This window comes from Acidaminococcus sp. AM33-14BH, assembly GCF_003603525.1.
In the GTDB taxonomy this organism is placed as follows: domain Bacteria; phylum Bacillota; class Negativicutes; order Acidaminococcales; family Acidaminococcaceae; genus Acidaminococcus; species Acidaminococcus intestini.
Window position 1 is genome coordinate 1 of sequence record NZ_QTNG01000012.1, and the last position, 57,671, is coordinate 57,671.

The window sequence follows — 57,671 nt, forward strand, 5'->3', positions numbered from 1 at the left end:
AAAATGGGGTGAGGAAAGAATATTTCCTCACCCCAACATTTATTATAGAACCTTTTTTTTGCTTTTAAAGTGGGAACCATCTTCGGTTGACCCCTTTTTTTAATTCTTTTATAATGAAATTGCTTTTGAGCTGTTCCTATACGATTTATTATGTTGAGGGGGTTCCTATGAAACTGAAATTTACCAAGATGCAGGGCTGCGGTAACGACTATCTTTATGTCAATTGTATGGACGGGATGATTCCTGAGCCCGGTAAGATCTCAGCATACGTTAGTCCACGGCATCTTTCCGTTGGATCTGATGGACTGATTTGTATCTGCCCGTCTGACAAGGCTGATTTTCGCATGCGCATGTTCAATGCTGATGCATCAGAGGGCATGATGTGCGGCAACGGTTCGCGCTGCATTGCAAAATTTGTTTATGATAAAGGGCTTACCCAGAAAAATCCGATCACTTTGGAGACGCTGAGCGGCATTAAGACCATCGCCATGGACGTAGCGGATGGCAAGGTTGTATCCGCCACTGTTGATATGGGCGTTCCCATTACGGATCCTTCTTCCATTCCCATGACGTGGGAGAAAAGCATATGTCTTGATGAAACCATAACGGTCACCGTTGATGGGGCGCCCCTATCGCTTCGCGGAACCGGTGTTTCCATGGGAAATCCTCATTTTGTGACTTTTGTTGAGGACGTTGCCACCGCTCCCGTTGAGAAAGTGGGCCGCGTCATTGAGCACTCTTCTTATTTCCCGGAACGGGTCAATGTGGAATTCGTTGAAATCGTGGATGATAACCATGTCAAGTTCCGTGTTTGGGAACGCGGCAGTGGGGAGACCCTTGCCTGTGGAACCGGAGCCTGCGCTGTTGCCTATACGGCCATTACCTTGGGCAAAGCCGGACGCCGTGACCAATTCCTTACCGTTGAAGCTGTCGGCGGGCCCCTGCAGCTCAATTACCGCAGCGATGGCCATATGATGATGAAGGGACCGGCTGTCACTGTGTATGAAGGAGAGATGGAGATTCCTGATAACATCTTAAAATGAACATATTGTAAATTTAATGAGGATTTTTCCTTAAAAGATGTACAACTTCATTGACAAGGTCATAGTTTTACACTACAATGAGGAAAGCTTATTTTTCATCATATAACCCAATTTAGTGGATGTTGAGGGGGAATTATTATCTATGGCAATTGTAAATGGAAATTATGCAAAGCTTCAGGATAGCTATCTCTTTACGGATATTGCAAAGCGTGTTGCTGCTTTTACAGCGGCTCATCCGGAAAAGAAAATCATCAAGATGGGAATTGGTGATGTCACCCTGCCGTTGGCACCGTGCGTAGTTGACGCGATGAAAAAGGCGGTTGAGGAATTAGGGCATAAGGAAACATTTCGCGGCTATGGACCGGAACAAGGTTATGAGTTCCTGCATGAAGCCATTCAAAAGTATTATGCCCGTCATGGTGTGAAGCTGGATACGAAGGATATTTTTATCAGTGATGGGGCCAAAAGTGACTGTGGCAATATCACGGATCTTTTTGAAGATACAAATGTTGTTCTCGTCCCTAATCCTGTTTATCCGGTTTATGCGGATACGAACGTAATGCGCGGTCGCAAGATCCTTTATATGAATGGAACCCCGCAAAATCATTTCCTGCCCATGCCTGATGACAGTGTGAAAGCAGATATCATCTATCTGTGCTCACCCAACAATCCGACGGGAGCTGTTTATACGCGGGAACAGCTGGAGAAATGGGTCGCTTATGCACGGAAGAATGACGCCATCATCCTTTATGATGCGGCTTATGAGGCTTTCATTACGGATCCTTCCATTCCCCGTAGCATCTTTGCCATTCCCGGTGCCCGTGAATGTGCCATTGAGTTTTGCTCTTTCTCCAAGACGGCTGGTTTCACCGGAACCCGGTGTGGCTATACGGTTGTGCCTCAGGAACTGGTTCGCCGGACACCTGATGGGAAAGAACTCCACCTCAATACGATGTGGCTCCGCCGTCAGACGACAAAATTCAATGGGGTCAACTATTTTGTGCAGCGCGGCGCTGAAGCCGCCATGTCCGTCCTAGGCGAGAAGCAGTGCGGTGATATGCTGGACTATTATCGGGAAAATGCCCGCATCATGATGCGCACCTTTGATAAGAAGGGCTATACCTATTTTGGCGGTGTTCATTCCCCTTATGTTTGGATGCAGTGCCCGAAGGGAATGAAAAGCTGGGACTATTTTGATTATCTCCTGAACAAGCTTGCTATCGTTGGAACCCCTGGTTCTGGTTTTGGCAGCATGGGTGAAGGATACCTTCGTCTGACCGCGTTTGGCAGTCGTGAAGGAACGATTGAAGCGATGAAACGGATTGAAAAAGATTCACTGTAATTAGCAAAAATTATCGCAATCGTGTATAATGAAGGAAGCTACAATCTTGTAATGAAAGGATGACAAACATGAAAAAATTGATTGCTTTACTTGTTATGGTTATGAGTCTTGGTCTGTCCAGCCTCGGCCTTGCAAGTCCTGCCAGTGACGCCCTTAAAACGGAGGAACAGGCCGTTGACGCTGTAATGAAGGTACTCACGTCAAACACAGACCTGGCAACGGTTGAAACCTATTTTACGCCGGAACTGAAGAAGAACTTCACGGCCGCTGCGCTTAAAACCACGAAAAAGAATGTAGAAGACCAGATTGGCAAAATTTCTGATCTGAAGCTGTATCAGCTCCGTCGTTTTGACAATGCCGATGAGCTCGTTTATGTTGGTAAGGCCAATAAATCCCCGAATGCCCGTGTCGTTGTGATTTTTGATACGAAAGGCCGCAACCCCATGATGAACGGTCTTGTTATCATGCCCGCTGATATCCAAAAGGAAATCCAGCAGGCTCAGGCTGCACAGCAGGCGAAAAACAAGAAATAATAAAGTGCGAAAGATCAATCTGGGAGGAAACTTTTCTTCCCAGATTTTTTTGTTAAAAGGTCTTTATGAGGTTTTTTCATCTCTTCAGGTTGTTGCCCGAATAGGGGGCTGGGGTTTGCAAAGACCATTGAATTTCTGTATAATGATGAGGTACAGTAGCCTCTTAAGGAGGTGAAGGGAAGGAGTCTTATTATGTCAGATTGTGATCGTTGCTCCCAGTCGAGCTACGCAGGCTGCCCGTCTGCGAGTGAGAAAAAAGTTAATCCTCAAGATGTGGCCATCCATCAATTTCTTGGTCAGGTCAAACATAAATTCATTGTCATGAGCGGAAAGGGCGGAGTCGGTAAGTCTACGGTTTCCGTCGACCTTGCCCTTCTTTTGGCTGAAAAGGGTTTTAAAGTGGGTCTTCTTGATGTGGACCTTCACGGGCCCAGCGTTGCCGGTATGCTTGGCTTTTCCAATGCCCATTTGATGGCAAAGAAAGATCGTCTCCTGCCTTTTGAAGTTAATAAGAACCTTTGCTTCATTTCAGCTCAGGGACTGCTGCAAAGTGAAGATGATCCCCTCATTTGGCGCGGCCCTGTCAAAATTGGCGCCATTCGTCAATTCCTTTCCGATACGGATTGGCCGGCCCTTGACTATCTGATCATTGATTGCCCGCCTGGAACGGGTGATGAACCGTTGACCGTCGTCCAAACTATCCCTGATGCGGAAGCTATCATTGTGACGACGCCGCAGAAGGTTTCCTTGGCCGATGTGCGTAAGTCCGTTAACTTCTGTGATATGGCACATATCAAGATTCGCGGCATCATTGAAAATATGAGTGGTTTTATCTGCCCCCACTGTGGGGAAAAGGTTGATATCTTTAAGTCCGGCGGCGGCCGGCAGCTAGCCGATGAAAAGCAGCTGCCTTTCTTGGGACAGATTCCCATCGATCCCATGGTTGTTGCAGCTGAAGATGATGGCAAGCCGCTTCAAAACCTTAGTGAAGGCTGCCGCAAGGCCCTTGATGACATTGTAAGCAAGCTGTAATCGCTGTATAGGAAATTGGGCAGGAAGCCCTGCTGCTTTCTGACCGATTTTTCGCAAGGAGAAGTCCATGAAATTTTCATTGATCATATCGGATGGTTCCCATCCCTGCAGCACGGCGCCGCTACAGGGACCGGCAGAGGTCTGTTTCGAAAAGGCCGCTAAGCTGCAGGTCCAAGGCGTTCAGCTCACACTCGATTCGCCTGCGCGCTATCCCCTGGAGCTGATCCAGTCCCTGATGGAAAAGACGGGGCTCGCCGTTTCTGGCCTTGCGACAGGAGAGATTTACACAAGATGGGGATGCAGTATCGGGAGCGGAAATGAAAAAACGCGGCGGAAAGCCGTGGCAAGCCTGCAGGAACTGCTTTTCTACGGGAAAGAACTTGGCGCGCCCTCGCTCATCATCGGTGCCGTTCGGGGGCGTTTGTCCGATGCCCCAAGCGCGCCCCATTATTATCATCAATTTGAAGAGAGCATCCGTGAACTCCTGGAGACGGCATCGAAAGTGCATATCCCTTTGATCTTAGAAGCAAATGATCATGAGGAAACGGATGTCTTCTGTGACGTCGCGGAGACTTATGCCTTCACTCAGAAAATAGGGAGCCCTTGGCTTTCAATGTACCTTGATACAATGCATCTTTGGAATGAAAAGGCAGATCTCGTTGGCATGATTGAGCAATTTGGCAATAAGGTGCCCCAGATCGACCTTTCAGGACCGCAGCGAACGGCTCCGGGGCCTGCGTCCGCAATTGATTTCAGGGCCCTTATGGCGTCCTTACGGCATCTGTCATTTGCAGGCTGGCTCACGCTTGAAATGAGGCCTGTGGCACAGCTTGATGAGGTCCTCCGTTTTTTGCGGGACGAAGGCATGTAAGGATTCAGGAACTCCCTTTTTATAAGCTTATGGGAGCCGTAAAAATGGGTATGCATGAGACCTTTTGGCCTCTGGAAAGGATGGAACAATGAAATGTCTTAAGGCTACGGTAGCAGCCCTTGTCATCGCTGTCTTATGGGGGAGTGCTCCCGGAGTGTCTTTGGCTCAAAAAGCAGCACTGCCCCTTGCCGATGGGGAACTCTTTGTTTCCCAAAAAATTGTTGATGGAGGCAAGGTCTTATATAAGGGAACGACTGCAACCGATAACTGGAACCATGATCCGGAGGTCACTCCAGACGGTTTTGTTGGAACGGCCTTCGTACCGCGTCAAGTTGTCCTTGAAAAGATTGATGTGGCTGGGGTGGGGGATGTCAAACGGATGTATACAGCAAAAGAAAAGATCCAAGGCGCCCAGCAAAAATATCATGGCAAGGCTTATGACTCGTTTCTTGTCATTTATACGGCCATGGATACGGAAGGACGGGGTGGCCAAATGGCCATTCAAAAGGCCGAACTTTTTGGCCGTCTGCTCAATGTGACGGTTGCCATTGATGACCCCAAACGTACGGATACCCATGAGGATGAAGCCTTATTTACCGAAAGCGCCTTATGCCTTCCTTTAAAAGAATTGCCTCAATATGGGACCCTTCTCGTCCGTTTTGCTGATGTGACAGGTCACGGGCTGGGTCTTCAGTATGTCCAGCTTCAACTATAAAAAATGATACAAAAAGCTAATTTATTTCTATTTCAAGAAAATAAATTGGCTTTTTTATTGACCTTTTTCTCATTTAGCGTTACACTTTAGCCATTCTAGTAGAGAAGGGACGGTTAGTCATGATGCAGAATGCTTTACTTGGACAGGCTTTTGTGTATCGTTACCAGAGCTATTTTAGCTTTGGTTATTTTGCGTGCCCACAAAAGAATGTTTGTTCTACCGTAAAGCGAGTGCCGAATCCCCCTTGTGACTGACGATAGCAAGGCGGGTTTGATGATAGGTTTTGACCGTTCAAAGCAGACTCCTTACGAGCCTGCTTTTTTATTTTTAAGGAGGATGGTAGCAATGATTATCGTTATGAAGAAGGGTGCCCCAAAAGAAGCAATTGCAGGAGTGGAAGCGGGGCTTAAGAAACGTGGCTTTACAATCCATGAAAGCATGGGGGTAAACCAAACCATCTTGGGAATTGTGGGAGATACGAGTATTTTGGATCCTGAGGAGTTTCTCGTCAATCCCGATGTGGAAAAGGCCCTGCGCGTGCAGGAACCTTTTAAACGGGCCAACCGTATGTTCCATCCCGATGACAGCATCATCGATGTAAGCGGTGTTCCAGTAGGCGGGAAAAGATTTACTGTCATAGCGGGGCCCTGTTCCGTTGAAAGCCCGGAACAGATGAAAAATATCTCCCATTCCGTGAAGGAAAGCGGTGCCTCCATGCTGCGCGGCGGTGCCTTCAAGCCCCGCACTTCCCCTTATTCCTTCCAGGGGCTGGGAGATAAGGGGCTTGACATGATCCGTGAAGCGGGCAGCAAAGAACGGCTGCCTATCGTTACAGAAATCATGTCTGCCGACAAGATTGCGGAATTTGTCGAAAAGGTAGACCTCATCCAAGTCGGTGCCCGCAATATGCAGAACTTCACACTTCTCAAGGAACTGGGAAAGACGAATGTTCCAATCCTTTTAAAGCGCGGTCTTTCCGCGACCATTGAAGAGTGGCTCATGAGTGCGGAGTACATCATGAGTGAGGGAAACGAAAATGTCATTCTTTGTGAACGAGGCATCCGTACTTTTGAGACATATACCCGCAATACCTTGGATTTATCTGCTATCTGTGCCGTCAAACGGCTGAGCCACCTGCCTGTGATTGTTGATCCCAGCCATGCAACCGGAAAATCTTGGATGGTTGCCTCCATGGCGCGGGCCGCCCTTGCAGCTGGGGCTGACGGGTTGATCATTGAGACCCACAACGATCCCCAGCACGCCCTTTGTGACGGGGCACAGAGCCTTACCTTGCCCGCCTTCCATGACCTTATGGAAGACCTTCGCAAGATTGCTCCTGTCGTGGGCCGCGAGCTGTAATCCCTTTGGAAGAAAAGAAGCAGAGTGGGAGAAAGGAACCATTTACATGAAGTCACTGGAAGAAACGACGTTTGCCATCATTGGATTGGGTCTAATTGGCGGCTCTTATGCCAAGGCTCTGAAGAATCGGAACGCCCATAAAATCATCGGCATGGACCGTAATCATATTGTTTCCCTTATGGCTAAGGATGAGGGGTATATTACAGACATTGCTGATGAGGATCCTTCCCTTTTGCAGGGAGCGGATATCATCATCTGCGCCATGTATCCCGGAGCTTTTGTTTCTTTTGTCAAGGACCATGTGAAGTATTTCAAGAAGGACGTCCTGCTCACGGATGTAATGGGCATCAAAGGCAGCATTCCCGATGAAATCGACAGGCTTTTGGGCCCGGAAATGGATTTTGTACCGGCGCATCCGATGGCCGGACGGGAAGGCAAAGGATACGGTCAAAGTACCTCCCGGATTTTCGAAGGAGCAAATTTCATTGTCATCAAGCGGAAAGAAAATCGCCCGGAAAATGTAGCCTGGCTTCGTGCAATCGCACTTCAGATTGGCTGCGGCCGGGTTGTTGAACTATCTGCCAGGGAGCATGACGGCATCATTGCCTACACAAGTGATTTGCCCCATATCATGGCGGTGTCCCTCATGAACAGTGATTCCATGAAGGAAAATACCAAGTACTTCATTGCTGGCAGTTTCCGTGATGCAACAAGGGTCGCCGATATCAATGGGACGTTGTGGTCAGACCTCTTTCTCCTGAATAAGGAACCTGTCATTGCAGAAATCGAGCGCCTTGAAACCCAGCTGGAAAAATGGAAAAAGGCGTTAAAGGAGGGAGACAGGAAGACCCTCCTTGTCATGATGGATGAAGCAAAGAAGAAGAGAAGGGATATGTTCTATGGAAAAAATTGATGTTGCACTCGGACAGGATTCCTATACCATTGAAATTGCCAGAGGTCTGTGGAAGGATGTCGGGACAAAGATCCGCAGCCTTTCCAAAGCCGAAAAGGTTGCTGTCATTACGGATGACACGGTGGATGCCCTTTATGGCAAAGCGCTCGAAGAAAAACTTTCCAAGGAAGGCTTTATGGTTCGCCGGTTTATTTTCCCTCATGGGGAGCACCATAAGACTCTTGCGGTCTTTGAAACCATGGTCAGGGCCTGTGCCCAGTTTGGAATGACCCGGTCGGATCTGGTTGTGGCTTTGGGCGGCGGCGTCGTGGGAGATCTTGCCGGCTTTGTGGCTGCGTCTTTTCTGCGGGGAATTGATTTTATCCAAATCCCAACAACGCTTCTTTCCCAGATTGACAGCAGCGTTGGTGGTAAGGTCGCTGTGGATCTGCCAGAAGGAAAAAATCTCGTAGGCGCTTTCTACCAGCCGCGAGGCGTATTCATCGACCCGGATCTGCTTGATACCTTGCCAGTCCGTTACCTCCATGACGGTTTTGCGGAGGTCATCAAATGTGGGGCCTTCGGCAGTGCTGACTTTTTTGCCGCGTTGGAATCGCTTCCTGATGATCGGGCGATTCTTGCTGCAGCCGAATCCATCATTCATCGCTGCATCCTTATCAAGGTTGCGGTTGTCGAAAAAGACGAGCGCGATACGGGGGCCCGTATGGTTCTTAATTTTGGTCATACCATCGGACATGCTGTGGAACGGTATTATCACTATGAAAAGTATACCCATGGGGAAGGCGTTGGCATTGGGATGGTCCGTCTTACCCAAAATGCGGAGCGTCTGGGACTTGCTCAAAAGGGCACGGCCGAGAAAATCAAGACCTTGCTGGCTCGTTTTGGCCTTCCTACAGGCGTTTCCATGAACCCGGAGGACATTGTCCGTGGCATTGCTTTGGATAAGAAAAAAAGGGGGCATGAGATTACCCTTGTGATTGTGCCGGAAATCGGTCAGCATCTTTTGAAGAAAGTTTCTTTTGATGAATTGATGCCATATGTGGAGGATAAACCATGACGACCTTGACCTTGATGCCGTCGCTCTTAGCGGGAACGGTAACGGCCCCTTCTTCCAAAAGCATGGGCCATCGTTTCCTTATCTGTGCCGCTCTTGCCCAAGGTGAGAGCTGGATTCGTGATGTCAGTTTTTCCAAGGATATTGCCGCGACTAGACGCTGTCTGGAAGCGCTTGGTGCGACCATTATGGAAGGTCCTGGGGAAAAAGGCCGAAAAACCTATTTCGTAAAAGGTCAGCCGCCTCATCAAAAATCTCCTCTTATGGACTGCGGGGAATCGGGTTCAACCTTGCGTTTCCTCATCCCCTTGGCAGCCCTTGACGGCAATTGCTACAACTTCATTGGGGAAGGCGAACTGGGAACACGTCCCTTGACACCATATGAAACCCTTTTTAAGGAAGAAAACCTTCATTTTCACTATGGATCGGAGCGTCATTTTCCTCTTTCGGTTCAAGGTCCCTTAAAAAGCGGCCATTTTGTGGTTCCCGGTGATGTGAGCAGTCAGTTCATCAGCGGTCTTCTTTTTGCCTTGCCACTCCTTCAGAGGGATTCTACCATTGAAATCACTGGCTCTTTTGAATCCCAAAGTTATGTGGCGCTTACCCTGTCCGCCCTGAGCACATTTGGCGTCCACGTTTTTCAAGATGAACCGCGCTTGTATCGCGTTTTGGGCGGTCAGGCCTATCGACCCTACAGCGGCAGCGTAGAAGGAGACTTTTCTCAAGCCGCTTTCTTTCTGGTTGCCGGTGCGTTAGGAAAAGGAATATCGATTCGAGGCGTCAAGACAAGTTCCCTTCAGGGAGATAAGGCAATTCTTCCGATTTTACAGCGTATGGGGGCTAAATTTGAAGAAGGCCCGGAAAGCCTAACGATTCACCCCTCATCCCTTCATGGCATTCGCATCGATGCCTCGGACTGCCCCGATCTTGTTCCTATTCTTTCTGTGGCCGCTGCCCTTGCAAAAGGTACGACGGAAATCATTCATGCTGAACGGCTGCGCCTCAAGGAATGCGACCGCCTTAAAGCCATGGCATCGGAACTTACTAAAATGGGTGCCCACATTGAGGAGCGCCCCGATGGACTTATTATCAGGGGAGTGCCGATGCTTCACGGTGCAGGGGCAGATAGCTGGAATGACCATCGCGTTGCGATGAGTCTCGCCATTGCTGCAACACGTTCGGACGGTCCTGTTATCCTAACAGGCAGTGAAAGTGTACAGAAATCGTATCCTCAATTTTGGCAGGACTATGAATCATTAGGAGGAAAAATCAAATGAGTTCTACAGTCGGAATGCGGCTTCGTATGACTATTTATGGCGAATCCCACGGTCCTTCCATTGGAATCGTTCTTGATGGCCTGCCGCCCAATATCACAATCGATCTGGGCGCTATTGAAAAAGAAATGGCGCGGCGCGTACCGGGTCAGTCCCCGCTTTCCACACATCGGAAGGAAACGGATCAATTTACTATTGAAAGTGGTTTTTTTGAAGGGAAGACGACCGGAACGGCTCTATGTGCCCGCATTGTGAATCACGATGCCCATTCCAAGGATTATTCCCTGTTAAAGGATGTCATGCGTCCCAGCCATGGCGATTATCCGGGCTATGTGAAGGCTCATGGAGCCAATGATTACCGTGGCGGTGGGGCTTTTTCGGGCCGCCTCACAGCGCCCCTTGTCTTTGCAGGCGCTGTGGCTAAACAGCTGCTGCGCCAAAAAGGAATCGTCATCGGGGCTCATGTGGCCCGCATTGGTTCGGCCTGCGATCGGCCGTTCCATCCGTTGGGAGAAACTGACGAAACGCTGCTGCACCTTGGCGATCATTACCTTGCCACCTTGGATGATAAGGTGCGTGCGGTCATGGAAAGCGTCATCCGTTCCGCCCAGGAGGACAAGGATTCCGTTGGCGGCGTCATCGAATGTATGGCTCTCCATCTTCCCGTGGGGCTCGGGGAACCCTATTTCGATTCTGTAGAAAGCACGCTGAGCCAGTTGCTCTTTTCCATACCTGCCGTTAAAGGCGTAGAATTTGGGGATGGATTTTCCCTTGCCGGAATGCGGGGCTCTGAGGCCAATGATCCGATGACAATCAAAGGGGATAAGGTCGTTACGACGACAAACCGCAATGGCGGTATCCTGGGAGGCCTTACAACGGGCATGCCCCTCTTGTTCCGTGTTGTCGTAAAGCCGACGGCTTCCATCTATCAACCGCAGCATACGGTGAATATCAAGACCCATGAGGAGACCATACTTGAAATCAAGGGTCGCCATGATCCCTGCATCGTGCCCCGTGCCGTTCCTGTTGTGGAAGCCATGACGGCATGGGCCCTGTGTGACCTCATGCTTTGCCGGGAGCGTGAGCTTTAATGGGACAGGCAAAACGTAGGATTGGACATCAGGGGGTGCCCGGGGCTTATAGTGACCTTGCGGCAACCAGCTTTTTTGCAGGCATGGATTATGAAAAAAAGGCTTTTCCTTACTTTGAAGATGTTGTTGTCGCCGTCATGGACGGGACCATCGACTATGGGGTCCTTCCCATCGAAAATTCTTCCACAGGCGGCATTACCGATGTCTATGACCTAATTCGAAAATACCATGCCTATATTGTAGGAGAAAAGATTGTCAAGGTGGAGCACTGCCTTCTTGTCTATGACGATACGCAGCTGGAAGAAATTCGGGAGGTCTATTCCCATCCACAGGGGCTGTCCCAGTGTCATGCCTTCTTTCGTTCCCATCCTTTTTTGCGGGCCGTTCCCTGTAGCAATACGGCGGAGGCTGCCCGTATGGTGGCAGAGCGGAAGAAGCGTACCCTTGCTGCCGTGGCTGGCATCCAAGCTGCGGAAACCTATGGTCTTTCAGTCCTTATGCGCGGGATCCAGACAAATCAAAGCAACTACACCCGCTTTGTCATTATCGGAAAGAAAAAGGAAATCAGCCCTAAGGCAGACAAGATGACTCTTGTCGTGACCCTACCCCATGAGCCCGGTTCCCTGTACCGCGTTCTTTCCCATTTTGATGAGGAATCCATCAATATGACGAATATCGAGTCCCGTCCCATTCCGGGACGGCCATGGGAATATTTTTTCCACATGGATATTTCCGGTCATGAAACGGATGAAGCGGTTCAGCGGGCCCTTCGAGGCATTCGAGGAGAACGAGCCCATTATACCCTCTTAGGAAATTACGAAGCCGATGGAACTATGTCCCATCTGTAGGAAAGAAGATAGGAGATTGTTATGAAAGTAGGACTTGTAGGAAAGGTCTTAGGTCATAGTTGGTCCTCTAAGATCCACGAAGCCTTTTTTAAAGAAATGGGGATAACAGGAAGCTATGAACTCATAGAGGTTCCTCAAGATAAAATTGACCATTTTTTTGCCTCGGCTGCTCAGCAGTTCGACGGACTCAATGTTACCATTCCCTATAAAGTGAAGGCTCTTCATCATATGCCTGCCATGAGCCAGGCCGCCCAAAAAATTGGGGCTGCCAATACCCTTGTTTTTACCAAGGGACGGAAGGAAGCCCATAATACGGATTACCTGGGGTTTGGCAGACTTCTTGATCATGAAGGCATCCATCTTTCGGGAAAAAGAATCATTATCCTTGGAACGGGGGGCGCGGCTCGTGCCGTTCTGCAGTATGTCCTTGATCAGGCTCCGAAGGAAATCATCATCATGGCGCGCAATATGGAAAAAGGTAAGCGGGAATTGATTGATTTCCTTGCGCGGGCACCGGAGGTTACCATGATGGACTATGATCACCAGCGGGACCTTCCTTTTCATGATACCATCATCAATACGACGCCTGTGGGAATGAGCCCCCATACGGGATTTTCTCCCGTCCGTCCTGAGGTCTTTGCAAAGACGCGAGAAGCCGCAGTCGATATTGTTTATAATCCGACAGAGACGAAGTTCATGCACCTTGCCAAAAGAGCGGGTGTGCCATGCTGTAACGGCCTTTATATGCTTGTTGCCCAGGCCATCGCCTCAGAAGAAATTTGGCTGGACCAAAAAGTAGACCGTTCCATTGTGGAGTGTATCGCCGCACGCTTAGAGGAGGAACTCCATGGATAACCTCATTTTTATTGGGCTTCCAGGCTGCGGAAAAAGTACCATTGGAGCCATGGTGGCAAAAGCACTGGCCCTGCCCTTTTACGATGCGGATATCGTCACGGAACGTCTTGCTGGTGAAACCATTCCCCATATGTTTGAAAAAGGGGAAGCTTATTTTCGGATAAGGGAAACAGAAGCGATTCGTCAGCTTTGCCAAAAGAATCGCTGCGTCATTTCTTGCGGCGGCGGTGTTGTGACGAGAAAGGAAAATATGGCCCTTCTAAAAAAAGCAGGGACCATCTTTTTCCTTGACCGTGATGTAGAAGCTATCATTGCCTCCGTTGATACCTCGACACGGCCCCTTCTTGAAGAAGACGCAGAAAAAGTTCGGGACATTGACCAAAAACGGCGCCCTCTTTATGAAGGCTATGCCGATGTCAAGATTCCTGTGGGAAGCGCATTCAAAAAGACAGCGGCTTTCATTGTGGAGATTTGGAACAAGCGGACTTGATAGAATCTTCCTATGAATTCAATAGAAAACTGAATAGTGACAAAATTTTCTGCCCCTTATACAATGAAGACAGAACAATCGGTTTTACTGTCCTGCTTCTGGAAGAAGCAGAGAAAATGGGAGGAAATGTGTCATGTTACCGAAAAAGATCCGCATCTGCGAAGTGGGCCTTCGCGATGGTCTCCAAAACGAAAAAAGAATGTTTACGACAGAGGAAAAGCTGGAACTCCTCGATGGGATGGGAAAAGCAGGCTTCAGCGTCATTGAAGTCGGGTCTTTTATGAGTCCTAAGGCAGTCCCCCAAATGGCCAATACTGATGAAGTCTATGAGAAGCTGGAGAAAGTCCCTGGTGTGGAGTATCGTGCCCTCATTGCCAATCTGCGCGGAGTGGAGCGGGCCATTGCCTGCGGCTGCAAGAAGGTAAAGCTCAATGTTTCGGCAAGTAGGGCCCATAACCTGGCAAATCTCAACCGGACGCCGGAAGAAAGTGTTGCTCGCTTTGGTGACTGCGTTACCTGCGCCAAGGAAGCGGGTCTTGAGATTTCGGGATCCATCTCCATGGCTTTTGGATCTCCTTGGGATAAGGAAATCCCCATCGGTGCTGTCGCCTCCATCGTAGAAGCCTACATGGCGGTTGGTATCAATGAGATTTCCCTTTCTGATGCATCAGGTATGGCTTTTCCGCCCCAAGTTCAGGAAATCTGTGCCTACATGAAGAAGCATTATCCTAAAAACATGTGGTGGCTGCATTTCCATAACACGCGGGGCCTTGGCATGGCCAATATCCTTGCGGGCATGCAAAGCGGCTTCACCCAGTTTGATTCGAGCTTTGCCGGTGTGGGCGGCTGTCCTTTCGTTCCTGGTGCAGCAGGCAACGTGGCAACAGAAGACGTCCTGAACCTTTGTGAGGAAAGCGGCATCGATACAGGCATCGATTTTGATAAAGCCTTGGAAGTGAGCCGCCGTGTGGCTCAGCTTGTGGCCCATCCGACGGACAGCTATCTCCTGCGAGCAGGTAAGAGCAGAGATCTATTCCGGGAGATTCCTACGGGACAAGGTAAAAATGAAACCATGAAATGAGAAAGTGGATGCTTTTTATCTTTTTTTTACTAATTTTTTGAGAAAAAAATAAGACTCATAAGGGGAGTCGTACGAAATTGGCGTCGTGCGGCTCCTTTTCTTATGTTTTTGGATGCTGTCGGGAGAATCCATGAAGAATGATAAATTCATCGAATTTATTCATGAAAAGAAAATATAGAGTGGTGATAGGGAAGGAAATCGTAGACAAAAACAAGAAAATAGATGAATAAAATTGTAAAAATAAGGGAGCTTGTCTTCCTTGTTTTGATGATGAAAAGGCGTAACTATGCCTGTTCTCAGGTTTCTACCTATTACTTGGCAAATAATATATCGATATTATTCATATATTTTTAAAAACAATGTATTGGAAATGTCAGAAAATTCATCCTACAATGGAACCATAAGAAAAGGCGGACTCATTACTTCCTGAACGGAAAAAGTAGGAGGATTCACTATGACAAGAAAAATTTCCTTGGCCTATCTTACAGTGCCGGGAATGGACCCTTTGGCCCAAGTCAAGATGGCATCAAAGGCGGGTTATGATTATGTTAGTCTGCGGACAATCCCTATGGGGCAGGCGGGGGAACCGCAGGTCCACTTGGAAAATGATCCAGGATTGTTCGCAAGTATTCAGGTTGCCTTAGAGGAGACATCCCTGCAGCCGCTCGATATCGAGTTGGTTCGAGTAAAGGAAGACCTTCCTCGTGATTACCGAGGTGCTTTTGAGTGTGCTGCAAAACTCGGATTTACAGACGTCCTTTCCAGTGTGTGGACAATGGATCATGGCTTTGCCGTCGACTGCTACGGAAAGATCTGTGAAGATGCCAAGGAATTTGGTCTCACCATGAATTTGGAGTTTCCTGTGATTTCGGGCCTTGTGAATCTGCCCGATACGCTCCAGTTCCTTAAGGAAGTCGGCGCCGATAACGCTAAAGTTCTTTTGGATATGCTCTACTGCTACTGGTCAGGCGTGACGGTGGAAGACCTCAAGAAGCTCGATCCCTCCTTAGTTGGCGTGATCCATCTTTGTGACTGTCCCAAAAATGAAAAAGCATACAAACCAGTTGAAATCATGCGGGAAGCACGGGAATATGTGGGCCGCGGTGCGATTCCCGTTAAGGACTACCTGAAAGTACTGCCTGAAGGGCCTTGTTCCATTGAACTTCCAAATAAAAAATATATAGAAACCTATGGAGAAGAAGGACACATCCGAAATTGTCTTGAAACGGCACGGGAGTATCTCACCGCAGCCGGTCTGTGAAGAAAGAAGGTCAGGAATGATGAAGGTCGATATCAATACGAAAATGATTACTCTTTTGGGACTTCCTTTGACGCAGTCCTTTGCTGCAAGGATGCAAAACAAAGGGTATGAAGCAGCTGGGCTCAATATGGTCTACTTTTATACGGAAACGGATAATGAGCATTTGGGAGATATTGTGAATGGCCTGCGATATATGAATTTTGCTGGATTTGCCGTAACAAAGCCAAATAAAGTCAAAGTGTTGGAGTATCTTGACGAACTTGATCCCCTCTGTCAAAAAATGGGGTCCAGCAACACCGTTGTCAAGACGCCAGAGGGCAAGCTTATCGGCTACAACACGGATGGCGTTGGTTTTTATACAGCCCTGACGGAAGAGGCCGGTGTGAAGGTCGATCAGTGTGTCTTCTTCTGCTTTGGCGGCGGCGGGGCGGGCCGCGCCATGTGTTCTATCCTTGCTTACCACGGGGCTCGCAAGATTTACATCACAGACAAGTTTGAAGGCTGTGCCAAGTCCCTCGTCGATGACATCAACAAGAATTTTGCTCCTGTCGCAGAGTTCGTCCCTTATGGAGACTTTTCGAAACTATCGGCCTGCGATGTGGTCCTTAACGCCAGCGGCGTTGGCATGGGGCGTTCCATCGGGGAAACGCCGCTCCCCAAGGAATACATGAAACCGGAACAGCTTTATTTTGACGCTTGTTATAATCCTGCAAAGACACAGTTTCTCCTGGATGCTGAAGCAAAAGGCTGCCGCATCCTGAACGGCCTTGGCATGAGCCTTTACCAAGGGGCTGCCCAGATTGAACTGTGGACAGGGAAGAAAGCTCCTGTTGAAGCGATGCGGGAAGAACTCCTCGCCATCCTTGCGGAAAAGAAATAATAGCTGAAAACAGCAAAGGAGGCATGCTGTATGCGCCTAATCAAATGGTTAGATGAACATCTTGAAGAAACCTTGATGATTATTCTCTTGATTATCATCGCTTGTGTCACCATGATCCAGGTCATTGTCCGAAAAGTTCCCTGGCTCACATCCCTTACCTGGGCTGAAGAATTTTGCCGGTTCATGTGGATCTGGAGCGTATTCATTTCCCTCCCCTATACCATTCGGATGGAGAATATGCTCCGCGTCGGTGTTCTCGTCGATCTTCTTCCCCAGGCCATGAAAAAGATCATTGGCATCATCGTAGATTTAATCAATATGTTCTGTATGGGCCTGTTGGGATTTTATTCCTTTGAAGTGTTGGAAAACATTTACACCAGCCATGAATTTTCACCGGCCATGGAATGGCCTATGTGGATTGTTTATGCGGTTATGCTCTTTGGCTATGTTCTTGCAACTATCAGGGCCTTTCAGGTCATGATCCTTCATGTCAAACGGTTCCATGAACGGGAACTGACCACCCTTGAACAAACCATGCAGGATGCAGCTAAGGAAGCTGAAATGGCGAAAGGAGGAGATGAATAATGGCAGCATTGCTTGTATTTGTTGTATTCCTTGTCGCAATCGCCGTTTCCATTCCTATTGGAACAAGTATGATTCTGGGCTCGATTTCCCCAATTCTCCTGATGCATCGGGGCGGATCTCTCGTCCAGCTCATCAATAATACGTTTTCCGGTGCGAACTCTACGCCGATTCTTGCTGTACCGCTCTTTATCTTAGGCGGGGTCATCATGGCAAAAGGTGGAATCAGCCGCAAGCTTTTTAACTTCTTCGCCTTCTTCGCTGGAAGGCTTCCCGGCGGCCTTCCCTGTGCTGTTATCCTGACCTGCCTGTTCTATGGGGCCATCTCTGGTTCCGGCCCGGCCACCACGGCTGCTGTCGGTGCTATGTGCGTACCTTTCTTGACGGATCTTGGTTACGATCGGACCTGGAGTGCAGGTCTCATAGCCGTTGCCGGCGGACTTGGCGTCATCATTCCTCCTTCCATCCCCTTTGTGCTCTATTCCCTTGCAACGGGCGTATCAACAGGTGATCTCTTTTTAGGCGGCGTGTTCCCTGGTCTGCTTATTGGCGTAATGCTCATGGCTTATGCTGTCTTCTACTGCGTGAAACATGGCGAAGACAAGGAAAAAATCAATGCTCGCATGGAAGAACTCAAAAAAGAAGGGCTTCCGAAACTTTTCAAGGACAGCTTTTGGGCACTTCTTTGCCCGGTTGTCGTCCTGGGCGGTATCTACAGCGGTTTTGTAACACCGACAGAAGCGGCTACGGTTTCTGTTTTCTACGCGCTTTTTGTTTCTCTCTTTATCTATAAGACCATTTCCGTTAAGGAATTGATTCCTCTTTGTGCAGAATCAGTAAAAACATATGGCGGCCTTGCCTTCGTCCTTGCTTTTGCTACGGCTTTTGGCCGTGTCCTTAGCTTGACTCGCGCTACTCGTGCCGTGGAAACTTTCATCTTGGGAAATTTCCATTCCAGCATTGCTGTCCTGAGTGTCCTTGTCATTATCTTCCTGCTTCTTGGGATGGTCATGGATACAGGGCCTGCTATCATTATCCTGGCTCCTGTTCTGCTGCCGGCCTGCGAGAAACTGGGCGTTGATCCGGTTCATCTTGGCGTTATCCTCGTTTGCTGTCTGTCCATCGGGCTTGCAACACCGCCTTTTGGTCTTGATCTTTTCGTGGCAGGAAATATTGCCCAAGAACAGCCCATGGATGTTGCGAAAAAGGCCGTGCCTTTTATCGTTTCCTTCCTTGTGGCCCTCGTCCTCATCACTTATATTCCTTGGTTTTCGACCTATCTGCCAAGTATTGTGAAATAAGGTTTTCCTCTGGGAGTTATTCCTAGGGCCTATAAAGGAATTTTATTTTAAGGAGGTATTTTTCATGAAAAAAACGTTTCGTAAACTGGCGGCTGCTGTTTTGACAGGTGTCCTGGCTCTTTCCCTTGCTGGCTGCGGCGGTGATTCAAAAGAACAGAAATCTGCCGGTAAAGGTGAATATGCCAATCTGAAGGAAGTCGTCCTCATCGGTGCGGATACGGCCGGCAAAGGGTCGGCAGGCCAACAGTTTGGAGAACTCGTTTCCAAAAAAGTCGATGAAATTACAGGGGGGAAGCTTCAGATTGAATATCATCCCAACGGCGACCTCGGTGGGGATGAAGACCTATTAAGACAGCTGAAATCCAATGATATCCAAGTTTTTGTCAGTCAGCCGGCACCCGTCGTTTCTTTTATTCCTGAAATGGCTGTCTTCGACTTGCCCATGGCTTTTGCCAAATATGATGGCCCCACGATTGATAAGGTCCTCAATAATCCGGAATCAAAGTTCTATAAACAGCTGGCTGCAGCCTACGATAAAGCAGGTTTCCATTATATGGGCATGCTGCAGAACGGCACCTTCCGTCTTGCGACGGCCAATACCAACCTGAAGGACCTCGATGCCTATAAAGGCCTTAAAATCCGCACCATGAGCAATAAGAACCATATGGCTTTTTGGACTGCTATTGGTGCAGAACCGACACCGCTTGCTTTCTCTGAACTGTATTTTGCTCTGCAAAGCGGGACGGTTAATGCGGAAGAAAACGCAGCCGATACGATCGTGACCATGAACTTCAATGAAGTCCAGAAATTCCTAGCTCCGACCAACCATGTCCTTTATACGAATCAGCTTGCTATGAATAAAAAAGCTTATGAATCGCTTGATCCTGCTTACCAGAAAGCCCTGAACCAGGCGGTGTCCGAAGCCCTGAAGGAACTGGCACCAAAACTGGGTGAAATCGACAAGCAGAACAAGGAAACCCTTGAGAAAAAAGGCATGACCATCATCAAATATGACAAGTCTTTCTATGATCAGGTTCTTGCCCTTGATTCTGTTAAAGCGCTCTACAAGGATATCAACAGCCAGATTAATGGCATTGGTGATGTCCTCATGCAGGAACTGGATGCCGCTGCGAAAAAGTAAGTAGCTCTGTTCGACAGAAAGGAAGGTGGATGTGGGATGCCTCAAAAATGGTCAGCATTTTTCTACCTTGTATTCACCTTCTTTATCTGGAGCAATAACTATATCGGCGGTAAGGTGATTGCCGAGGCTGTACCGCCCTCCGTGCTTGCCATGATCCGCTCCTTTATTGGAACCAGCTGTCTGTTTTGGATGGCAAGGAAGGAGCTGAAAACACCGATTGATCAGAAGGATCGCAAATGGTTTTTTCTTATTGGCATGTTGGCTTATTTTGTAACGTTCCAGATGGTGCAGCTTGGTATCAAATTGGCTGGGGCTTCCACGGCAGCCCTCATCAATTCCACCAACCCCGTTGTGATTACACTCCTAGCAGGGTTCATTCTTAAGGAATCACTTACAGTCATTAAGCGAGTTTGTCTCTTTCTGGCTCTTCTCGGCACGTTCATTATTACTCAGGGTGCTTCTGGTTCAGGAGAAATCATGGGAATCCTCTTCATGATTATATCGGTTCTCTCCTTTGGGTTTGCCTCAATCCAGATGCGGCGCCTTACCCAAAAGTATGCCCCCATCTTGATTACGTTTTATGGAATGCTCATTGGCAGTCTCCTTTCTCTCCCTGTGGGAATCTACAGCAGCCTGCGGGAACCTGTCAGCCTGACGCCTTTTGTGGTGCTTGTTCTTCTTTACCTTGGCATCATGGGATCCGGTGTGGCCCAGTTTACATGGACCAAGGCTCTGTCTGAACTGCCGGCAAGTACCTGTTCGCTTTTTTATCCGCTCCAAGCCGTTTTTTCTGCTGTTTTGGGTGCCTATTTGCTCGGAGAGTCCTTTACCGTCCATTTCTATTTGGGACTGATTCTTATCTCGGCTGATATTCTCCTGAATTTTTGGGACACGAGACGGAACCAGTTTCCTGAAAAGTCTTGACGAAAGGCCTGTGTTTAAGGAATGATAAAGGGAAATAGAGGAGGGCCCCCATGAACCTACAATGGCTGATTTACTTTCAAACGATTGCAGAATTGGAAAACTACACCCAAGCAACAAAAAAACTCCATGTGAGCCAATCTAATCTGAGTCATGCTATGCGGTCCTTGGAAGAGAAACTTGGTGTGGAACTTTTTGAAAAGGATGGCCGGAATATCCGTCTGTCCAAATATGGGGAAATCTTTCTCCCTTATGTCAATAAAACGCTGGATTCCCTCGATGAAGGTATCGCTAAACTAAAGGAATTCCTTGATCCCAATACAGGAACCATCGAACTTGCTGGTTTTCCTTCCGTGGCTCAGTTTTCAACGGACCTTATGGTTCGCTATCAGTCAGAAACAAATCGCTATGACGTGCATTTTCAGTATGCACAGATTGGCTGGTACGAAATCCATGAACTTATCGTATCTGGGAAAATAGACCTGTGCATTGCTACGAAATTTGAGGAACCAGAAGTGGCGGGCACTTATATTGGAGACCATCCCTTGGTCGTTATCGTTCCAGAAAACCATTATCTAGCGTCACGTGAAAGGGTGGATCTTCGGGAACTCCAGGATGAAAATTTTATTGGCTTCAATCAGAACGGGCAGCTTGCTCCCATGCTGCAAAAGACATTTGCTTCCTTAGGCATTGAACCTCGGGTCGTTTCAAGGACGCCCAGTGACCTCATCATTTATGGGCTGGTTGCCGGCGGACGCGGTGTATCCGTTGTTCCCTTCCCACTTACCCATTACGCACCTTTTGGAACAAAGCTCCTTTGTATTGAAAATGATATTCCCAAGCGGCGTCTCTACCTGCAGTGGAACAAAGAAAAGTTCCTCCCGCCGGCAGCTCGCTACTTCCGTGATTATGTAATCCGCAGTGAAGAAGTCTTCACGCAGTATTTCAAGAGAGTTAATATTGGTCCTGAGACCATAGGAGGATGAAAAAATGGCAAAGAAACTGATTGCTGATTTGATGGTTGATTATCTCGAACGTCGGAATGTCAAATATGTCTTTGGCCTCTGCGGCCATACGGTCATTGGTATGCTCGATGCTCTGAGCCGTTCGAAAAAGGTGAAATATATTTCCAATCGCCATGAAGCGGTTGCCTCTACGGCAGCTGATGGCTATGCCCGTGTAACCCATAAGGCTTCTGTCGTCCTCTGCCATCTTGGACCGGGGCTGACGAATGTTTTGACCGGTGTAGCAAACGCCGCATTTGACTCTATTCCTATGGTCGTCATTGCAGGCGATGTACCGAGCTATTATTTTGGAAAGCATCCTCATCAGGAAGTCAATATGCATGGTGATGCCACGCAGTATAAGATTTTGGAACCCGTCGTCAAGCGTGCTTGGCGCGTTGATGATCCTGAAGCCCTCGGGGAAATCATGGATAAGGCTTTCCGTCTGGCTGAATCGGGTCGCCCTGGACCGGTCCTCATTGATATGCCCATGGATATGTTCTCCCGCGAAGTGGAAGACTACCTATGGGATCGCACCTATAAGGACAGCCACATCACTATGAAACCGGCCCTAGATCCAGAAGCGGCCAAAGGCATTGCCAAAAAACTGGTCGAAGCAAAGAATCCGGTCCTTCATGCCGGCGGAGGAATCCTCCTTGCCCAGGCTTCGGACGAACTGGCGGATCTTGCTGAATTCCTTGATATCCCTGTTTCTCGCACCCTGATGGGGCAGGGCTGCCTGCCAGATAATCATCCCCTCATGGTTGGTCAGACGGGCTTCTGGGGTCTTGAATTTACCCATTCCCTCACCGTAAACGCTGATGTCATTCTTGGCCTAGGTACCCGTTTTGCGGAAGCGGACAGCTCCAGCTGGTATCGGGGTGTCACCTTCGATCCCGACCATACGGAATTCCTCCAGATTGACATCGATCCCATGGAAATTGGCCGTAACTATCCTGTTTCCATCGGGGCCATTGGAGATCTCAAACTGGGCCTCAAACAAATCCTGGAAGAAGTCAAGAAAATCTGCCCTGAAGGGAAAAAGAATCCGGAACTGCGTGCCAAGATTGCCAAAGCGAAGAAAGCCTTCAAGGAAAGCAATGTTGCCATTTCTACGGATGGCCGTTTCCCTATGACGCCGCAGCGTATCCTCCATGATGTGAAAGCTGTTGTTCCGGAAGATGCTCATATCTTTACCGATGTGGGCTGGAATAAGAACGGCGTAGCTCAGCAGTTTGATGTCAACGTACCCGGCACGATCCATCACTCTTCCGGTCTTGCCACCATGGGCTTTGGTGCCTCTGCCGTCCTGGGCGGCAAGCTCGCAGCCCCCGATAAGGTCTGCCTTACCCTTACGGGTGATGGCGGGTTTGGCGTTAACCCGACTTGCCTTGCTACTGCTGTGGAACAAGGTATTGCCTGCACTTGGGTGGTTATGAACAACTCCGCTTTTGGGACCATTGCCGGTCTTGAAAATGGAAACTATGGGACTAAGTTCGGTACCGTCTTCCAGACGCCGGACGGCAAGAGCTATTCGCCGAGCTGGGCCGGTGTGGCTAAAGCCTACGGTGTAGAATCCATCTGTGTCCAGTCTGCTGATGAATTCCTGCCGGCTATGAAAAAGGCCATGGCTGCCAACAAGGAAGGCCGTCCTTTCCTCGTGGAAGCTCCCATGGAAAACATCGTTGTGCCGACGCCGGGCTGTTGGAACATCAACGATATTTACAGCCCGAGTGCTCTTGTCAAGGAAGGGAAACTTGTCAAGGATGAGAAGGGTCGTTTTGTCGCACCGAATCACGCAAAATCTCATAAAGGAAAATAAGTGGGAATTGAGGGGGCTTCTGAGAAAGGAGGCCCCTTTTTTGATAAAACGTGTCTTGTAGGACCAACCTCACAATCTTAATAGAATGATTCTATGGTAATGACAAAAAATGGATATTGGAGAATGCCCGCCAGCCTGCTCTATAATAGAGACAAACAAGAAAGGAAGGGCTTAGTATGCAAGAACGTATGACAACGAAACTGCGTCGACTTCTTAAGGAAAAGGACTACCTCATGGCTCCTTGCGCCTATGACGCGCTGACCGCAAAATGTATAGAAGCATCAGGCTTTGACCTCATTGGGACGACGGGCTACGGCATGCATGGTGCCATGATCGGGACGCCTGACACGGGTCTTTTGGGGATGAATGAAACGGTGGCTGCTCTCAGCAAGATGCAGAATGCCGTTGATATTCCTATCCTCGCTGATGGGGAAGGTGGCTATGGCTCCGCCCTCAATGTCATCCGTATGATACGGGAATATGAAAAGACCGGCATTGGGGGTGTCTTCATTGAAGACCAAACCCAGCCGCCTAACTGCCCCTTCATTATGAAACCTCAGCTCATCAGCAAGGAAGAAATGGTGGGCAAGATTAAAGCTGCCGTTGATGCTCGCCGTGACGATGACCTTGTCATCGTAGCTCGGACCGATGCACCCTTTGAAGAAGCGGTTGAACGGGCCAATGCCTACATGGATGCCGGTGCCGACATGGTCAAGATTCTCCCTAAGACCCATGAGGAACTGCTGAAGCTCCCTAAATTGGTCCACGGACCGATTCATCTGGGCCTTTATGTAGGAAAAGGTATCAATGACGGCATGACCGCAAAGGACTGCGGGGAATTGGGCTATAAGATCATTACTTTCCCCATGAGCTGCCTTTTTGCAGAAGTCGCCGCTGTCATGAAAGTTCTAAAGTATATCAAAGAAAACGAGATGGCCGAGGGCTATCCTGGTGATCTTATTGCCTTCAACGACTACCTGAAATTCATCGGTGTCGACAAGATTAAGGAATACGGTAAGAAATACCTGAAAGGGCCACAGTACGAGGGACTTTTCTAAGAAAAATAAAAAAGGGCTGTGAAGAAATGAGTTTATCATTTCTTCACAGCCCCTTTTTTGTGTCTATTTTCGGTTCTTCACGCATTTTGGGGGATGCCAAATCATACGTAGGTGACAGGTGCCGAATCAAGGTAAAAAAGTATCTGTCGTTCTTGTACCCATATGCATTCCGTTTGGCACCCTTGATCTTGTTGCTGTACCCTTCCAATCGGCCTGTGTTAATAGGGCATTTGGCGTGGTTTGCCAGACCGTCGATTCGCTTTTTCTTCAGCTTGGCGAATCGTGTTCCAATGGATGCCCGTTATCTTCTGCACTCCGGCAATCGTAAGTCCCTGGGCGAGCAGCGATGGAATCTACACAGAGGCCCGTTTGGTGATTCTCGTTCCAGGACATCTGTACGGATTGAGTTCCGTAACCGTTTTCTGACAGCAAGGACACCGGAAGCGGTGTCCCTCGAAGAGGACAGTGCACCGGGCATTCGGCTGCATGGACACCGTCCTTAGGTGGGTTCGGTACGCGCTATAGACATGCATCGGCTTTACGCAGTAAGGGCAGAGAAAATCGGTATGACGTTTCTGACTGGTGATCATCCATGCCGTGGAATCGTCTAAAGGATCCTCAGGGATCCAAACGAGGTAATCGGGGTCTTGACAAAACAGGCCAGTTTGAATAATGTATCGGATAGAGGACATCTCACTTCTCCTTTACTTTGATTTAGCCACCTTGTATTTTGGAAAATTTGATGTCCTTTTTCAATATTTATTTGTCTATGACCCCACAAATTTCCGTGAAGAACCATAAATTCTACCACAAATAGGCCCACCCGGTTCAATTGAATCGGACGGGCCTATTTGTATGAGGCTATCATTTCACAGCCCCCTTTTTTATTTTTGTAGATTACAGCGGCTCCGATGCGGCGTAGTGCTGCACAATCCAGTTCCGCACTTTCTTGACAACAGGCGACAGGGGCCGGGTTTTGTCCCAGCTGAGGTAGACTGTACGGAAGAACTCCTGTTCATTTTCATTGATGGGAATGGCGACAACCCGTTCCGTCTGCATGGCAGGGACTTCAGGAAGAATGGACACGCCAAACTTCAGGGCTACATACTGCAGGGCCGTGTTGCATTCCTGGACTTCAAAAACCATATTGGGAATCATGGATCGCTTGATAAAAGCCTGATCAAGCTGGGCCCGGAGACTGCTTGTCTTGTTGAGAAGGACCATCGGTTCTTTGGCAAAATCAGCAAAGGTCACGGAATTTTTTTTGGCAAGAGGATGTTCCAGATAGACTGTGAGGTACAGTGGCTGCTTGGTCATGGTGACGCCATCCAAGGCTTCATCTCTTCCCGTTGTGAATGCAAGGTCCAGTTTCCCGTTTTTAAGTTGTTCACAGATATTGTAGGAAGTATCTTCCATGAATTGGAAGCGAATATCCTGGTTTTCTTTTTCTTCATAAAGAGCTTTCACGATGGGGGGGACCAAGGAGGCAGAAATGGAGTGAAAATAGCCTAGACGGATATTCATAGGAGCTTTATCTTTCATCTGACGCAGTGTTGCCTTTCCCTCTTCCAATAGGGCCATTGTTTTTTTGACATAGGGAAGGAAGCGTTCTCCATAGGGAGTTAAGGCAATTTTACGTTTTTCCCTTTTAAAAAGACTGACCCCCAGTTCCTTTTCCAGTTCTGCAATGGAATAGGAAAGGGAGGGCTGGGAAATATGGAGTTCTTCCGCAGCGCGGGTATAATGAAGGACCCGGGCCAAGGTTTCGAAATAAAGAAGCTGCAGTAGGGTCATGGAATCACCTCGTTCGTTCATACCTTCTTTCATCTTATTGTATCATGAGAGTTGGTCCTTGGATATGGAAAAACCGGAAAAGATCTTTATCAGGGAGCTTTTAGAAAGAAACTTTCAGAATAATATAAAGAGTTTGATAGAAGTTCTCTATAAATAGATGAGAAAACGCGTATTGGACTTTACTGCCTATCTACGGCATACTAAAGACAGATAAGATGTACCGAAAATTTCGGAAAGGCCTCTTTATGACGGTTTTTCCCCAGTAAAAAAGGAGCGTTTACTTATGGCAAAAGAAGTTACCCCGGAACAGATTGCTCAAATCGATGAAATGGTTGCCCGTGCCCATACGGCCCTTGATATCATTGCAACGTACGATCAACAGCGTGTTGACCGTCTCTGCCAGGCTGTTGCAGCTGCTGTCTGCGATATGAAGGTCTGGGCTCCGATATGTGACGAAGCCGTTGACGAAACCTCTCTTGGCGATAAAGTAACGAAGAGAAATAAGAGAAACAAAATCAAATTGATTCTCCGTGACTGCCTGCGTCAGCCTAGTGTTGGCATTATCGAAGAAAACCCTGCAAAGGGTCTTGTGAAATACGCTAAACCGGCCGGTGTCATCGCTTCCCTCGTCCCGACGACGAACCCCTGCTTGACCCCTGCTGGTCAGATTGTATATGCTATCAAAGCTCGTGACGTCATGATCTGTTCTCCCCATCCGAGAGCCAAGGTCGTAACGAATAAAATCATCGACATCATCCGCGCGACCCTTGTTCGCGAAGGGGCTCCGGCAGATATCATCCAAGGTATCAAGGACCCGTCCATCAACCTGACGAAAGTCCTCATGGAACGCTGCGACCTTGTTATTGCAACGGGTGGCCGTCCCATGGTCAAATCTGCTTATTCTTCCGGGACGCCTGCCTATGGTTCCGGTGCCGGCAATGCAACTGTCATCATTGATGACACGTGCAATACGCCGGAACGCCAGAAAGAAGCCGCTGAAAACACTCGTATTTCCAAGACCAGTGACTTTGGTTCTGGCTGCTCCTGCGACGGTAACCTCGTCATCCATGAATCCATTTATGATGACTTCGTTAAGGCTCTTGTGGCTGAAGGCGCTTACCTTGCCAATGAAGAAGAGGCTGAGAAACTGAAGAAAGTCATGTGGGATGAAACGGGGCACCGTCTGCCGAACACCGTTGCCATCAGCCCCCAGAAACTGGCCCTTGCTGCTGGCTTTGAAATCCCTGAAGACCGCAAGTTCATTGCAGTAACGGGCGGCGGCATCAACGATATTGGCAAGGAACACTTCTTCTCCAGTGAAAAACTGACGACCCTCCTGGCTCTCTTCAAATATGAAGGCGAATTTGAAAATGCCCTCACCATGATGCAGGCTCTCTTCAATGTAGGTGGTAAAGGTCACTCCTGCGGTATTTACTCCTTCAGCGATGATCACATTCATCGCCTGGGCATGGCTGCCCCTGTTTCCCGCATCATGGTCCGTCAGCCGAACAACCGCGGCAACGCTGGCTCTGCCTGGAACGGTATGCCTCCGACTTCTTCCATGGGCTGCGGCACTTGGGGTGGCAACATCGTTTCAGAGAACATTACCCTGAAACATTATATGAACACTACATGGGTTGCTCGGCCAATCGCCAAGGATATGCCTTCCAACGAAGAACTTTTCGGTGACTTCTTTAAACCGGGCATGGACGAAGAATAATAAAGACCTTTATAGAAAACCCTCTTGGGGAAAGCGCCTCCTCCATCTCCGTTTTCCCCTCCTACTCAATCTGATGCAGCAGAAGGTGACTTGCTCCCTTCTGCTGCATTTTTATGGATCAAACCTTGCTTCAAAAGGAAAAGTTAAGTATCATGGAACCATATAAAAACAAAGGACCTTCTCTGTAAGGAGGGGCCCCGAAAAGGAGACCTTATGAAACAATTCCAAGGAAGTGATACGTATATTGCCTCGCCAGAGCTCGTTCGCAGTGTCAACATTGCAGCGGCGCTCCAAAAACCGCTCCTCATCAAAGGAGAACCGGGAACGGGAAAGACCATGCTGGCCCAGTCCATTGCGGACAGCCTGGGCATGAAGCTTTTCATTTGGAACATCAAATCTACAACGAAGGCTCAGGACGGACTCTATGTCTATGATACGGTGCAGCGTCTTTATGACAGCCAGTTTGGTGCCGAGGGAGTGGATGACATCAAAAAATACATCCATCTGGGCAAGCTGGGCGAGGCTTTTAGCGAAGATCAGCAGAGCGTCCTTCTCATTGATGAAATCGATAAGGCGGACTTGGAATTTCCCAATGACCTCTTGTGGGAACTGGACCGCATGGAATTTTACATTCCCGAAACGGGGGAGACGGTCCGCACCAAAAAGAGGCCCATTGTCATCATTACGTCCAATGCGGAAAAGGAACTGCCGGATGCTTTCCTGCGCCGCTGCATCTTCCACTACATTGCCTTCCCCGATCCGGACATGATGCGCCAGATCATTCATGCCCATGACCCCAACTTGGAGGAGACCTTGGTCAATGCGGCCATCAAGGCGTTCTATGACCTCCGCAAGTTAAGCGGCCTTTCCAAGAAACCCGGTACCTCGGAACTTCTTGACTGGGTAAGGGCCCTTGTCATTGGGGGCATTGATGCGGAGACCCTATCTGAAGAAATCCCCTTTATCGGCGTACTTCTAAAAAAGACGGAAGACTTGAAACGCGTGGGGTACTGATATGTTTACGGATTTTCTCTATCTGCTTCGGGCCTATGGGTTGCCTGTGGGCCTTGTCGAGTGGACGGCCCTCATGGATGGACTTCGCTTGGGCCTTGAAAAGGAAAGCCTTATGGAGTTCTACCATATGGCACGGGCCATCTTGGTTAAACGGGAAACCGATTACGACCGTTTCGACCAAGCCTTTGCAGCTTATTTCAAGGGTCTGGCAGATCATGCGGACCTATCGGAAGAGATGGAACGGTGGCTTTCCCACGCCCTCACCCTATCGGATCCCGATTTTGAGGCGGCCCGCCTCCTATGGGAAAACAAGAGCCTTGAGGAGATTCGGGAAATCATGAGCCAGCGGATAAAGGAACAAAAAGAGGAGCACCATGGCGGCAGTAAATGGATCGGCACGGGCGGCATTACGGCCTTTGGCCATTCGGGCTATGCCCCTAAAGGCATCCGTATCAGGGGCCAGCGCGGCGGAGAGCATGCCTTAAAGGTGGCCGAGGAGCGTCATTTCCGTGATTTCCGTGATGATCATGTGCTTGGGATCCGCCAGTTCCAGGTTGCCCTGCGCAGGCTGCGACGCCTCTCCAATCGGGAAGAGACTCCAGCTACGGAACTGGATGTGGAGGAGACCGTTGCCGCAACGACGAAAAAGGGCGGTCAACTGGAAATTATCATGAAAAAGCCCCGCAAGAACCAGACCAAACTGCTGCTTCTCATGGACAGCGGAGGCTCCATGGATGCTTATGTGACCCTTTGTGCACGTCTTTTTCAAGCACTTCACGAAGGCCATCATTTCAAGGATCTTAAGACCTACTATTTCCATAACTGCTGGTATGAGAATTTCTTTCATGACCCCAGCTGCGCCTGGCCCAATCGGATTGCGACGGAAGCGGTCCTTCATAACATCAAGAGCGAATATAAAGTCATTGTGATTGGGGATGCCCATATGGGACCCTATGAGCTCCTTGCCGTGGATGGGAACATCGATGACTGGCATGGCAACGAAAAGCCCGGCCTTGAATGGATCCAGATGGTAAGGCGGCACTTTCCTCATATGGTCTGGCTCAATCCTCTCCATGAAAAGCTCTGGCATTATGACTACAGCATGCGGACCGTGGGCATCATTGCAAAGGAAGTGCCCATGTTTCCCCTTACATTAAAAGGGCTTGAAAAGGCTATCGACCATCTGCAGAAATGAAAAAAGACTGTGCAGACGCGGGATGTTCCGCTTCTTCACAGTCTTTTTTGGTTTTTGTCAGTTGAGGCTCTTGAGGTAAATGGAAAGCTGGTTGGCTGGAAGCTGGCCTGGGGCAGAGGCTTTCCCAGCCGTGCCAAAGGTTACGGCCGACCCAAATACTTCGCCGCAGATGCGGCTGATGACGCCTAATTTCCCCATACTCATGGTAATGACTGGCGTCGTGTTATGATCTTCCTTCATGGCGAGCGTTGCATCAAGAAGGCGTAATACATCCCGTTCCGAGCGGGGCGTGACGGCAAATTTCACGATGTCTGCCCCAAGATCCTGCATCTGGCAAAGGTTTCCTACAATGACATCGCGGTCCGGTGTATTGATGTTATTGTGACGGCTGACAATCACCTTGACGCCAGCCTTATGGGCGGCTTCGACGACGGTGCGCACGGCCTTATCCCCGCGGGATAGTTCCACGTCCACAAGGTCGATGAGTCCGCTGTCAATGACGGCAAGGTTCAGGGTCACGTAGTCCGCAGTATCGATTTCAAGAACACCCATTTCGACACTCGTCCGGATGGTAAATAGGATTGGGTCGTCAGGTAAGGAATTTCTCAGATACATCATGGGTTTGATACGGACTTCCGGATCGGCAAGATCTTTATAGAAATCAGCGCGCCACTCAACCATATCGTGGGGAGAATTTTCAATGAGACGGACTGATTTCTTGACGCCGTCAAAATCTGTATCCGTAATGGGGATGCAGATTTTGGGAATGCCGTCACCGATTTTTACATTGCGTACCTTTACTATTCTTGACATATTTTGCCCTCCTACTTTGCTTCTATGCTTCTATGTTGTCAAAAAATAAGAATAAGTGTATTCTATGGTGAGATGCGTGATTTGTCAAATCAAAGCCGGGAAAGGGGGGCCTTTGTCCTGATGGACAGAATGAACTGTATCAGGTGGAACAGGCTCTTTCCCAATGATGAAAATTGTGCATGAATCAAGGAGGAACCCTTTGTGAAAAATATAATCTTCATTGGCATGCCTGGGGCGGGCAAGACGACCATTGGAAAAGAAGTGGCACGCACCCTGGCATGGCCCTTCTTTGACAGTGATGTTCGGCTAAGGGAAAGGATCCATCGGGACATCAAGGAACTATTTCGGGAAAGCGAGGCAGCCTTTCGCCAGGAGGAAACAGAGACCTTGCGGGAACTTTGTCAAAAAGAGGGGATTGTTCTTTCCTGCGGCGGTGGCGTTATCAAAAAGGCCGAGAATGTGGCTCTTCTTAAACATGGGGGCTTCCTCATTTTTCTGGACCGTTCCCTTGAGGCCATCGCATCGTCCGTGGACCAGATGGGACGGCCGCTTCTTTCTGCATCAAAAAATCGCCTCAAAGAGCTTTATGATGAACGCTATGCCCTGTATCTTGCCGCGGCAGATCTCCATATTTCCGTTCGGGGCGGCATCAAAGAAACGGTGGAGGCCGTTCTTGCTGCCTTAAGGGAACAGGGCGTGGTTGAAGGATAAGGACCTTTTTGTTATCCTATAGGAGAAGATTCAGCGCTTCTTATCGCATCCTACCTAAGGAGGACCTACATGGAACCAACTTTTATCAAGGAATGGCTCCCCGTTTTTGTCATTGGTGCTGTAACGGTCATGATCTATATGCTGTTTCGCATCCTATCCACGCGGGTCATTCGTTTTATCCTCAATAAACTGCCTGATGATGCAGACCAGAATATCGCGACAGCTCTTTATAAACCGGGACGCCTTGCCATCATTTCCGGTGGTATTTATCTTATGGTCCAGGCAGCCCCCCTTGATGTGCCCCGGATCCAAACCTTTGTACAGCATGTCATGGCGAGCTGTGTCATTATTGCATTCCATTGGGTCTGGTACAATTTTTTCAGCTCTACGAATTATGTTTTTTCTTTTTTGACGAAAAAAGGCAAATGGAGTCTTGACGCAACCTTGGGAAACTTTATTTCCATGTGCCTGCGTATCCTTGTCATCTGTTTCTGCATAGCTGCCGTTGTGAGCTTCTGGGGCTTTGATATCAGCGGCTTTGTCGCCGGCCTTTCCATTGGCGGCCTTGCCGTTTCCCTAGCGGCCAAAGACTCTCTTTCCAATATCATTGCCTGCTGTATCATTATGCTTGATCATCCGTTCCGCATTGGTGACTGGATTGTCTGCAATGAGATTGAAGGGGCTGTTGAATCGATTTCCTTTCGCAGCACGAATGTTCGCACTTTGGCCCAAGGACTTGTCAACATTCCTAATTCCCTGATCATTTCAACGCCCATTGTCAATTATTCCGTACGGGAGCGCCGCCGCATTGAAATGACAGTCGGCGTGACCTACGATACGACAAGCGAGCAGATGAAGACCCTCATTGAGGACCTGACGGAAGCCCTGAAAAACCATCCCCAGATCATCAATCAGGATATTTCCGTTGCCTTTACGGACCTTGCCGACAGCAGCCTCAATATCCTTATCATTTGCCATACGTATGAAACAAACTATGCCGCTTATCTCAAGGTGCGTGAAAAAGTGAATCTTCTTGTCCTGGATGTTCTTGCAAAAGACGGGGTATCCTGTGCTTTTCCGAGCCGGAGCATTTATGTGGAGACGCTTCCCCGTGAAAAAAAATAAACAATTTTTCAGCCAAAAGAGTGCCTTTTTCTTTTGGCTTTTTTTCTCCCATGCTATAATGGGAGAAACCTGAATTTATGAGGAGATGGACCTATGACGTTACGTGAAGATGCCCAGATCATTATGGATAAAGCACTGGCTGCATCCCTGCCCGATGCGGCCGTTGAAAAAGCATTGAAGAACAAAAAATTTGGCAGCGGCCGGATTGTCGTCGTTTCCATTGGGAAAGCTGCCTGGCAGATGGCAAAGACGACGGTTGTCCTTTTGGGGGACCGCATTTCCGGCGGCATTGTCATTACCAAATACCAGCACGCCAAAGGGGCGTTGCCGCCCCTTGAAATCTACGAAGCAGGGCACCCTGTCCTCGATGCCAATTCCGTTGCCGCGACAGCCCGTGCCATTGATATGGTCAAGGATCTTGGCAAGGATGATACCGTTCTTTTTCTTATCAGCGGTGGTGGCTCTGCCCTTTTTGAAAAGCCTCTTATTCCGCTTTCGGAACTGCAGAAAATCAATTCCGATCTTTTATCGAGCGGCGCCGACATCGTTTCCATGAATACGGTCCGCAAGCGTTTCAGCGCCGTTAAAGGCGGAAAATTTGCTCAGATCTGTGCACCGGCTAACGTGTATGCCATTGTGCTTTCTGATATTATTGGCGATCCTTTGGATATGATTGCTTCTGGACCGGCCTATCCTGATACGTCGACGCGGGAGGATGCCCAAAGGGTCATCGAGCGCTACAAAGTCATTCTTTCCCCGGAGGCAGAAGCCTGTCTTGCCGTGGAAACCCCTAAGCGCCTTGATCATGTTGAAACGGTTGTCACCGGCAGTGTGACGGAGCTGGCGAAAGCCGGCAAAAGGGCGGCTGAAGCCCTGGGCTACCGAACCCATATCCTAACGTCCAGTCTCGATTGTGAAGCACGGGAAGCCGGGAGCTTTCTTGCTGCTATGGGCCGTGAATATGCTGGCTGCGGGAAAAAGATGGCTTTTCTGGCTGGCGGGGAAACGGTGGTTCATCTTCGTGGCCGGGGAAAGGGCGGGCGCAATCAAGAAATTGCGCTTTCTGCTGCTCGCGGGATTGCCGGTCTTTCCAACGTGGCGGTCTTCTCTTTTGGAAGTGACGGGACGGATGGACCGACCGATGCTGCTGGTGGCTACGCTGACGGTTCGACGGCAGCCCGTCTTTTGGAAGCCGGTCTTTCCATTCCCGACGTTCTTGAACGCAATGATGCCTACCATGCCCTTGAAAAATCGGATGGCCTTCTTGTTACAGGCCCAACAGGGACCAATGTCAACGATCTGTCCGTGCTTCTTATTGGCTGATGACGACGTTAAAAAGCACCCTTTTTGCAGTTTTCTGCAAAAAGGGTGCTTTTTCTGTTAAAGTGAGCGAAAACTTTTGTACTCTATTAAAAATATGAAACAAAATAAAGAAGTTAATTAAAAATACCAGCTTTATTTGATAAAACTGGTATATGGTCGTATACTAGGAACATAACGAGAAGTAAAAAATAGAGGACAGAGGAGTGATTGCTACGGATAAGCTTGCACTGAAAGAAAAGGTTTTTGCTGCGATTGATGCCGCTTACGATGAGCTCTTTGACTATGCTAAAAGCGTGGCCAAGGAACCTGAGTTTGGTTTCAAGGAATTCAAGACGGCAAAAAAGGTAGAGGCTCAATTTGATAAACTGGGGATTCCCTACCGGAACCATCTTGCTATTACGGGTGTAAAAGGCCTTCTCAAAGGCGGGAAGCCAGGACCTACCATTGCCATCTTAGGAGAGCTGGACGCTATCAGTTCCCCGGATCATCCGTTGGCTGATCCCGACACGGGCGCGGCCCATGCCTGCGGACACCATATGCAGCAGTCCGCAATGCTCGCCGCCGCTTATGGGCTTGCCCGTACCCATGCGCTTGATGAGCTTTGCGGCAATGTCGTTTTCTTTGCCGTTCCTGCCGAAGAATATGTCCAGCTTGCTTACCGAAAGAAACTGCGCAGGGAAGGTAAGCTCCACTATCTTCACGGTAAGGGCCAGCTTATCTACGAAGGCGAATTTGATGATATTGATATGGCCATGCAGATGCATTCCAGCAAGAAAACGCCGGAACCGACGGTTGCAGTTGGTACGAGCAGCAACGGATTTGTTGGTAAGACCATCCAATATGTAGGACGCTCCGCTCATGCTGCTGACGCGCCTGATCAGGGTATCAACGCACTTAACGCAGCCATGCTTGGCATTATGGGCATCAATTCCCTCAGGGAGACATTCCGCGATGAAGACGCCATTCGCGTTCATCCAATCATTACCAAAGGCGGGGACCTTGTAAATAATGTTCCTGATGATGTACGGATTGAAACCTATGTGCGGGCCAAAACGATGGAGGCCATCGAAAAGACCCATAAAAAGGTCGATGCCGCCCTGCGGGCTGGCGGTATGGCTATTGGTGCCGAAGTCCACATCGACACGATGCCTGGTCATCTGCCCCTTGTCTGCAACGCCACACTTAATGAACTTCTGGTAGAAAATGCCAAGGAAGCGTTCCCCAGTGTCAAGATCATCAATGCCGGCCATTTCAGTGCTTCCACAGATATGGGAGACGTTTCTCATCTTATGCCCGCTATCCATCCTTTTATTGGGGGAACGGACGGGCTCCTTCACGGCGCCGATTTCAAGGTTGTCGACTTTAACGCGGCAGCGCTTCTGCCTGGCAAGGCTTTTGCCGGTATGGTCATTGATCTTCTGGCGGACAATGCCCAAAAAGCCAAAGCTCTTTTGGATCACTATGAACCCATCCTCACCAAGGATGCCTACATCAAGAAACTGGACAGCTATTTCAGCGAGGAGGAACCATGAAGAACATCAAACTGCATGTCTGTGTCATGCTCATGATCGTGATTGCGGAACTGATTGGCGTTAAATCCTTCAGTGTCGGCCCAGGAAAGATTGTGCTGCTGCCCATGCTTTATGCCCTCATCATCGGAATCTTTACGACGCCGCGCTTCCTTAATATTATGAAGCAAAAGGAAATGGAAGATGCAAGTTCCTTGATAGGGCTGACGCTCATGCTCCTCATGGCCCGCTATGGGACCCTTGTGGGACCAACCTTGCCCAAGATCATCAGCGCCAGTCCGGCCTTGATTTTACAGGAATTTGGAAACTTGGGCACCGTCCTTGTCGGGGTACCGCTTGCCGTGTTCTTTGGACTCAAGCGGGAAACCATCGGTGCGGCCCATTCCATAGCCCGTGAACCGAATATTGCCCTTGTCGGTGAGCGCTATGGCCTTGATACCCCAGAAGGTCGCGGTGTTATGGGTGTTTATATCAGCGGCACTGTTTTCGGAACGATTTTCTTTGGTCTCATGGCCAGTTTCTGCGCTGCCCTTGGAATCTTTCATCCTTACGCGCTTGCCATGGCATCTGGCGTTGGCAGTGCAAGTATGATGTCGTCCGCTGTCGGTGCGCTTGCCGTCATGTATCCCCAGATGGCAGACCAGCTGGCTGCTTTTGGTGCTGCCAGCAATATGCTCTCTGGCCTCGATGGGCTTTATATGTCGATTTGGCTCGCCCTGCCGCTTACGGAATACCTCTATAAAAAGTGCTGTATCGTAAAATATGGTCACGTACTCACGAAGGAGGAAGAATAATGATTGGATATAATTTAGCAGAAACTTTTGCTATCCTGCTTCTCATGAGTATCGAAGGGGCGATTTCCAATGCCCTTTCCGGCGCTGGCGGTGTGATTGAAGGCCTGCCCGGGCTGTTGATCCTTGTAGGGATTTCCATGGCGGGGATCCTTCTTGGCAAATATATGCCGGGAAAGATTCCTGCTGTTGCCTATGTTGTGACGTTAGGCTGTATATTGACGTATCCGGGGTTTCCTGGAAGTGATGTCATCAACTTTTATATGAAGAAAGTCGGGTTTGTTTCTCTTTGTACGCTCATCCTTGCCTATGCCGGTGTTTCCATCGGTAAGGATATGGATGCCTTTAAGTCGACAGGGTGGCGCATCGTTATCTTGAGCTGCGTCATATTTGCCGGCACCTATTTGGGTTCTGCCATCATTGCCCAAATCATCTTAAAGGCTATTGGCCAGATCTGACTTTTCCTATGAAAAAAGGCTTGCCGAACAGGAAGTGTTCAGCAAGCCCTTTTTGATGTCTTGGGGAAAGGGAGTAGGGTGCTTATTGGCCTTTTCCCAATGGACTTCAGTGTTTTTTCTTTTTCTTATCGTCAAGGTATTCGCCAATGATCTTGACAGCACAGTAATCTCCGCACATGGAGCAGTATTCATCCGTACTCTTGTTCTTGGCATTGCGGATGGCACGGGCTTTTTGAGGATCGATGGCAAGTTCCATTTGAGCTTCCCAGTCTAGTTTTTTGCGGGCTTTTGCCATGGCAAGATCTTGGGCCACTGCCTGGGGGAGGCCCTTGGCAACATCGGCCGCATGACCGGCTATGCGGGCGGCGACAACCCCTTCACGAACGTCATTGAGATCAGGCAGTCCCAAATGTTCAGCCGGAGTTACGTAGCAGAGAAAATCGGCTCCGCTGACAGCTGCGAGGGTCCCGCCAATTGCAGAAGTAATGTGGTCGTAGCCCGGTGCAATATCAGTCACAAGGGGCCCCAGCACATAGAAAGGCGCCCCGTGGCAGAGCCGTTTCTGCAGCTGCATGTTGGCGGCAATCTGATTGTAAGGAACGTGCCCCGGACCTTCTACCATGACCTGGACGCCTTTTTCCCAGGCACGATCCGTCAGCTCCCCAAGGGTGATGAGTTCTGTGATCTGGGCCCGATCCGTTGCATCGGCAAGACAGCCTGGACGCAGCCCGTCGCCTAAGCTGATGGTTACATCGTAGCGGGCACAGATATCAAGGATTTCATCAAAATGCTCGTAAAAAGGATTTTCCTTGTTGTTGGCGAGCATCCACCCGGCAATGAAGGAGCCGCCGCGGCTTACAATATCCATTTCGCGTCCTTCGGCAATGAGGATATCCACGGCACGGCGTGTGAGACCGCAGTGCATGGTCATGAAGTCAGCCCCGTCATGGGCCTGCTGCTCGATGACTTCAAAGATGTCTTCTTTCGTCATATCCGTCACTTTGCCATGGTTTCGGATTGCCGTAACCGTGGCTTGATAAATGGGAACGGTGCCGACCATGACCGTCGAATGCTCGATAATGGCACGGCGGGAGGCGTCGATGTTGTTGCCCGTTGAAAGGTCCATGACCGCATCGGCACCAGCTGCAATGGCCGCATCCAGTTTTTTCAGCTCGGGCGCGGGATCGGGGTAGGCCGTTGAAGTCCCAATATTGGCGTTGACCTTTGTCGAAAGCCCTTCCCCAACACCGCGGACCTTGAGGTTTTTATGGTTGATATTGGCACAGATGACAATGGTTCCCTTGGCCACACGCTCTCGGATTGTTTCAGCTGATAGCCCTTCTTGGCGTGCGACTTCCTTCATTTCTTCCGTAATGATACCGGCAAGGGCTGACTGTCTTTGAGTTTTCATGAAAATTTCCTCCTTGAAGATAATAAGAAAGAGACCGCTTTTTCCATAGAAAAGCGGTCCCTTGGTTGGTCTTTTTTCATCTCCAGCCCGGCCGGCACACTTTCCTACGTCGGTATTAACCGCATCAGGTACAAAGGGTCGGCCAAAGGGCCTCTCAGCGAATGCGCACCCCCAGTGTTACCGTGGACGCAAGAAGCGTCCATCTGCAGTCATTGTAACAGATGCTTTTGCAAAATGCAAACGGCCCATCCCTTTTGTTTCATGGATACAACGGAAACGAAAAGGGGTTTTCTTATGGCTCAAGACGGCGAAAACAAATAAATGAGAGAAAAAATACGGACTTGATTCAATGCTTCTGATAACGGGCTGTAGCATTATCCCATCCAATGATACGTCTTATTTTTCAGATAATTATACATTTCCCATTATCAAGTAAATTGTAGGGAAATTGGAGAAAAATTTATTTGTGATTATATTAAATTTGTTATATAATACAGGAGATTAGAGAGACTGAATGGAATGATATCGTTCATCCCAGATCAGTCACTTTTCTAAGAAAGAGGGGCTTTGAACAATGGCAAAAAAATTTAAGACCATGGATGGTAACACCGCCGCTGCGTATACTTCCTATGCGTTCAGTGATGTTGCCGCAATCTACCCGATCACTCCGTCTTCTCCGATGGCTGAAGTCAGCGATGAATGGGCTTCCCATGGAAAGAAGAACATCTTTGGTCGTCCTGTCAAGATCATGGAAATGCAGTCCGAAGCTGGTGCTTCCGGTGCTGTACACGGCTCCCTTGCCGCTGGTGCACTGACCACCACCTATACCGCATCCCAGGGTCTGCTCCTGATGATTCCGAACATGTATAAGATCGCTGGTGAACTGCTTCCTGCAGTTTTCAACGTCGCTGCTCGTGCACTGGCTACCAGCTCCCTGAACATCTTCGGCGACCATGCTGACGTTATGGCTTGCCGCCAGACCGGTTTTGCACTTCTTGCTGAATCCGGCGTACAGGAAGTCATGGACCTGACCGCTGTTGCCCATCTGGCTGCTATTAAAGGTCATGTTCCTTTCCTGAACTTCTTCGATGGGTTCCGTACTTCCCACGAAATCCAGAAGATTGAACTTTTGGACTATGATGACCTTGCTAAACTGATTGACTACGAAGCACTGGATAAATTCCGCAAACATGCCCTGAATCCGGATAACCCTGTTACCCGCGGTACGGCTCAGAACCCGGATATCTACTTCCAGACTCGCGAAGCTGTCAACAAATACTATGATGCCCTGCCTGAAATCGTTGAAGAATACATGGAAAAAATCAGCAAGCTGACTGGCCGTGATTATAAACTCTTCAACTACACCGGCGCTGCTGATGCAGAAAATGTCGTTGTTATGATGGGCAGCGGTGCTCAGACTGCTGAAGAAGTTGCCAAGATCCTTTGCGAACAAGGCGAAAAAGTCGGTGTCCTGAACGTTCACCTCTATCGTCCGTTCTCTGCTAAACACTTCCTGGCTGCTATGCCGAAGACTGTCAAGAGAATTGCTGTTCTTGACCGTACGAAGGAAGCTGGCGCAAACGGCGAACCGCTGTACCTCGATGTCCGTGATGTATACTACAACATGGCTGACAAACCCCTGATTGTTGGCGGCCGTTACGGCCTCGGCAGCAAGGAATTCTATCCTGGCGATGCCCTGGCTGTCTTCGACAACCTCAAGAAGGCTGAACCGAAAAACCACTTCACCGTTGGTATCGTTGATGATGTAACGAACACCTCCCTCACGAAGGAAAAAGTATTCGACATCACCCCGAAAGGCACCACGAGCTGCATGTTCTGGGGCCTCGGCAGCGATGGTACGGTTGGCGCCAACAAGAGCGCTATCAAAATCATCGGCGATAAGACCGATATGTACGCACAGGGCTACTTCGCTTATGACTCCAAGAAGTCCGGCGGTATTACCGTGTCCCACCTGCGTTTCGGTCATACTCCAATCCATATGCCGTTCCTTATCAACACGGCTGACTATGTAGCTGTTCATAACTCTTCTTATGTTCATCGCTACAACGTCATGGCTGGCCTGAAAGATGGCGGCACGTTCCTCCTGAACAGCCCTTGGACCGATGCAGAACTGGATAAGGAACTTCCAGGACAGCTGAAACGTTATCTTGTTGAACATAAGATCAACTTCTACACCATTGATGCTGTTAAGATTGCTGAAAGCATCGGCCTTGGCGGTCGTATCAACATGATCATGCAGGCTGCTTTCTTCAAACTGACCGGTATCATCCCTGTTGAAGATGCTGTGAAGTACCTGAAGGAATCCATCGTCACCAGCTATGGCAAGAAAGGCCAGAAGGTTGTTGACATGAACAACGCTGCTGTTGACCAGGGCGTCAATGCCATCCATAAGGTTGAAGTTCCTGCTGCTTGGGCAAATGCGGCTGATACGGAACTCTATCCGAAGACGGGCAACGCTTGGGTTGACGATGTCATGGTTCCCATGAACAAACAGGAAGGCCATGACCTGCCTGTCAGCAAACTCATGGGCCAGGTTGATGGTACGTTCCCTGCTGGTACGGCTGCTTATGAAAAACGCGGCATTGCAATCAATGTTCCTGAATGGAAGATTGAAAACTGCATTCAGTGCAACCAGTGCTCTTATGTCTGCCCGCACGCTGCTATCCGTCCTGTTCTCCTGAACGACGAAGAAGTAAAGGCTGCTCCTGCAGAATTTACGACTAAACCGGCTGTTGGCGCTAAGGACCTGCACTTCCGCATGATGGTTTCCCCCATGGACTGCCAAGGCTGCGGCAACTGCGTAGACGCTTGCCCGGCTAAGGAAAAAGCCCTTGTCATGATGCCGTTTGCTACCCAGGAACATCTGAAAGATGCTTGGGAATATGGCATCAAGAAGGTCTCTGCAAAGACCAACCCGATGAATAAATACACCGTTAAGGGCAGCCAGTTCGAACAGCCGCTGCTTGAGTTCTCCGGTGCCTGCGCAGGCTGCGGCGAAACTCCGTATGCTAAACTGGTAACCCAGCTCTATGGTGACCGCATGATGATTGCTAACGCTACGGGCTGCTCCTCCATTTGGGGTGCTTCCGCTCCTTCCATGCCGTACACCAAGAACCATAAGGGTCATGGTCCTGCCTGGGCTAACTCCCTGTTCGAAGACAATGCTGAATATGGTCTGGGTATGTATCTCGGTGTCAAAGCCGTTCGTGAACGCCTGGCTCAGGAAATGGAAGCCGTTAAGGATTCCGTCAGCGCTGACCTGAAAGCTGCTATGGAAGACTGGATTGCTAACGCTGAAGTTGGCGAAGGCAGCCGTGAACGCGCTGAAAAGCTCGAAGCTCTGCTCCAAGCTGAAAAGAGCGGTAACGACAAACTCGAAGCCATCTACAACGACAAACAGTTCTTCGTTAAACGTTCCCAGTGGATCTTTGGTGGTGACGGCTGGGCTTACGATATCGGTTACGGCGGATTGGATCACGTCCTCGCTTCCGGCGATGATGTCAACGTTCTTGTCTTCGATACCGAAGTTTACTCCAACACGGGCGGCCAGTCCTCCAAGTCCACGCCGGAAGCTGCTGTTGCTAAGTTCGCTGCCAGCGGTAAGAGAACCAAGAAAAAGGATCTCGGCATGATGGCTATGAGCTACGGTTATGTCTATGTTGCTCAAATCAACATGGGTGCTGATAAGAACCAGGCCCTGAAGGCAATCAAGGAAGCTGAAGCTTACCATGGTCCTTCCCTCATCATTGCTTACGCTCCGTGCATCAACCACGGTATCAAACGTGGCATGGGTCACTCCCAGCTCGAAGCAAAGGCAGCCGTTGATTGCGGTTACTGGTGCAACTACCGTTATAATCCTGAACTGAAGGAACAGGGACAGAAGTCCTTCTTCCTCGACAGCAAGGCTCCGAACTTCGATGAATTCGAAAACTTCCTGAAGGGCGAAGTTCGTTATGCATCCCTGGCTAAAGCCTTCCCGGATCAGGCTGAAGAACTCTTCGCTAAGACGAAGAAAGATGCTCAAGAACGCCGCGCTGGCTATGAAAAGCTGGACGCTGAATAATTGAGTCTTCAAAAGACCGTCGCATTTGCGGCGGTCTTTTTTTAGAAAAAAAGGGAATCCCCATCCAAACCTTGTTTGGATGGGGATTCCCTTTTGCTGTTTCTCTATGATGATGGTATGTCTGGTGCAGAAATGCGCTTCTATCGGCTTCTGTGACACCGTCCGGTGGTCTATTTCCATAGGGCTTTAGCCTTCCAATCTTTTGGCTTCTGGTCTTTTGCCTTCCGGTCTTTTCCCTTAGAACTCGATTTCTCCAAAATCGATCCGCCCCACCAGGGTGGTAAGCGCATCGCCGATCGATTCGCGAGCTCCCTTTGCGCCTTGGAAAGAGCAAAGCGAGAGATCGTGACAGGGCGCTTATCCAGGGAGCGCGACAAAGGCGGAGCGCGAGTCGGATTAACCCTTACAGCCGCACAAGTATAAATCCATTGCGGCTGCAGAAGTAAAGGAACCGTTTTCGTGTAAGAAGGTGTTGCAAACATTTTTTCTTAGTAGGATTGTAAATCGCATGATAGCATGCCCTTTCGGTGGTGGATGAGGAGCGCAGCGACGTTTCCTTACGAACGGTAGTGAGGACCATTCGCCCGAAGTTTCGAAGGACGCTTTTGGAGCGATAGCGGAAGTCCGAGAAACCTGTTTGAGGGCGAAATTAATTCGGCGCCCACGACCGAAGGGAGACAGTTTGGCGCCGGCCTTACGGTCTTTTCCCTCACAATTTTTTTGTCCCATTTGCTTTTTTCAAATATGGCCTAGACGTAGTCAGATGCTAGGAGCACCCGGCCTCATCGACGACGGCATACGGTTTGTGTATGTCGAGGCGATTGAGGTCGTGGGCGACAACGCAGATGGCTGCGTCTAGGTCCATAGGCTGATAAAAGCTTCTTGCCTGATAAGCTGGGCGCTGGAGGTGACGACACGAGGTTAGGAGGGAAAGCGCCCAGGCGTAAGGTATCCCCCAATCAGAAACGAAACAAACTACGAATCGTCATGCTACCATTGCATCATAAAAATGAGAAATTGAGCAATGGTGGCACGCTTTTTTGGAGTATCGGCGCGATTTGTGCGCCGACTCCTCCAACCTTTCCAAAGAGAAAACACCCCTTACCCGCGGCAATGGGTAAGGGGTGTTTCCCGTAAGAAGAGAAGCGAACGAGGAAAACTATGATCCATAGCATTCCTTTTCGACAGTACGCAAATCAGTCTCCTACATTTGGCAGCGGGCCACCCGGATTCTTTTTCTGCCAGAGATAGCAGAGGACGAGGATGCCGATGCCGGCGATATCGGTCATACTGCCAGGAATGATGAGGCACAGGCCGCCAATAAAGAAGGCGATACGCTGCAGTGCGGTCAGGGGATGCTGGCAGAATCCAATCATGGCCAGTGACAGGCCCCACATGCCGATAATAGCTGTGACCATGGCCATCAGGATCATGGGTACCGTGGCATTGATCATGAGGAGCTGCGGTGCCAATACGAAAATGTAGGGCACGACGAAGGCGGCAATGGCCAGTTTTGCTGCCGTAACGCCTGTTTTCATGGGGTTGGAGCCAGCAATCCCGGATCCGGCATAAGCAGCTAAGGCAACTGGCGGCGTAACGTCTGCGACGATCCCAAAGTAGAAGGCAAACATATGGGCCGCAAGAACCGGAACCTTCATCTGAACGAGGGCTGGGGCTGCAATTGTCGAGGTGATGACGTAGTTTGCCGTCGTCGGAACGCCCATGCCGAGGATCAGGGAGGTAATCATCGTAAAGAACATGGCCGGAATCATCTTGCCTTGAGCAAGGTCAAGCAGAGCCGTAGCAAGTTTTAGGCCGACGCCGGTCTTTGTGACGACGCCGATGATGATGCCTGCCGAAGCGCAGGCAATGAGGACACCCAGTACGGATTGGGACCCTTCAACCAGGCCATTTATAAACTGTGCAAAGGTAATGCGCGTATTCTTTCTCATGCAGGCACAGACAATCGTCAGGCCAATGGCATAAAGGGCAGCACGCATCGGAGTATAGCCTGATACAAGCAGGTAAACGATGACAATCAGGGGAACCGCCAGATGACCTTTTTCCCGGAGTAAGGGGCCAAATTTTGGAAGCTGGTCGCGAAGCGTTCCTTTAAGGCCGTATTTCTTGGCTTCATAATGGACGCTCAGCCAAATCCCTGTGTAGTAGAGAAGGGCCGGAATGACGGCCGCTTTAACAACTTCGATGTAAGGGACACCAACAAATTCTGCCATCAAGAAGGCCGCAGCACCCATGACCGGCGGCATAAGCTGACCGCCTGTGGAGGCCGCCGCTTCAACTGCTCCGGCAAAGGAAGGACGATAGCCCAGTTTTTTCATCATGGGAATCGTAAAAGATCCGGTACCAGCAACGTTTGCTACAGACGAACCGGAAACTGTCCCCATCAGACCGCTTGACAGAACGGCAACTTTAGCCGGGCCGCCAATGGCCCAGCCTGCAAGGGCATTGGCCATATCGATGAAGAACTTGCCAAGGCCCGTGGCATCAAGATAAGCACCAAAGAGGATGAAGAGGTAGATAAAAGTGGACGATACCCCCATGGGTACACCGAAGATGCCTTCTGTCGTAAAGAAGAGGTGACTGACAAGTTCGTCAAAGCCAACGCCGCGGTGGGCGAGAATCCCCGGCATATAAGGGCCGAGGAAGGCATAGGCTACAAAGATGAGCGCAACGGTCAGCATCGGCCAGCCGACTGTGCGGCGTGTTGCTTCAAAGACCATGAGGACACCAATGATGCCCACGATGATATCTGTCTGGGTATTGAGACCCGCACGCAGGACCAGTTCCTGGTAGTTCAGGAGCAGATAGCCTGTGGTGCCAATCCCTAGAAGGGCACAAATGACATCAATGGGATTCATGGAAGAACGGGACCAGGATTTGCGTCCTGGGTAAAGGAGAAAAATCAGCGTCAAGCCAAACATCAAATGGATGGTGCGCTGCAGATGGGCGTCAAGCACCCCAAAGATTGCAGTATACAGCTGGAAACAGGCAAAGAGGATGCAAATGCCGGAAATGATATAGTGCCAGGCACCTACGGGGTTTCTCTTGTCTGATTCCTTATCATATTTTTTCATGACTTCTTCCGCAGACATTTCTTGGGGCGCTGTCTGTTTCTTTTCTTCTGTCATAGTGAGAGCCACTTCCTTTCTCCAGTTCATGATTCCATGAACCAGAAAGTATATCGTTTCATGCTGAGCACATCAACGCGTGTGCCTTGACCAAATTGATTCACAAGATCAATGGTCCTGTTTCCATAGGTGACGCTGGGGCGGGCCTCGCTGGCCGCCCGAAAGGCAATCTTTTCATAGGGCCGGTTCATGATCATCTCAAATTTACCCTCTTTTTTTAATGGTTTGAAGGCGCCGTCCGTGAGACTATAGGGAAGGCCAACTCCATAAGATTCATAGATGGTGTGGGTCATGGTCATGTTATGGGGCCCATTGATCCGGAAGTATTCATAGCAGGGGGTCTGTTGGACCGAATGCTTATAATGGTAAACCCATTCGTCTCCTTCGTTGACGGAAAAGACTACAGGCGCTGCACCGTCAGAAGGTTTCAGGACGAGGATGAGCCTTGTTGCGTACCATGAGAAGGAGACTCCTGCAAGAAGGAGAATCAAAATAATGAAAAACAGGGTTTTTTTAAAAAAAGACCGAACCCCACTGGAGGGTGGTGTCCGGTCTGTGCAATTTGCCATATGAGATCGCCGCTTTTTACTTATTTTTCATTAAAGAACTTTTCAGCACCTTTGTTCAGAGGAATGGACATGCCTTCCTTGGCCGTTTCCTTGGTGATGAGTTTTGCAACGTTGTGAGCTGCTTTCATCCGGTCAAGATTGGAATAAAGAGCTTTCACAATATCGTAGCCCAGTTCATCGCTCATCTTATCTGTAACAACGAGCATGCACTTGACCGCAACAGCTTCTACGTCAGTGTCTACATTATTGTAAGTCTTGGCAGGAATCTTGATCTTGGTGTAGTACGGATATTTTTTGATCAAGGCATCAGCCATGGCAGAATCAACGGGCAGGAGCACGACTTCATGCTGGGTAGCAAGGTCCTGGATTGCTGCCGTAGGGAATCCGGCTGTTACAAAAGCAACATCCACATTGCCGTCCTTCAAGGCAGAAGCGGCTTCCCCAAAGGAAAGGTACTGGACCTTGATGTCATCGTAGGTGATTCCGGCTGCTTCGAGGATCTGACGGGCGTTGGCTTCCGTCCCGGAGCCAGCAGCCCCAACAGCGACGCGTTTGCCCTTGATATCAGCAAATGTCTTGATGCCCGTCTTTTTTGTCGTTACAATCTGGATTGTTTCCGGATAAAGGGTGGCAAGGCCTTTAAGATTCTTTACTGCTTTATCCTTGAACATTTCAACGCCATTTACGGCATAGTAGGAAATATCGTTTTGGATAAAGCCGATATCAACCTTGCCTTCTTTTAAGAGATTGACGTTTGCGACGGAAGCGCCTGTGGATTGAGCCGAAGCATTGGCGCCTTTGACATTTTTGTTAAGGATATCAGCCAAGGCCCCGCCCAAAGGATAATAGGTCCCAGACGTACCGCCTGTTGCGATGTTGATGAATTTCTTTTCACCGCCGCTGCTTTCCTTTTTGTCACCGCCGCCGCAGCCAGCGATCAGAGCGGTTGCTGCTGCCATTGCGAGGAATGCCGCTACCATTTTTTTTGCTTTCATCGTTCTCTCCTCCATCCATACAGTGTAATAAAAAAACAGACCAACGAAAACACCGAACAATAGAAAAAGTCTTTCCGTGCCTTGTTCGTTATGAATAGTGTAACCTTTATGTTACAAAAAGTCAAGAATAAGACAGCATAGTTGTTATGTAACATATGAGACTGTTTTTGTATAGTGGAGTTTGCATACAATGTGCAAAACAGAAACTGAATCAAGGATTCCCGTCATAAAAATGGGACGTTAGGTGGATAAAAAGAAGCCTTTTAAGCAAAAAAAACTTTAATTAAGAATTAATATTGGTAGTAAGAATCTATTTTTTCCTAGTTTTAATGGGAAGAATCAAGGCATTGATCTGATTTCTGATAACGAGCTCATCCTTTTTGTAATCATAGAAAAAAGCAAGGATATGACAGAAATACAAAAGAAATACAATCCAAAGTAAAATCTTTTATATAAACACAAAAGTCTTTTAATAATAGACTTAAACAGAGAAAAAAATAAAAAAGATTTTTGGAACCAAATTTAAGCTTAAAAATGATAATTTAGAGATAGCAAATAATGTTCGATATATTTCGAACGATAATTTTATTTCATGAAAAATATATGACTATTTGATGAAACGTACTTTTTTTTTGCTGCCATTAGGACGTGTAAAATCCGCGTAAAAATAGGAGGAATCAGGTCAGTTCCCATAGCTTGATGGAAAAAGTTGTGGTAAAATCATGTAATAGACAAGTAAATAATTTGTAATGAAATGGTAGACCGCATCCAGTATGATCTATGTTAACGGGGGAGATTACCTTGCTTCAATTTTTCTTGTTCCTTGGTGGGATTTCGCTCTTTCTTTACGGTATGCAGCTCATGGGCGACGGCCTGCAGGCTGCTGCCGGCAGTAAGCTCCAGCGGATTTTAGGGGCACTGACGAAGCGCACGATTTATGGTGTTGCCTTAGGTGCCGGCGTCACAAGCATTTTACAGTCTTCGAGCGCAACAACGGTCATGACCGTGGGGCTTGTCAACGCAGGTCTCATGAACCTGCAGCAAGCCTTTGGGATTGTCATGGGGGCCAATATTGGGACAACCATTACGGCTCAGCTCATTGCGTTCAAGCTGACAGATTATATCACTTTGCTCCTTGCCATCGGCTTTTTGATCCGTACAGTGGCAAAGAAACGACAAATGAAAGATATTGGCCAAGTACTCATGGGGTTTGGTATCCTCATGTTAGGGATGGCGATGATGAGCAATTCCGTGGCTCCCCTGCGTCATAATACGGCCGTTGTGGAATTTATCGGCCGCTTCTCCACACACCCCATCCTGGGCCTTTTGGTTGGTCTATGTATGACAGTTGTCATCCAGTCCTCTTCAGCAACGGTCGGTATCCTGATGGCCATGGCCGGTCAAGGTCTTATCCCGCTGGAAGGGGCTGTCCCTGTCTTGCTGGGGGATAACATCGGGACGTGTATTACCGCCGTTTTGGCAACCCTGCAGGCCAACATCAATGCAAAACGTGTGGCCCTTTCCCATGTGCTCTTCAATTTAATCGGGAGTATCATCGCCATTGCTTTATTGAGCCAGTTTTTGGCTTTGGTCTTGAAGATTTCTCCAGCGGGAAATATCTCCCGACAGATTGCAAACGCCCATACAGTATTTAACGTTGTAAATACCATTCTTTTCCTGCCTTTTGCGGGACAGTTCACGAAACTCATTGAAAAGATCATGCCCAATAAAAATGGCGAGATCTCCTACCAGCCCAAGTTCCTCAATGAAAGCATGCTCGATACACCGGCCATTGCTTTAAGCCTTGCAAGAAAAGAAGTGAGCCGTATGGGAAGCCTTGCCTTGGGCAATACCAAACGGGCTTTCAGCTGTATCAATCAGTATGATTCCAAAAAGGTCAAGTATATTAAGGAACATGAACCGGTCATTGACAACTTGGAAGAAGCCATTACGGTCTATTTGACAAAGATGTCGGAAAAGAACCTCAGCGTGGAACTGACCAATATCCATACAGGTCTGCTTCACTGCTGCATGGATTTGGAGCGTATTGGAGATCATGCCGAAACCATTGCCAAGCGAGTCAAGTCCATGAATGAAGACGGAATTTCATTTTCTCCGGAAGCTGCGGAAGAGATGAAGGAAATCGGGGACATGGTCATACGGACCACGGCGGATGCCCTTCAGGCCCTGGAAGATAATGATGTAAATCTTGCCAAGACGGCACTTGCCCGTTCCCATGAAGTCCGGAAAAAGGAAAAAGCCATGCGCCGCTCCCATGTGGACCGACTTAATCGTGGCGTTTGTACGCCGGAAACGGGGTTTGTCATGCTGGAACTCTTGCTTAATATGAAACGTGTTTCCGATCACGCCCAAAATCTGTGCGAAATCGTGCTGGGTGAGTTCTGATTCTTATTTGAATGAAACCGTGCTGTGAAGGATGATGCTTCATGGCACGGTTTTCCCTTTCCCAAAAACTATATGCCTGCAGGGCTTTATTCTTGTGCTGCAGGCGATTTCTTTCATTGATCATCTTACAAGAAAGGAAGAACGGAGGTATTTACCGGCTAACCAAAATGAGAAAAAATGGTCCAATCCATCTTGACAAGGTTTTGGAAAATGCTTTCTTGACGGGAGCTGGACTTCCTGCTACGATAAATACCGTATAAATAAAAAAACACTATATATAGTGAGTAATTGAAAACCGAACAACAAGATATTGAAAAGGGGAGACGATTATGGAAGTTCAGGAATGGCTTGGCGCAGATAATCAGCTGGGTCTTGATATTTGGCAAAACAAGTACCGCGATGACAGTGAAACTTTTGATGCCTGGCTGGACAGGGTAAGCGGCGGTGATGAGCAAGTCCGGGAATTGATCAAGGAACAAAAATTCCTCTTTGGAGGACGCATCCTGGCTAACCGAGGCCTTGAAAACAAGGGAAAGAAGATTACCCTTTCCAATTGTTATGTGGTAGAACCGCCGGAAGACAGCATTGAGAGCATCTTTGACAGGGCAGGGAAACTGGCTCGGACCTATAGTTACGGTGGGGGCTGTGGCATTGATATATCAAAATTGAGCCCTAAAGGAGCCCATATCAACAACGCGGCCAAGCAGACGAGCGGTTCCATTTCCTTCATGACCCTTTATTCCCTTGTAACAGAGCTGATTGGGCAAAATGGGCGCCGTGGAGCCCTCATGATTTCCATTGATTGTTCCCATCCTGATGTTGTTGACTTCATTAAATTGAAGACAGACCTGGATAAAGTGACAAAAGCCAATATTTCCGTTCGGATCAGTGGCGACTTCATGGAGGCCGTGAAAGAAAACCGCAAGTTCCGCCTTCATTATACGCGCAAAGAAACGGGCGAGACCATCGAGTCCTTGGTAGATGCGGCGGAGGTCTTCCATCTTCTTGCGGAGACGAACTGGGATTACGCGGAACCGGGTGCGCTCTTCTGGGACCGGATTACAAGCTGGAACCTATTGTCCAACACTAAATCCTTCCAGTTTGCCGGTGTCAATCCCTGTGCGGAAGAACCCCTTCCAGCAGGCGGTTCCTGTCTTCTTGGCAGCATGAACCTTGCGGAATTTGTCAAGGACCCATTCACGGAAGAGGCTTCTTTTGATCAGGAAGGATTCAAGCAAGCAATCCATGTGGCTGTCCGAGCCTTGAATGATGTACTTGAAGAGGGGCTCCCGCTCCATCCCTTGGAAGAACAGCGGGAAAGTGTTGCCAAATGGCGCCAGATTGGCCTTGGCATTATGGGCCTTGGTGATATGCTCCTTAAAATGGGCCTGACCTACGGCAGTAAGGAAGCGGTTGATTTTTGTCATACCTTGGGCTTTACTATGGCAGATACGGCCATTGCTTCTTCTGCCCTTCTTGCCAAAGAGCGCGGCTCTTATGAGCAGTTTTGCGCAGAAGAAGTGATGGAAACCCCTTATTTCAAAGCCAATACGACGGAAGAAACCGTACAGCTTGTGAAATCATATGGCCTTCGCAATTCCCAGCTTCTGACCATTGCGCCGACGGGAACCCTTTCAACGATGCTGGGTATTTCCGGCGGCATTGAGCCGATTTATGCAAACTATTATGAGCGTAAAACAGAATCCCTTCATGCGGCCGATGTCTATTACAAGGTCTATACGCCCATTGTGGAACGCTATATGAAGCAGCATGATCTCAAGGATGACTCCCAGCTGCCTTCTTATTTCGTCACGGCTATGACCCTTCCCTATGAGGATCGTATCGCCATGCAGGCCGCTTTCCAGCAGCATATTGACGCTTCAATCAGTTCAACTGTCAATGTCCCCAACAGCTTTACTGTTGAAGATACGGAACATCTTTACCTGCTTGCCTATGAAAGCGGCTGCAAGGGTGTCACCATTTTCCGTGATGGCTGCAAGCGTGCCGGTATCCTCACGACGCATGTGGAAGATCATAAAAAAGAGGCCCCCATTGCAGGGGAAGGCCTTGCCCGCGGAGAAATCGTTGCCATTGATGACCATGTCATCGGCAAGAAACGAAAACTGATCACTGGCTGCGGCAGTTTGCACTGCATGGCCTTTTTTGATCCAGAAACAGGAGCCCTTCTGGAAACCTACTTGAGCAAAGGATCCACCGGCGGCTGCAACAATTTCATGATTGGTTTGTCCCGGATGATTTCCATTGCGGCCCGTGCTGGTATTGATATCTATACCATCATTGATCAGCTCAATTCCACGGGCAACTGCCCCAGTTATGCCGTGCGGCGGATCACAAGAGGGGATACAAGCCGTGGGTCATGCTGTCCCTTGGCGGTTGGTAATGCGCTCCTTGATATGTATAACGAAGTACAGCAGGAACTGACAGGCAAAACTGCCCCTCAGATTCCCACCAAAGAAGTGAAAAAAGCCGTCACCAAAAAAGTACGGGCGGAAGATATTTTTTGCCCTCAATGCGGGGAACCCCTTGTCTTTGAAGGAGGCTGCAATACCTGTAAGAACTGTGGATGGAGTAAGTGCTACTAAAGCCGTGCCGCAGTAAAAACATCCTTGACGGAACCGCTGCCATCTGGTATAATTCTCTTCGTTGCGGAAGTAGCTCAGTGGTAGAGCATCACCTTGCCAAGGTGGGGGTCGCGAGTTCGAATCTCGTTTTCCGCTCCAATGAAACGCTCATCCCGCAGTTTGTGACTGCGGGATTTTTTCTTTATTTTTGAAAGGAACGATATGCACCGTTTTCTTACTCTTTTGCAAAAAGATCTGCGATATTTTCTCTATTTGGAAGGGCTCCTCATGCTTTTCCGAGTGGCTTTTCTCGTTCTTTTCCGCAGCCAGCTGAATGCGGTTTCCGCTTCAGAAATCCTCTATGCCCTTTATCTTGGCTTTCGCATCAGTCTTAAGACGACGGTCCTTCTTGTGGGGCTTCCTTTTCTTTTGGCAACCGTACCGGGAAGCTTCTCTTCCCGCTATCCGGAAAAAGCCGTGAGGACCCTCCTTACAGGCCTTTCCCTCTTTGTCATGACCTTTCTTTTTGTGGCGCGCATTCCCTACTATGCCATTTTCCAGGAAACATACAACATCATGCTCTTTAACGGCATGAAAGATGATATGCATGCCATTTGGGATACAGCCGTAAAAGAATATCAGCTTTTCCCGCGCCTTGTGGGTGTCCTCCTTCTATCGGCCCTTGTCATCCATCTTTGGCATCGGCTGCAGGAACGAAAGGGCATTGCGCCTCAGCGCCGCGTCAAGGCCCTTTTTGCTGGTGCGCTGCTTTTCATCCCTATTTTTGCCATCTTCTGCCGCTTTGGCGGCGGCTTTCATTCCGATGATGGAATCCACTGGGAAAGCGCAGCCCGCACCAAATCGAAACTCCTCAATGAAGCCATCCTCGATGATGGACAGGCCCTGTACCGCGCCTATGCCACCCATAAACGGGCGACGGAAAAAGTTCTGCGCCCCCTTACGGTGGAGGAAGTGCGGGCGGCCATTTGGCTTCTTGGCGGCAATGGGAACGCGGCGACCATCGATGAAGCCTTTACGCGCACCAAAAAGACGGTAGCCCGCGTCAAGCGGCCCCGCCATGTCGTGGTCATCTTAGGGGAAAACTATGCCCTCTGGCCCCTTTTGCCTTCCTATGAGGATATGAACCTTGCCTCAACGGGGAAATTCCTTGAAGCGCACGGGGCCCATACGTACCAGTTCCTCGCAAACAGTACGGGGACCATGACGAGCCTCAATGGATTCGTTACAGGCCTTCCCGATGTTGGCCTTTACGTCAACTATATCATGGGAAAGAACGGGGATCCCGTCGACGGCCTCGGCATCGGCGCCGTCATGAAGAAGATGGGCTACCGGACCCAGTTCTGGTATGGCGGCCTGCGCAGCTGGCAGGATATTGAAAAATTTACGCGCCGCGAAGGCTTTGATGAATTCCACTGTGCCGACGAATTCTCCGGCCTTGGAGAAAGCTCTTCCTGGGGGATTGCCGACGGCCCCTTCTTTGAGGAAGTGCTGAAGGCCATGCAAAAAGATGAGGAAGATACCTTTTACTTCATCCTTACAACGAGCAACCATCCGCCCTTTGCTTTTGATGTGGACAGCAAGGGATTTTCCCGGGACCGTGTAGCTAAAAAGCGGGGACCTGCCATTCCCAAGGACAAGAAGACTTTGGACCAGCTGGGCCATATCTGGTATGCCGACGACGTGATGGGAAAATTCATCAAAGCCGCCGAAGCCTATGACCCATCCACCCTTTTTGTCGTTACAGGCGATCACGCGGAGCGCTTCAATTTCAGCAACGATGTTTCCTTATGGGAAAAAAGCGGCATTCCCTGCTTCTTCTATGGCGCTGGCATTACTACGGACCTCTTTGCCAAAGACGCCGCCGGCAGCCATCTCCAGATTGCGCCGACCTTGGCAGAACTCATCCTGCCCCAAGGAGAGACCTATGAATCCCTGCTTCCCTCCCTTTTTGATTCCCGGCGAGCCTTCAACCATCGCCTTTATATTGAGAATGGACAAATCGGCGAAGAAAAGGACCTCAAAGATAAGGAATTCAAGGCAGAAATCGAAGCGGCCCGGACCATTGCCATTTGGAGAATCAAAAATGGCAATGCGATTAGGTCAATCGAATAAACGGCGGTATAAGTCTATTTTAGGAAGATAACCGTCGAATGCACAAGGGAGGCGGCAGGAATTCCTGCCGCCTCCCTTGTGCTCCTGCCATTTCCATTGTATGATAAGGAGTATGTGAAGTGTCAGACGACAGGAGAGTAGATTATGGACGAAATTGCCATTGTCCTTGCTTGTGATGATCGCTATGCCCAGCACGCAGCCGTTGCAGCAGCTTCTATGCTGCTTTGCCATACAGATTCCAGGCCCCTTCATTTTTATCTCTTTGATGATGGAATCACCGGTGTAAAAAAAGAGATGGTGGAGCGCACCATCAAGGACCTCAAAGGTCTTGTGACTTTTATTGATACAAAGGGCATTGCCGTAGATGCCTACACAAGCGGTCATATCCATAAGGCGGCTTACCTTCGCCTTCTTATTGCAAAACTTTTGCCCTTAGCGGTTGCAAAGGCCCTTTATTTTGATACGGATCTTGTGGTAAAGGATGATGTGGCAAAGCTGTGGGACTTTCCTCTTGACGGTCATCCTATTGGTGCCGTCAAGGATTTTGGTATCATGGCTTCATCAAGGATGCGCCGCCAAAAAGCGGAATCTTTAGGCCTGCCCTTGGGCGCTCCTTATTTTAATTCGGGCGTTATGATCATGGATCTTGCTGCCTTTCGGAAAGAAGGCTATGGGGAGAAGGTCCTGCAATGCGTCACGAGCCATGCCTACCGCCATCACGACCAAGATGGGCTCAATAAAGTCTTTATGGGGAATTGGTCTATTTTGCCCCTTCGCTGGAATGTCATTCCTCCTGTTTTTGGCATGCCCCTAAAGGTCCTCAAAAAAGGGGCTTTGCGGCTTGAAGCAATCGAGGCCCTGCAAAACCCGGCCGTCATCCACTGGGCAGGGCGCTATAAACCGTGGGAATTTCAGATATCGGAGCATTTTAACCGTGCCTATTACGACGTCCTCAAAAAGACGGCTTTTTGCGACGCACCCATGCCACAGCCCGGGGATATGACGGGGAAATCCCTGTGGCGTCAGGAAATGCGGATTCGTTTGGGAAAAATCTGGACACGGCTTCTGGGGAAAAAATAAGGCGACAACCTAACGCGAAAATCGCTCCCAACGAAAGGAATTTGAATCAAGAGGAGTATGATGATGAAAAAGAAGTTAAGTGGGTACTCGCTTACAGCGCTGACCCTTGCCATGTGCACGCAGCGCATGTCCATTGCGGTGGGGAATATTTTCTATGGTCTTGCCATTGTACTGTTTCTCGTTGATGTTATCGAGCGCAGGCGCCGCGGGGAAACCTTTCATTTGGCGCCGCACGTAAAGCACTATTTTTGGGCCTATGCCTTTTTTGCCCTGACCCTGTTGCCGTCGGCCCTTTTGAGCCCTGATGTGAGTTTTTCCTTTGGGAAATATCTCAATTCCATAGTGGGCCGCATTGTTGTCCTTCCCATGCTGCTCTTTCTCGATGTCGATGAAAAAGCCATCAAAAAGGCGCTTCTCTGTTTCATTGCTTTTATTGCCTTTGATGGACTCTGTACTTTTGGTGAACGGCTCATTACGGGAGCTGACCGTGCCCATGGCTTGGGGGATGGGTGGCTGCGTCATGCTAGTATTGTTGCTACCGTTTTTCCTGCAAGCATTATCCTTTGGCTGCAAAAGGCGGAAAAGATTTTCCACAGGAATGGGCTTCTAGTGGCAGCCGTTCTCATTGTCCTAGGCGCCATTGGCAGCGGCACAAGAAGCTCTTGGGTGGGCATTTTCGTATCTGTGATTCTTGTGACCGCAGAGAGTTTGCGGGAACGAAATTCAAGGATTGTCGCGGTCCTTTTGGCATTAAGCTGCTCTTTTGCCGTGATTGCCGCAAGTCCCGCCCTTTCCCAACGGTTTTTTTCTATTTCGAATGTGACGACTGATCGGTCCAATGGAGACCGAATCGAAGCATGGAAGAAAGCGGCTGTCATGATTCAGGATAAACCGGTCTTTGGTTTTGGCATCCTCCAAGGGGGGAAGGCCTATCTGGCCCATTACCGCACCAAGGCTGATACGCAGGGCTTGCATCATTTTCATAACATTTATGTCCAAACGGCCGTGGACAGCGGTCTTGTCGGCCTTATGGGACTTGCTTCCTGGATCCTTTCCTCCTTTTATCTTTTTCGTCATGTGGAAAATCCCTATGCGTTTGCAGGATTTTGTGCTTGGATAGGATTTTGCACAGTGGGGATGTTTGATTACACGCTGGGTATGTCTGCTGCTGTAAAGACCCTTCTTTTCATGACAGGATGCTGCTTACGATTGGAAACTTCCTTAGGCAATAAGGAGGAGAAGACGTTATGATTTTTAATCATTCCATTATCAATGCAGCAAAAGCGGCAGAAAGAAGCGAGAGTGTTTCCCGCAATTTTCATGACCTTGGAATTGAACCAAACTTTTTTGAAGCCATTATGGGAAATGAACTCAATGAAACCCAGTTAAAGGAATGCCGCGGGGATAACGGTCTTCTTACTATTGGAGAAGTTGGGTGCGTTTTATCCCATTTAAAGGTGTGCAAAGATTTTTTATCAACGAATGCACCTTATTGGACTATTTTTGAAGATGATATTCATCTATCTAATGAATTTTTAGATGCTTATCCGAGAATTGAATCGTTTATGAATTCTCAGATAGAACCTAGCGTCTTGCTCCTAAGAAGAAATAATGGCAAAGGAAAAGTTGTGTACCCATTAGGTGGTAATCATCATGTTCTTCATATGCTAGCAGGTACAATGGCATGCGGGTATATTATCAATCGAAAGGCTGCTGAGAATCTGGTGAAGGCATTAATTCCTGTAAGAATAGAATATGATGCTTGGGCCATTTATCAACAACTGGGATACATAAAATTATATAGTACAGATTTCAATTACGTTGAACTCAATCCTACTATGTCTTCTAATTCTATAATTGATCAAATGGAAAAACGTTATGACGATAGTTGTCAATTTCCAAAAAAAATTAAAGATGGAAATGTAAAGGCCTTATACAATCAAAATAGTCCATCGCAAAAAATTATACTCCAATTGAAGCGTGTAGTACGGCACTTACAAGAGTTATATTATGATGAATATAGACACTAAGCCACGTAATAGAATAAAAAAGATTTTTCTTGACGGTATCATGCATCTGGGTGATGTCATTACAGCAGCGTCTGTGATTCCCGTTCTCAAGGAACAGTATCCTCATAGTGAAATCCACTACTTGGTGAAAGATTCCGTCGCTCTGCCTGCCTCTTTGATCTGTGGTGTCGATCGTGTTATTCCTTATACCTATCAAAGCGGCGGAGGGGCCTTGGATGTAATCCGAATGGGGAAAAAGTTGTCCCAAGAGGGCTATGATTTGGGGATTTCCCTCGATCCTAGGGAGCG

48 protein-coding genes, 1 tRNA gene and 1 riboswitch (1 of these 50 running past the window's edge) are annotated in these 57,671 nt (G+C 48.9%); of the genes, 42 read left to right on the forward strand and 7 right to left on the reverse strand.

Translation table 11 applies throughout. The features are described 5' to 3' along the window. Positions 1–173: 173 nt before the first annotated feature. The 24 genes from dapF (at position 174) to DW817_RS08775 (ending at position 24,471) form a co-directional block, all read left to right on the forward strand. Positions 174–1,043: a diaminopimelate epimerase gene (gene dapF, locus DW817_RS08660; protein ID WP_009015157.1), complete on the forward strand. Its 870-nt coding sequence runs from the start codon at positions 174–176 to the stop codon at positions 1,041–1,043. A 142-nt stretch (positions 1,044–1,185) separates the two neighbouring features. Beyond that, positions 1,186–2,385 carry an LL-diaminopimelate aminotransferase gene (locus DW817_RS08665; RefSeq protein WP_009015156.1) on the forward strand — a complete coding sequence of 400 codons (1,200 nt, stop codon included), beginning with the start codon at positions 1,186–1,188 and terminating at the stop codon, positions 2,383–2,385. Between the two features lie 68 nt (positions 2,386–2,453). After that, positions 2,454–2,918: a hypothetical protein gene (locus tag DW817_RS08670; RefSeq protein ID WP_016459777.1), complete on the forward strand. Its 465-nt coding sequence runs from the start codon at positions 2,454–2,456 to the stop codon at positions 2,916–2,918. 192 nt (positions 2,919–3,110) lie between these two features. Further along, positions 3,111–3,950: an Mrp/NBP35 family ATP-binding protein gene (locus DW817_RS08675; RefSeq protein ID WP_120112096.1), complete on the forward strand. Its 840-nt coding sequence runs from the start codon at positions 3,111–3,113 to the stop codon at positions 3,948–3,950. Between the two features lie 67 nt (positions 3,951–4,017). Then, on the forward strand, positions 4,018–4,821 hold the full coding sequence (locus DW817_RS08680) for a sugar phosphate isomerase/epimerase (protein WP_120112100.1): 804 nt from the start codon (positions 4,018–4,020) through the stop codon (positions 4,819–4,821). Positions 4,822–4,909: 88 nt separating this feature from the next. Further along, positions 4,910–5,536: a hypothetical protein gene (locus DW817_RS08685; protein ID WP_243634106.1), complete on the forward strand. Its 627-nt coding sequence runs from the start codon at positions 4,910–4,912 to the stop codon at positions 5,534–5,536. 345 nt (positions 5,537–5,881) lie between these two features. Beyond that, positions 5,882–6,895 carry a 3-deoxy-7-phosphoheptulonate synthase gene (aroF, locus tag DW817_RS08690; protein ID WP_120112103.1) on the forward strand — a complete coding sequence of 338 codons (1,014 nt, stop codon included), beginning with the start codon at positions 5,882–5,884 and terminating at the stop codon, positions 6,893–6,895. Next, the gene (locus DW817_RS08695) at positions 6,840–7,808 is read left to right on the forward strand and encodes a prephenate dehydrogenase (protein ID WP_226828512.1); all 969 of its coding nucleotides are present in this window, start codon (positions 6,840–6,842) and stop codon (positions 7,806–7,808) included. Before aroF ends, DW817_RS08695 begins: the two co-directional genes overlap by 56 nt. Further along, positions 7,795–8,865, forward strand: a complete 1,071-nt coding sequence (gene aroB, locus DW817_RS08700) for a 3-dehydroquinate synthase (RefSeq protein WP_016459774.1) — start codon at positions 7,795–7,797, stop codon at positions 8,863–8,865. The genes DW817_RS08695 and aroB overlap by 14 nt, the downstream gene beginning before the upstream one ends. After that, on the forward strand, positions 8,862–10,139 hold the full coding sequence (aroA, locus tag DW817_RS08705) for a 3-phosphoshikimate 1-carboxyvinyltransferase (protein WP_021736848.1): 1,278 nt from the start codon (positions 8,862–8,864) through the stop codon (positions 10,137–10,139). Before aroB ends, aroA begins: the two co-directional genes overlap by 4 nt. Beyond that, a complete protein-coding gene (aroC, locus tag DW817_RS08710; RefSeq protein ID WP_120112106.1) occupies positions 10,136–11,227 on the forward strand; it encodes a chorismate synthase in 1,092 nt (363 codons plus the stop codon). The genes aroA and aroC overlap by 4 nt, the downstream gene beginning before the upstream one ends. Beyond that, on the forward strand, positions 11,227–12,075 hold the full coding sequence (pheA, locus tag DW817_RS08715) for a prephenate dehydratase (protein WP_120112110.1): 849 nt from the start codon (positions 11,227–11,229) through the stop codon (positions 12,073–12,075). The genes aroC and pheA overlap by 1 nt, the downstream gene beginning before the upstream one ends. A 21-nt stretch (positions 12,076–12,096) precedes the next feature. Next, positions 12,097–12,930: a shikimate dehydrogenase gene (locus DW817_RS08720; protein WP_022227267.1), complete on the forward strand. Its 834-nt coding sequence runs from the start codon at positions 12,097–12,099 to the stop codon at positions 12,928–12,930. After that, positions 12,923–13,420 carry a shikimate kinase gene (locus DW817_RS08725; protein WP_120112113.1) on the forward strand — a complete coding sequence of 166 codons (498 nt, stop codon included), beginning with the start codon at positions 12,923–12,925 and terminating at the stop codon, positions 13,418–13,420. Before DW817_RS08720 ends, DW817_RS08725 begins: the two co-directional genes overlap by 8 nt. A gap of 133 nt (positions 13,421–13,553) precedes the next feature. Beyond that, complete coding sequence (locus tag DW817_RS08730; RefSeq protein ID WP_009015144.1) at positions 13,554–14,501, forward strand: hydroxymethylglutaryl-CoA lyase; 948 nt, start codon at positions 13,554–13,556, stop codon at positions 14,499–14,501. A 454-nt stretch (positions 14,502–14,955) separates the two neighbouring features. Next, positions 14,956–15,762: a sugar phosphate isomerase/epimerase gene (locus DW817_RS08735; protein WP_120112116.1), complete on the forward strand. Its 807-nt coding sequence runs from the start codon at positions 14,956–14,958 to the stop codon at positions 15,760–15,762. Between the two features lie 19 nt (positions 15,763–15,781). Next, positions 15,782–16,642, forward strand: a complete 861-nt coding sequence (locus DW817_RS08740) for a shikimate dehydrogenase (RefSeq protein ID WP_016459772.1) — start codon at positions 15,782–15,784, stop codon at positions 16,640–16,642. 30 nt (positions 16,643–16,672) lie between these two features. Further along, a complete protein-coding gene (locus tag DW817_RS08745; protein WP_009015141.1) occupies positions 16,673–17,227 on the forward strand; it encodes a TRAP transporter small permease in 555 nt (184 codons plus the stop codon). Beyond that, positions 17,227–18,525, forward strand: a complete 1,299-nt coding sequence (locus DW817_RS08750) for a TRAP transporter large permease (RefSeq protein WP_014127999.1) — start codon at positions 17,227–17,229, stop codon at positions 18,523–18,525. The genes DW817_RS08745 and DW817_RS08750 overlap by 1 nt, the downstream gene beginning before the upstream one ends. Positions 18,526–18,589: 64 nt before the next feature. Continuing rightward, positions 18,590–19,666 carry a TRAP transporter substrate-binding protein gene (locus tag DW817_RS08755; RefSeq protein WP_014128000.1) on the forward strand — a complete coding sequence of 359 codons (1,077 nt, stop codon included), beginning with the start codon at positions 18,590–18,592 and terminating at the stop codon, positions 19,664–19,666. Between the two features lie 36 nt (positions 19,667–19,702). After that, complete coding sequence (locus DW817_RS08760; protein ID WP_009015138.1) at positions 19,703–20,590, forward strand: DMT family transporter; 888 nt, start codon at positions 19,703–19,705, stop codon at positions 20,588–20,590. Between the two features lie 50 nt (positions 20,591–20,640). Further along, entirely contained in the window at positions 20,641–21,573 is a 933-nt protein-coding gene (locus DW817_RS08765) for a LysR family transcriptional regulator (protein WP_009015137.1), read from the forward strand. A gap of 4 nt (positions 21,574–21,577) precedes the next feature. Further along, the gene (locus DW817_RS08770; RefSeq protein ID WP_009015136.1) at positions 21,578–23,413 is read left to right on the forward strand and encodes a thiamine pyrophosphate-binding protein; all 1,836 of its coding nucleotides are present in this window, start codon (positions 21,578–21,580) and stop codon (positions 23,411–23,413) included. A 176-nt stretch (positions 23,414–23,589) separates the two neighbouring features. Beyond that, positions 23,590–24,471 (forward strand): oxaloacetate decarboxylase, encoded by an 882-nt coding sequence (locus tag DW817_RS08775; RefSeq protein ID WP_016459771.1) that lies wholly within the window; start codon positions 23,590–23,592, stop codon positions 24,469–24,471. Between the two features lie 43 nt (positions 24,472–24,514). On the opposite strand, the gene DW817_RS11100 is transcribed toward DW817_RS08775, so the two are convergent. Together DW817_RS11100 and DW817_RS08785 are read right to left on the reverse strand one after the other, a co-directional pair. Then, positions 24,515–24,763 (reverse strand): transposase, encoded by a 249-nt coding sequence (locus DW817_RS11100; protein ID WP_120112119.1) that lies wholly within the window; start codon positions 24,761–24,763, stop codon positions 24,515–24,517. Positions 24,764–25,368: 605 nt separating this feature from the next. Further along, on the reverse strand, positions 25,369–26,265 hold the full coding sequence (locus DW817_RS08785; RefSeq protein WP_009015134.1) for a LysR family transcriptional regulator: 897 nt from the start codon (positions 26,263–26,265) through the stop codon (positions 25,369–25,371). Positions 26,266–26,491: 226 nt separating this feature from the next. Between DW817_RS08785 and DW817_RS08790 the strand changes: the two genes are divergently transcribed. The 3 genes from DW817_RS08790 to DW817_RS08800 all read left to right on the forward strand — a co-directional run bounded on the left by DW817_RS08790 (position 26,492) and on the right by DW817_RS08800 (position 30,194). Further along, the gene (locus DW817_RS08790; protein ID WP_226828513.1) at positions 26,492–27,985 is read left to right on the forward strand and encodes an aldehyde dehydrogenase family protein; all 1,494 of its coding nucleotides are present in this window, start codon (positions 26,492–26,494) and stop codon (positions 27,983–27,985) included. A gap of 213 nt (positions 27,986–28,198) precedes the next feature. After that, on the forward strand, positions 28,199–28,999 hold the full coding sequence (locus tag DW817_RS08795) for a MoxR family ATPase (protein ID WP_009015132.1): 801 nt from the start codon (positions 28,199–28,201) through the stop codon (positions 28,997–28,999). A 1-nt stretch (position 29,000) separates the two neighbouring features. Next, positions 29,001–30,194, forward strand: a complete 1,194-nt coding sequence (locus tag DW817_RS08800; protein ID WP_120112122.1) for a VWA domain-containing protein — start codon at positions 29,001–29,003, stop codon at positions 30,192–30,194. A gap of 57 nt (positions 30,195–30,251) precedes the next feature. Here DW817_RS08800 and aroD read toward each other — a convergent pair whose 3' ends face one another. Next, entirely contained in the window at positions 30,252–31,007 is a 756-nt protein-coding gene (aroD, locus tag DW817_RS08805) for a type I 3-dehydroquinate dehydratase (RefSeq protein ID WP_016459766.1), read from the reverse strand. Positions 31,008–31,208: 201 nt separating this feature from the next. Between aroD and DW817_RS08810 the strand changes: the two genes are divergently transcribed. The 6 genes from DW817_RS08810 to DW817_RS08835 all read left to right on the forward strand — a co-directional run bounded on the left by DW817_RS08810 (position 31,209) and on the right by DW817_RS08835 (position 36,944). Continuing rightward, positions 31,209–31,718 carry a shikimate kinase gene (locus DW817_RS08810; RefSeq protein ID WP_009015129.1) on the forward strand — a complete coding sequence of 170 codons (510 nt, stop codon included), beginning with the start codon at positions 31,209–31,211 and terminating at the stop codon, positions 31,716–31,718. A 69-nt stretch (positions 31,719–31,787) separates the two neighbouring features. Beyond that, positions 31,788–32,843, forward strand: coding sequence for a mechanosensitive ion channel family protein (locus DW817_RS08815; RefSeq protein ID WP_009015128.1), 1,056 nt, complete (start codon positions 31,788–31,790; stop codon positions 32,841–32,843). A gap of 93 nt (positions 32,844–32,936) precedes the next feature. Further along, positions 32,937–34,166 (forward strand): glycerate kinase, encoded by a 1,230-nt coding sequence (locus DW817_RS08820; RefSeq protein ID WP_120112125.1) that lies wholly within the window; start codon positions 32,937–32,939, stop codon positions 34,164–34,166. Between the two features lie 203 nt (positions 34,167–34,369). Next, positions 34,370–35,698, forward strand: a complete 1,329-nt coding sequence (locus DW817_RS08825; RefSeq protein ID WP_009015126.1) for an amidohydrolase — start codon at positions 34,370–34,372, stop codon at positions 35,696–35,698. Then, complete coding sequence (locus DW817_RS08830; RefSeq protein WP_009015125.1) at positions 35,695–36,489, forward strand: DUF3100 domain-containing protein; 795 nt, start codon at positions 35,695–35,697, stop codon at positions 36,487–36,489. The genes DW817_RS08825 and DW817_RS08830 overlap by 4 nt, the downstream gene beginning before the upstream one ends. Then, positions 36,489–36,944 carry a LysO family transporter gene (locus DW817_RS08835; RefSeq protein ID WP_014128004.1) on the forward strand — a complete coding sequence of 152 codons (456 nt, stop codon included), beginning with the start codon at positions 36,489–36,491 and terminating at the stop codon, positions 36,942–36,944. Before DW817_RS08830 ends, DW817_RS08835 begins: the two co-directional genes overlap by 1 nt. 106 nt (positions 36,945–37,050) lie before the next feature. On the opposite strand, the gene thiC is transcribed toward DW817_RS08835, so the two are convergent. Then, positions 37,051–38,355: a phosphomethylpyrimidine synthase ThiC gene (thiC, locus tag DW817_RS08840; protein ID WP_120112186.1), complete on the reverse strand. Its 1,305-nt coding sequence runs from the start codon at positions 38,353–38,355 to the stop codon at positions 37,051–37,053. 84 nt (positions 38,356–38,439) lie between these two features. Then, positions 38,440–38,538, reverse strand: a riboswitch (TPP riboswitch). 391 nt (positions 38,539–38,929) lie between these two features. On the opposite strand from thiC, the gene nifJ reads away from it, so the two are divergent. Further along, complete coding sequence (gene nifJ / locus DW817_RS08845) at positions 38,930–42,439, forward strand: pyruvate:ferredoxin (flavodoxin) oxidoreductase (RefSeq protein ID WP_009015122.1); 3,510 nt, start codon at positions 38,930–38,932, stop codon at positions 42,437–42,439. 1,196 nt (positions 42,440–43,635) lie between these two features. Here the strand turns inward: nifJ and DW817_RS08850 are convergent. From DW817_RS08850 to DW817_RS08860, 3 genes are read right to left on the reverse strand one after another with little or no spacing between them, the layout of a single operon-like run. Continuing rightward, a complete protein-coding gene (locus DW817_RS08850) occupies positions 43,636–45,588 on the reverse strand; it encodes a TRAP transporter permease (protein WP_243634107.1) in 1,953 nt (650 codons plus the stop codon). A 26-nt stretch (positions 45,589–45,614) separates the two neighbouring features. After that, the gene (locus DW817_RS08855; RefSeq protein ID WP_120112132.1) at positions 45,615–46,157 is read right to left on the reverse strand and encodes a DUF1850 domain-containing protein; all 543 of its coding nucleotides are present in this window, start codon (positions 46,155–46,157) and stop codon (positions 45,615–45,617) included. Positions 46,158–46,177: 20 nt separating this feature from the next. After that, complete coding sequence (locus tag DW817_RS08860) at positions 46,178–47,152, reverse strand: TAXI family TRAP transporter solute-binding subunit (RefSeq protein ID WP_009015120.1); 975 nt, start codon at positions 47,150–47,152, stop codon at positions 46,178–46,180. A gap of 801 nt (positions 47,153–47,953) precedes the next feature. On the opposite strand from DW817_RS08860, the gene DW817_RS08865 reads away from it, so the two are divergent. The 8 genes from DW817_RS08865 to DW817_RS08905 all read left to right on the forward strand — a co-directional run. Further along, positions 47,954–49,558: a Na/Pi cotransporter family protein gene (locus DW817_RS08865; protein WP_021736854.1), complete on the forward strand. Its 1,605-nt coding sequence runs from the start codon at positions 47,954–47,956 to the stop codon at positions 49,556–49,558. Positions 49,559–49,887: 329 nt separating this feature from the next. Further along, positions 49,888–52,161, forward strand: coding sequence for an adenosylcobalamin-dependent ribonucleoside-diphosphate reductase (locus DW817_RS08875; protein ID WP_009015118.1), 2,274 nt, complete (start codon positions 49,888–49,890; stop codon positions 52,159–52,161). A 63-nt stretch (positions 52,162–52,224) separates the two neighbouring features. Continuing rightward, positions 52,225–52,299 (forward strand) — tRNA-Gly (locus tag DW817_RS08880). Positions 52,300–52,428: 129 nt separating this feature from the next. Next, entirely contained in the window at positions 52,429–54,273 is a 1,845-nt protein-coding gene (locus DW817_RS08885) for an LTA synthase family protein (RefSeq protein WP_243634108.1), read from the forward strand. A gap of 144 nt (positions 54,274–54,417) precedes the next feature. Beyond that, the gene (locus tag DW817_RS08890) at positions 54,418–55,353 is read left to right on the forward strand and encodes a glycosyltransferase family 8 protein (protein ID WP_009015116.1); all 936 of its coding nucleotides are present in this window, start codon (positions 54,418–54,420) and stop codon (positions 55,351–55,353) included. Between the two features lie 63 nt (positions 55,354–55,416). Further along, entirely contained in the window at positions 55,417–56,604 is a 1,188-nt protein-coding gene (locus DW817_RS08895; RefSeq protein WP_243634109.1) for an O-antigen ligase, read from the forward strand. Continuing rightward, the gene (locus DW817_RS08900; RefSeq protein WP_022227263.1) at positions 56,601–57,383 is read left to right on the forward strand and encodes a glycosyltransferase family 25 protein; all 783 of its coding nucleotides are present in this window, start codon (positions 56,601–56,603) and stop codon (positions 57,381–57,383) included. Before DW817_RS08895 ends, DW817_RS08900 begins: the two co-directional genes overlap by 4 nt. Then, a protein-coding gene (locus DW817_RS08905) for a glycosyltransferase family 9 protein (RefSeq protein ID WP_009015643.1) crosses the window boundary here: on the forward strand, positions 57,364–57,671 show its beginning. The gene runs 784 nt beyond the window's last position; only the first 308 of its 1,092 coding nucleotides appear in the window; it begins with the start codon at positions 57,364–57,366; its stop codon lies off the right edge, out of view. The genes DW817_RS08900 and DW817_RS08905 overlap by 20 nt, the downstream gene beginning before the upstream one ends.

Excerpts from the sequence above, each read along its gene's own strand:
- DW817_RS08665 (WP_009015156.1), top strand. The coding sequence starts at position 1,186 with ATGGCAATTGTAAATGGAAATTATGCAAAGCTTCAGGATAGCTATCTC.
- DW817_RS08670 (WP_016459777.1), top strand. The coding sequence starts at position 2,454 with ATGAAAAAATTGATTGCTTTACTTGTTATGGTTATGAGTCTTGGTCTG.
- DW817_RS08675 (WP_120112096.1), top strand. The coding sequence starts at position 3,111 with ATGTCAGATTGTGATCGTTGCTCCCAGTCGAGCTACGCAGGCTGCCCG.
- DW817_RS08680 (WP_120112100.1), top strand. The coding sequence starts at position 4,018 with ATGAAATTTTCATTGATCATATCGGATGGTTCCCATCCCTGCAGCACG.
- DW817_RS08685 (WP_243634106.1), top strand. The coding sequence starts at position 4,910 with ATGAAATGTCTTAAGGCTACGGTAGCAGCCCTTGTCATCGCTGTCTTA.
- aroF (WP_120112103.1), top strand. The coding sequence starts at position 5,882 with ATGATTATCGTTATGAAGAAGGGTGCCCCAAAAGAAGCAATTGCAGGA.
- DW817_RS08695 (WP_226828512.1), top strand. The coding sequence starts at position 6,840 with ATGACCTTATGGAAGACCTTCGCAAGATTGCTCCTGTCGTGGGCCGCG.
- aroB (WP_016459774.1), top strand. The coding sequence starts at position 7,795 with ATGGAAAAAATTGATGTTGCACTCGGACAGGATTCCTATACCATTGAA.
- aroA (WP_021736848.1), top strand. The coding sequence starts at position 8,862 with ATGACGACCTTGACCTTGATGCCGTCGCTCTTAGCGGGAACGGTAACG.
- aroC (WP_120112106.1), top strand. The coding sequence starts at position 10,136 with ATGAGTTCTACAGTCGGAATGCGGCTTCGTATGACTATTTATGGCGAA.
- pheA (WP_120112110.1), top strand. The coding sequence starts at position 11,227 with ATGGGACAGGCAAAACGTAGGATTGGACATCAGGGGGTGCCCGGGGCT.
- DW817_RS08720 (WP_022227267.1), top strand. The coding sequence starts at position 12,097 with ATGAAAGTAGGACTTGTAGGAAAGGTCTTAGGTCATAGTTGGTCCTCT.
- DW817_RS08725 (WP_120112113.1), top strand. The coding sequence starts at position 12,923 with ATGGATAACCTCATTTTTATTGGGCTTCCAGGCTGCGGAAAAAGTACC.
- DW817_RS08730 (WP_009015144.1), top strand. The coding sequence starts at position 13,554 with ATGTTACCGAAAAAGATCCGCATCTGCGAAGTGGGCCTTCGCGATGGT.
- DW817_RS08735 (WP_120112116.1), top strand. The coding sequence starts at position 14,956 with ATGACAAGAAAAATTTCCTTGGCCTATCTTACAGTGCCGGGAATGGAC.
- DW817_RS08740 (WP_016459772.1), top strand. The coding sequence starts at position 15,782 with ATGAAGGTCGATATCAATACGAAAATGATTACTCTTTTGGGACTTCCT.
- DW817_RS08745 (WP_009015141.1), top strand. The coding sequence starts at position 16,673 with ATGCGCCTAATCAAATGGTTAGATGAACATCTTGAAGAAACCTTGATG.
- DW817_RS08750 (WP_014127999.1), top strand. The coding sequence starts at position 17,227 with ATGGCAGCATTGCTTGTATTTGTTGTATTCCTTGTCGCAATCGCCGTT.
- DW817_RS08755 (WP_014128000.1), top strand. The coding sequence starts at position 18,590 with ATGAAAAAAACGTTTCGTAAACTGGCGGCTGCTGTTTTGACAGGTGTC.
- DW817_RS08760 (WP_009015138.1), top strand. The coding sequence starts at position 19,703 with ATGCCTCAAAAATGGTCAGCATTTTTCTACCTTGTATTCACCTTCTTT.
- DW817_RS08765 (WP_009015137.1), top strand. The coding sequence starts at position 20,641 with ATGAACCTACAATGGCTGATTTACTTTCAAACGATTGCAGAATTGGAA.
- DW817_RS08770 (WP_009015136.1), top strand. The coding sequence starts at position 21,578 with ATGGCAAAGAAACTGATTGCTGATTTGATGGTTGATTATCTCGAACGT.
- DW817_RS08775 (WP_016459771.1), top strand. The coding sequence starts at position 23,590 with ATGCAAGAACGTATGACAACGAAACTGCGTCGACTTCTTAAGGAAAAG.
- DW817_RS08785 (WP_009015134.1), bottom strand. The coding sequence starts at position 26,265 with ATGACCCTACTGCAGCTTCTTTATTTCGAAACCTTGGCCCGGGTCCTT.
- DW817_RS08795 (WP_009015132.1), top strand. The coding sequence starts at position 28,199 with ATGAAACAATTCCAAGGAAGTGATACGTATATTGCCTCGCCAGAGCTC.
- DW817_RS08800 (WP_120112122.1), top strand. The coding sequence starts at position 29,001 with ATGTTTACGGATTTTCTCTATCTGCTTCGGGCCTATGGGTTGCCTGTG.
- aroD (WP_016459766.1), bottom strand. The coding sequence starts at position 31,007 with ATGTCAAGAATAGTAAAGGTACGCAATGTAAAAATCGGTGACGGCATT.
- DW817_RS08815 (WP_009015128.1), top strand. The coding sequence starts at position 31,788 with ATGGAACCAACTTTTATCAAGGAATGGCTCCCCGTTTTTGTCATTGGT.
- DW817_RS08820 (WP_120112125.1), top strand. The coding sequence starts at position 32,937 with ATGACGTTACGTGAAGATGCCCAGATCATTATGGATAAAGCACTGGCT.
- DW817_RS08830 (WP_009015125.1), top strand. The coding sequence starts at position 35,695 with ATGAAGAACATCAAACTGCATGTCTGTGTCATGCTCATGATCGTGATT.
- DW817_RS08835 (WP_014128004.1), top strand. The coding sequence starts at position 36,489 with ATGATTGGATATAATTTAGCAGAAACTTTTGCTATCCTGCTTCTCATG.
- thiC (WP_120112186.1), bottom strand. The coding sequence starts at position 38,355 with ATGAAAACTCAAAGACAGTCAGCCCTTGCCGGTATCATTACGGAAGAA.
- nifJ (WP_009015122.1), top strand. The coding sequence starts at position 38,930 with ATGGCAAAAAAATTTAAGACCATGGATGGTAACACCGCCGCTGCGTAT.
- DW817_RS08850 (WP_243634107.1), bottom strand. The coding sequence starts at position 45,588 with ATGACAGAAGAAAAGAAACAGACAGCGCCCCAAGAAATGTCTGCGGAA.
- DW817_RS08855 (WP_120112132.1), bottom strand. The coding sequence starts at position 46,157 with ATGGCAAATTGCACAGACCGGACACCACCCTCCAGTGGGGTTCGGTCT.
- DW817_RS08860 (WP_009015120.1), bottom strand. The coding sequence starts at position 47,152 with ATGAAAGCAAAAAAAATGGTAGCGGCATTCCTCGCAATGGCAGCAGCA.
- DW817_RS08875 (WP_009015118.1), top strand. The coding sequence starts at position 49,888 with ATGGAAGTTCAGGAATGGCTTGGCGCAGATAATCAGCTGGGTCTTGAT.
- DW817_RS08885 (WP_243634108.1), top strand. The coding sequence starts at position 52,429 with ATGCTTTTCCGAGTGGCTTTTCTCGTTCTTTTCCGCAGCCAGCTGAAT.
- DW817_RS08890 (WP_009015116.1), top strand. The coding sequence starts at position 54,418 with ATGGACGAAATTGCCATTGTCCTTGCTTGTGATGATCGCTATGCCCAG.
- DW817_RS08895 (WP_243634109.1), top strand. The coding sequence starts at position 55,417 with ATGAAAAAGAAGTTAAGTGGGTACTCGCTTACAGCGCTGACCCTTGCC.
- DW817_RS08900 (WP_022227263.1), top strand. The coding sequence starts at position 56,601 with ATGATTTTTAATCATTCCATTATCAATGCAGCAAAAGCGGCAGAAAGA.